This is a genomic window from Colwellia sp. BRX8-7, from assembly GCF_014077275.1.
In the GTDB taxonomy this organism is placed as follows: Bacteria; Pseudomonadota; Gammaproteobacteria; order Enterobacterales; family Alteromonadaceae; genus Colwellia_A.
In genome coordinates this window covers 57672-115342 of the sequence record NZ_JACGVP010000008.1, presented here as the reverse complement: position 1 = coordinate 115342, position 57671 = coordinate 57672, and the positions used below count along the sequence as shown (strand labels likewise).

Below are 57671 nucleotides of genomic sequence, written 5' to 3'. Positions count from 1 at the left end.
CGACAGATAATTCTCCTGCTGTTGATTTAGACAAAGACATCGAGCATGGCTTAGCGGGTAACTTGTGCCGCTGTACTGGCTATCGCTCTATTACTGAAGCGGCAAAACAAGCTTGTGATAACAATGACGTTGATCAGTTTGAGCACGAGCAAGCGGCGACTATTAAGCAATTAAAACTCATAGCTCAGCAACAAGAAACTGTTGAACTGCACAATAATGGCAAGAGTCTTTATCTTCCTTATACCTTAGATAAATTAGCAAAATTGGTTGAACAATACCCGAAAGCTAAATTGTTAGCCGGTGGTACAGATTTAGCGTTAAGCGTTACCCAAGGTATGGCGCAAATACAAACCATGATTTCGATGAGCAATGTGCGCGAGCTTGCACAAATTAATGAAACAACAGAAACTTTGTCCATTGGCGCTATGGTGAGCTATGAGCAAAGCCATCAGTTATTAAGCCAGCATTATCCAGAATTTGGTCAAATGCTTTATCGCCTTGGTTCAACTCAGGTGAGAAACTCGGGCACGTTAGGGGGAAATGTCGGTAATGCTTCTCCTATTGGAGACACGCCACCCGTGTTAATAGCCTTAGGTGCTAAGTTAGTGCTTCGCAAAGGCGAGCGTACTCGTGAAATATCTGTTGAAGATTACTTTGTTGATTACAAAGTGACACAACTCGAAAGTGGTGAGTTCATTGAACGTATTGAAATTCCAAAAGCTAACAGTAATAAACATCTCAAAGTCTTTAAAATATCAAAACGTTTAGATGACGACATCTCAACGGTGCTTGCCTGTTTCTATATTAAGTTTGCCAATAAAAAAGTGGCTAATATTACCATTGCTTTTGGCGGTATGGCAGGCATCCCAAAACGCGCTTTTTCCTGTGAGCAAGCTTTAATGGGTAAAGAGCCTAGTGAACAAAATATTGCTTTAGCGATGACAGCATTAGCAAAAGACTTCTCTCCGATGTCAGATGTGCGCGCGAGCAGTGAATATCGCTTACAAGTGGCAAAAAACTTAGTGAGAAAATGCTTTTATGAACTAGAACAAACGCATGCAGCAACCCGAATCGAAACCTTTGAAGTTGATACCTTTGAAGGGAAAGGAGTGACTCATGCGTAAATTAAGTGAAATTGATAAAGGTCTTGAAAGTAAAAAAAGTTCTGGCGCGGTTGGGCAATCGACCAAGCATGAGAGTGCTGAAATGCATGTTACCGGCAAAGCCGTTTATACTGATGACAAATTAGAGTCGTTAGGGCAATTGCATGCTGCTGTTGGTATGGCAACAATTGCCAGTGGTAATATTACCGCAATAGACTTATCGGCAGTACGCGCCGCCAAGGGTGTAGTTGCTGTTATTACCTTAGATGACATTGTTGGCCATACTGATATTGGTCCTGTTTTTCCGGGCGATCCAATACTCACCAAAGATGTCGTTGAATTTTATGGTCAAGCTATATTTGCGGTCGCTGCGACGAGCCATGAGTTAGCAAAACAAGCGGTAGCGTTGGCAAAAATTGACTATAAAGAAAAAACACCAGTACTGACTATTAAACAAGCGTTAGAAGCTAAGAGCTTTGTTCGTCCACCGTATAGTATGAAACGTGGTGATAGTGCCACTGCTATTGAGCAAGCTAAGCATCAGCTGAGTGGTGAGATTACCATTGGTGGCCAAGAGCATTTTTATTTGGAAGGTCAAATAGCCAGTGTTATTCCCACCGAAGATGGCGGAATGACCGTTTATTCATCTAGCCAACATCCTGCTGAAGTTCAAAAACTTGTGGCAGAAGTGTTAGGTATTCCTTTTAACCGCGTCGTTGTCGATATGAAACGTATGGGTGGTGGTTTTGGCGGCAAAGAAACACAAGCGGCTGGTTGGTCTTGTTTAGCGGCGGTACTTGCCGATAAAACCCAAAAAGCGGTAAAACTGCGTTTAAATCGTAGCGACGATATGATGATGACTGGTAAACGTCATCCTTTTGAAAATCATTATCAAGTGGGGTTTAATGATCAAGGTGTTATTGAAGGCATAGATATAACGGTCAATGGTAATTGTGGTTACTCACCTGATTTATCAGATGCCATCGTCGACAGAGCCATGTTTCATGCTGATAATGGTTATTACTTGGACCATGTCAGTATTATCGGTAATCGTTGTAAGACGAATACCGCCTCCAATACCGCTTTTCGAGGTTTTGGTGGTCCGCAAGGTATGATGATTATTGAGTGTGTCATGGATGATATTGCTTACTCTCTAGGATTAGACCCACTTGCTGTGCGAAAAGCTAACCTTTACGGTACAGATACGCGCAATATTACCCCGTACCATCAGCAAGTAGAGCACAATAATTTAGCCGAGATGATAACCAAACTTGAGCATAGTTCTCGTTATGGCGAGCGTTGCCAAGAAATTGATGAATTTAATGCCGGCAGTATATTTCTTAAAAAAGGTATTTCACTAACACCGGTTAAATTTGGTATTTCGTTTACCGCTCAGCATCTTAATCAAGCTGGGGCGCTGATTAATATTTATACCGACGGAAGTGTTGATGTTACACATGGCGGCACTGAAATGGGCCAAGGGTTGCATACTAAAATTGCCCAAATCGTTGCACAAGTTTTTGGTATCGCCGTTGATAAGGTAAAAGTATCAGCAACGCGGACCGACAAAGTCCCTAATGCTTCACCAACAGCGGCTTCTTCAGGTACCGATCTCAATGGTAAAGCCGCTCAGAATGCTGCGCAAACAATTAAACAAAGGTTAATTGATTTTGCTGTCGAGCACTTTGCTGTTGAGAGTAACGAGATAACTTTTAGTGACGATTTAATCGATGCCGGTGAACATAAACTCAGTTTTGTAGAGTTAGTCCAAAAAGCGTATTTTGCTCGGGTGTCTTTATCGTCTACCGGTTTTTATCGAACGCCAAAAATTTATTACGATCGAGAAAATGCCCAAGGTCGACCGTTTTTCTATTTTGCGATGGGTGCTTCAGTATCTGAAGTGTTAATCGATACGCTGACCGGTGAATACAAGTTATTACAAACCGATATCCTTCATGATGTTGGTGACTCTTTAAACCCTGCGATAGATATAGGCCAAATTGAAGGTGGTTATATTCAAGGCGTCGGTTGGCTAACCACTGAAGAATTACATTGGAATGATAAGGGACGTTTGTTAACGACTGGGCCGGCCACTTATAAAATTCCTGCTATTAGCGATGCACCAAAAGTCTTTAACGTTGAGTTGTTGAAAGATTCACCTAATCGTGAAGCGACCATTTACCATTCTAAAGCGGTAGGCGAGCCACCGTTTATGTTGGCTATTTCTGTCTGGTCAGCGCTGCGCGCCGCTATTGCTAACTCTGTTGCTGCAAAAGATAGAGCCAAAGGTGTTATTCCGTCGCTTGATACTCCTGCCACACCAGAGCGAGTTTTAAAGGCTGTGCAATTAATAACCGCCCAGCAAGGGATGGCAGCCGATGAATAACCGACAAAGTTGGTCTGAAGCGGTTAGTTCATTAAAGATCAAAGGAGAGGCCTTTGTCTTGCTAACAATTATTGGTGTGCATGGCTCAGCGCCTAGAAATTCTGGTACTAAGATGGTGGTGAGTGCCAATAGCACTTATGACACTATTGGTGGTGGTCACTTAGAGTTTAAGTCTATCGCGATAGCGCAACAATTATTAGCAGACGAAGATAAGAATCAACATATCGAGCACTTTTCTTTAGGTGCTTCCTTAGGGCAATGTTGCGGTGGTGATTGTAGCGTATTATTTGAAAGCTTTGCAGCTTGTAAAACTCAAATAATGCTTTTTGGCGCCGGCCATGTTGGTAAAGCGTTAACGACCATCCTTGCTGACTTACCTTGCCAGCTAAAATGGGTTGATAATCGCCAAGAACAGTTTCCTGTTGAGATGCTGGCAAATGCGCCAGCTAATATTGAGTGTGTTGTTAGTGACAACCCGGTAGATGAAATAGCTAGCATGCCTGCAGGCAGTTTTTTTATCATTATGACCCACAATCATCAATTAGATTTTGAACTATGCCAGGCGCTGTTAAAGCGTGGTGATTATGCGTATGCCGGTTTAATTGGTTCTGAGACAAAATGGAAACGCTTTCAGCATCGCTTAAAACATCGAGAATTTAGTGAGCAGGCTATTGAACAGCTCACTTGTCCTATTGGTTTAAGTGCCGTGCCGGGTAAACGTCCTATGGAAGTTGCGGTATCAATTGCGGCTGAAATTATTGGTTTATATCAAAAAGACGACCATGCGGGTCATCAGTCAACTACCGCGCAAGGTATCAGTTTCAAAGCGTTGACACCGTTACTTAATAGCGCGACTAATCTCCATGTTACCGGTCGAAGCAAAAATAAAGTAACTGATAGCAAACCGATTACAGATAAGATTAATGAATAACTTTACCTTAGGTTCAACAGGCGTTTTTACCCTAGAAGGTATAAAAGCGGCAACACTTATTATTAACAGCGACAGGTTAAAAGCCGCATAATAATGAGATCAAATTATATATTTACCCTAATAATGCTCTTAAGAAAAAGGGCATTATTGGTTACCTTGAATAAGGAAACGTTATGTCGATTATCGTGTTAAATGCTTTGCAACCTCAGGCTGCCCACTTGGCCTTTATGCAGTGCTGTACAGCCAATACTTGGGTAAGCCGCATGGTGACTGCTATGCCATATAACAGTTTGGCGGCGTTATCTGCACAAGCTGACCTCAGCTGGAAAAACCTTACAGAAGCCGATTATTTGCAGGCTTTTGAAGGGCACCCTAAAATTGGCGATGTGTCTAGCCTAAGAGAAAAGTACCGCTCGACAGAGAAGATTGCCGCGGGAGAACAATCGGGTGTTAACACAGCGACAGAACAAGCATTAAGTGAGTTAAAGCAATTAAATGATGACTATCAAGAAAAATTTGGTTTCATTTTTATTGTTTGTGCCACAGGTAAAACAGCCACGCAGATGTTAGATATATTGGTAAAACGTTACGCGAATAATCGCGCGGAAGAAATCATTAATGCAGCAGAAGAACAACGAAAAATATTTCAGTTAAGAATCGAAAAAATGATTACTGAAACTGCCACTACTGCTTAAAACGTAAAAGAGACCTAAGTTTATGAGTCAAATAACTTCACATATATTAGACACCAGTCGCGGTAAACCCGCTGCTGGTATTACTATTTCTCTCTTTGAACTTAAGGGTTCAAATGATGGTGACAATAGTATCCAAGCACAGTGGTCACTTTTGGCACAAGGCCAAACAAACAGTGATGGGCGAGTGCCGGCCTTACTTGATAAAGAGCGAATATTACCTGCGGGGAGTTATCGCGTTCATTTTGCGATCAGTGATTATTTTAACGCGCTGAATGAGCAAGCCTTTTATCCCTATGTTGATATTGTTTTTGATATCAGTGGTGATGGTGAACACTATCATATTCCATTATTACTGACCGCTTTTGGTTACTCAACTTACCGTGGCAGCTAAGATGATTTTATATGCTAAACCACTAAGCCAAAAAGCGTTTCAAGCTTTTGGTGATGTGATTGAAGTCAATGATCAAGTAGAAAAAATATCAATAAATTATGGGCTTACACAAAGATATCATGCATTATCGACGCTAGATGTTAGTGAGCAAGCAGGGCAAGGTATTATCAGTGTTTTTCGCTCGTCACCTAAAGAATGCTGTCAGATCAACGCCGGTATAGGTCAAATAACCATTGACTGTATGGAACGTCATCCTTTATCAAGCCAGGCTTTTTATCCTTTGTCTGCTAACGCTTATCTGGTAGTTGTTGGACCTGCGGGCGAATTTGATGTGACTAAATTAGCCGTATTTCTTGCTACAGGAAACCAAGGTGTTAATTACCACAAAGGTACTTGGCATCATTATAGTTTAGCTTTGAGTGACACCGCTGACTTCTTAGTTGTTGATCGAAAAGGTGTCGGTAAAAACTGCGATGAAATCGCTTTAGAAAATAAAATTACCATACATTTCAATTTAGATAACCGGAGCGATTAAGTCGATGTCAGTAAAAGCATTTCGCGGTGAGATTTTACATTTTGTCGAAGACCCAGCCTCGACGCCTTACCAAGATAAAGAGCAAGCAGAGCAGAGCAGCTACCAGTATTTTGAAGATGGTATTTTGCTGATAGAAAATGGCAAGGTTAAACAGTTGGGCACAGCTAAAGCTATGTTAGCTGATTTAGAACATTCCCTAGAGGTCCAACATATTGAAAATGGCCTGATTGTCCCAGGCTTTATTGATACTCATATCCATTATCCTCAAACTGAGATGATAGGGAGTTATGGTGAACAATTATTACAATGGTTAGAAGATTATACCTTTCCGACCGAAAAAAAGTTTGCTGATAAAGCCTACGCCAGTAAAATCAGTGAATTTTTCCTCAATCAATTGCTTGCTAACGGCACAACAACCGCATTAGTTTTTGGCACTGTCCATGCTGAGTCAGTTAATGCCTTTTTTGAAGTGGCTTTAGCCAAAAATCTCCGCATGATTGCTGGCAAAGTGATGATGGATAGGAATGCTCCTGACTATTTACTCGATACCGCGCAAAGTAGTTATCAGCAGTCTAAGCAACTTATCAAAGATTGGCATGGCAAAGGGCGTTTGCAATATGCTATTACCCCAAGGTTTGCGCCAACCAGTAGTGATGAACAGTTAAGCTTGGCTGGGCAACTATTAAAAGAGCACCCAGGTGTTTATATGCAAACCCATTTGTCTGAAAATTTAAAAGAAATTGAATGGGTTAAATCGCTTAATCCCGATTGCGAAAACTATTTAGATGTTTATAAAAAGCATCAATTACTTGGCAGTCGTAGTGTTTTTGCTCATGGTATACATTTATGTGATGCTGAATATAGCGACTTATCTCAATCTAATTCAGCCTTGTCATTTTGTCCAAGCTCAAACCTGTTTTTAGGGAGTGGTCTGTTTAAACTTGATGTTGCCCAGCAACACAATATTAAAGTGGGTCTAGGTACAGATATAGGCGCAGGAACCAGTTTTTCACTATTAGAAACCTTAAAAGATGCCTATAAAACGCAGCAGTTAAGAGGCAAAAAATTAGATTCATTACAATCTTTCTATTTGGCAACTTTAGGTGGCGCAAGAGCGCTAGATTTAGAAGGTACAGTAGGTAATTTTCAAGTGGGTTGTGAGGCTGACTTTATAGTCTTAGATTATCATGCAACACCATTAATGAAATTACGGCTAGAGCAGTGCCAATCATTGGCAGAGAAACTTTTTTCTTTCACTATATTAGGGGATGACCGTGCGGTTAAAGCCACTTATATACAAGGTGAATTAGCTGAGATTAATTGCGATTAGTGCTTACAATAAGATATGTAATAGCTAAAATTAATTTTACAGTTTTTACCTTTAGTGATCGGTTTTACTCAGGTTGGCGCGTTATTCGTGTCGACCACACTAATTACCGGTGCGACAAGACAATATTTCATCCTTCGTTAAACAATATCTAGATAGAGAATAAGCATCATTGCTCAACAAACAGCCTATCTGTTGTTCAGGTGATCATATTTAAGGTCATTAATATAAATTATTGAGTGTTAATTACTGATATACGGCTACAATCTAGTATGAAGGTTGATCAGCTTTGCCGAGTTAAAGCGATAGCTCTTTTCTCCAAGCTGAAACTTCAATCTATGCTCAGTATTAATTTTCTCCCCAACGCTATATATAAACCTCAGCGTTGCATTCGCACAACATTAGAGGCAGCCAAAAAGTATGGCTTTCCGACTGAAAAAATAATGTTTGAATTTACCGAAGTTGAACAAATTGATGACACCGCTTTTATTAAGAATATTGTTGAGTCTTATAATATAGGCTTTAAAACTGCAATAGATGACTTTGGCGCAGGGTATGCTGGTTTGGGTTTATTAGCCGATTTTCAAACTAACATCGTGAAAATTGATATGGGGTTAATCCGTAACATTAATGAAGATAAGGTTCGTCAGTCAATAGTAAAAAATTGTTTAAATATTTTTAATGACCTAAACATTACTCCGCTCGCGGAGGGAATAGAGACTAAAGAAGAATACCGCTGTTTACGTGATTTTGGTATTGAACTAATGCAAGGTTACTTTTTTGCCAGACCGGGCTTTGAAAATGTACCTTTGGTTGACTTTATCGACCTTTAATAACGAGAGACGAATAAGCTAATCTATTGCTTTTTTATCCCTGTTTTACCTTTTATCTGCTGAAAGTATTTCGCCCATCGCTAAGCATTTACCTTGTTGCCAGCTCTCTTGTAAGCGTTGTTTGAATAATACTATTTCGTCTCGTTGTGCTAATAGTCCCTTAATTAAACTCTCTGCCTCAAGCAAGCGTATATCAAGTTGCTCGACTATTTTGTTGTGATCAAGTCCTTCGGTTACGCCGCCACTGTCTGCTAAAACATTTAAGATATCTGCCAATTTAAAACCTAGCCGCTTCGCACATTCAATCGTTGCTAAACGCTGCACACTATCTTGCGAATAATGTCGATAACCATTTATATTTCTTTGTATTTTAGGGAGTAATCCTTTGGCTTCATAAAACCGTATAGTAGAGGCTGTTATACCACTTATTTTTGCTAACTCGCTGATTTTCATTGGTACCCACTTTATGCGTATGTAAACTGTTGACATTAAAGTTAACTTTAAGCTTATACTCTTACAAAATCCAGCTCGTTAAACTTATTAACAGGAGTTCTACTTGAGTCACTCTGTATTTACACCGATAACTCTTCCTAATGGCGCAATTTTGCCAAATCGTTTAGCAAAAGCCGCCATGGAAGAAAATATGGCTGTTAAAGGCCATTTACCCGGCGATGATATTTTTCAACTATATAAAACATGGGCTGCGGGAGGCACGGGCCTGCTTATTACGGGTAATGTCATGGTAGATCACCGTGCAATGACCGGTCCAGGAGGTATTGCTTTAGAGGCAGATACACCCTTAGAGCCCTTTAAAAAGTGGGCTGAAATAGCAAGCAAAAATGGCACAAAAATATGGATGCAAATTAACCATCCAGGCCGACAAGTCTATGCTGCTATGGGAGGGCAGGTATTCTCTCCCTCAGATATTGCATTGGATATGGGGAAGCATAGTCAGTTATTTAGTAAACCAAGTCCGATGACCGAGATTGAAATTCAAGCATTAATTCAGCGATTTGTTATCACAGCATCACGTGCTGTTGAAGCTGGGTTTCATGGTATCGAGATCCACGCAGCCCATGGCTACTTGTTATCACAATTTTTGTCGCCGCTGACCAATAAGAGAAATGATAACTGGGGTGGCAGCCTTGAAAACCGTGCTCGCCTCCTTTTTGAAATTGTTAAAGCGGTCAAGCTAGTTATACCTGAAAATATAGCGATAGCGGTTAAGTTAAACTCCGCAGATTTCCAACGTGGTGGTTTCGATGCACAAGATGCCTTAGTTGTGGTAAAAGAACTTGGCCATTTAAACGTAGATTTAGTTGAATTGTCAGGTGGTAGCTATGAAAGTCCAGCAATGCAGGGTAATACAGCAGATGGACAGCCCCTAAATAGAGAAGCTTATTTTCTTGAGTTTGCGAAAGAAATTGCCAAACAAGCTCCTATGCCAATTATGACAACAGGAGGGATTGTCCGTTTAGCGATTGCACAAAAAGTAGTAGATGAAGGCGTAGATATGGTCGGCATTGGCAGAGCGCTGGCATTTAGTCCAAATCTTCCTCAACGCTGGAAAACGTCACCAGACGCGGTAGCCATTTTACCTCAAGTAAAATGGCAAGATAAAACTTTAGCCGCACTTGCAACTATGGCTATTACCAAACGTCAGTTACAACGTATTGGCAAAGGTAAAGCCCCAAAATTAAACTCATCACCATTATTTTCACTGATTTTTGACCAACTACGACTTAAAAAACTGACTAAAATCTATCGAAAAACTTATGAAAATGAATAGGGCATATTGATATTATTTCAATCTTATATAAGGCATTGTCAACAGATAGTGTCGAGTAAGCCCGTTGATTAGCGGTTGACTAGGACCTAAGGAAGTTGACAATAAAGCATAGTTTGACGGTTAATGGCGGTATATTCATCACCTTGCTTATATAAAGTGATGAAAATTACTCTTGTTAACGATAATACGTTATGTGTTAACAATCGTTCTAAACGTAAGGTTAATCCTTGCGTCTTTAATGAGTTTAGTTGGCGGTAAACGATGTAGCCAATGCTGTTGTGTTGGCCCTTTCATGACTAACAAACTGCCCGCTTTAAGGGGTAAGGTAATGACTTCTTTTGATATCTTGTGCTTAAAAGCAAACTTTCTTTCAGCACCAAAACTTAACGATGCAATCGCACCTTGGTCCTTTAAATCTTTTTCACCGTCGCTGTGCCACGCCATGCCTTCTTCTCCACTGTGATAAAGGTTAAGTAAGCATGAATTATAAGTTTCACCACTATGGCGCTCGACAAGTGCTTTTAATGAAAGTAAATCATCGGTAAAAGGCAACGCTGTTTTAGTAATATTTGAGTAGGTATAGCTAAAACATTCAGTAGCATGCCAAGCCACTTTTCTTTTTGTTTCAATAGTTTTACCAAAAATAACTGCTTGGTCACAACGCCAATCAATACCGTTAAGTAATCGATTAAAGTAATAGTCGCTATCGTCTAAAGATATAATTTCACCAAAATAATCGACATCACCATCATACGGCAAAAGATTAATCGGCTGTTCGAATAAAGATGAAAATAGAACCATGGCAATAACACTTAAAATGAGAAGGTAAAATAGCGGTAGCACAGACAGTGGTTGATGAAAATAGGCTAAGCGTGCTTAAGTTAACACCGCCGAGCAATTATCTGAACTTTCTCAAAATAATAGCACAATAGATAATAAAACTCATCGATACTTGCGTCGCCACTTTAAAATTCAGCAATATTTACCACAATAAAACAATATTTTGTAGGGGGTTTCCCTGATTGAAAATGAAATTGGGTTTAGATACTGTCTGAGCATAATAATATTCTGCTATTAAAAATGTCATTAAGGGTGAAGATAAAGACTTCGCGGGCTAAGGATAATGTTGTTAAAAAATATCTGATTTAATGTCTTAAGTAGAACCTTTACTGCAGTAAGTAGTTTTATCTAATACTCATTGTCAATTATGTAAGATAAATCTATTTTGGAAGCCCATGGACGTGGTTAAAAAACTAAATTATGCAATTATCCACCCAGAGCAAAATAGCTACGATATAAAGCAGTTCGTTGACGGTAGCTGGATACGTCTTATTTATATGGCGTTGCAACAACAAAATTTACCAGCAAACAAATTATTATCGTCAGTAGGTATTAACGTCGCTTCTTTACGTGAGTTAGATTCTATTCAACGGGACGTTGTGCTTAAGCTATATGATAATATTGCAGTATATTCAGGCTTAGATGCCTTACCTGCTGCAGTGGCTGCTATTTTTCAACTGCATTTCTTACGTCATACGGGTGTCATCGTAGCAGATGCTAAATCGCTAGGTGATTTATTAGAAAAAATTATTTTTGCTAGTGAGCAAATGAATAAATTGATTGAGGTCACTTTAGTCGTTAAGGGCGATTGCAACTTATTAGTTGTTTCATCGCGGGCAGAGCTGGTTAATGTCCATAGAACGACACTAGAAATTGGATTTTGTCTGGTTTATAAAATAATTAATCAAATATTTCCTGCCCACTTAGATATTATTTCAAAGATAACGCTTGATTTAAAAAGTCAAAGAAACAGCTTTGAAAAAATATTTGATTATCCGGTTACGTACACCGATAGCGGGAAATATGTCATTGTTTTTAAGAAAAATGTTCTTGCGACCAAAAATTTATTTTCAACGCACTCGATTGGTTTAGAGCCCTTCGTAGATAATAAATTGTCTAAAACTTATATTCAATTACTCTCTGATATTGAGAATTTAATGACAGAAAATATTGCTTCAAATAATCTAAATATCGTTTTTGTAGCTGAGCAGATGAACATTAGTGTCAAGACCTTGCAACGCCGTTTAAAACGCTTTAATACTGACTTTAGTACTTTATTGAAAACAAAAAAGATCAATCATGCGCAAATGCTATTAAAGCAAAATAAACTGAGTTTAATTCAAATCTCTTATCGACTGGGTTTTAATTCGCCATCAAGTTTTTCTCGGGCATTTAAGAAATGGACAGGTGTTTCACCATCAGATTATCAGTAAATAATTTACATCTTGGTAACTCAATGGTTGGCTATGTAACTCCCCGTCAGTTGGTAATAATTTAACGTAACTGTTTTTATTATGGTACTAGACACTTTAAACACTGATCACTTGAAAGCTTGCTCACAAAAGCTTTGTCGTTGTTGAATAGCCAATAAAATTGCAATTTTCTCATTAAATGTACCCACCGTATTTAACTGTTATTAACATCAATAATTTTACCTTATTTTATTGGGTAAACTCGCGACATTAAGGCGTCAATATTACTTGGTAATCTTTAGTAATGATCTAAAAAATACATTAAAAACAGCTGTTCCCATACTTCTGCAGTTTACTTATTATAAAGATGACATTTATAAGCTCTCTACTTAGTATGGTGTATTAAATTGTCTAGATAATGTCGTTACTGGTTAAGGATTATTCTAAATAAACGCTTATAGTTAGCTAAATAAAAGCGAGTTTAGAGAATCGTTTAATTGAAGACATATTTATTGATCACCGTCGTAATGGTCTCGCTGTCTGGAAAACACATGGCGAATCACTAGAAGACTTAATTGATCACTCTGACCGCATGATGTATCGGCAAAAACAGCTTAAATAACGAGGAAAAATTATTGTTGTTATGGACGCTTTAAATTTTACTCTATATTTTTACTAAAATTGATTATAAATCCCTTGCCTATAAACCAGCAAAATATTTACTATTATTATGCTGGTTTATAGGCAAGGGTGATTTGTGTTATGATATGAATTGCTTTAGAAATCAAAGCAGAGTAAGAATCTAAATTGCTCAAACAAACGCAAACAGTTGACTGGCGTTTGAAGTTTTCAATTTTAGTCAACAATTTATCGTTCGTTCGATAGGCGTTATACATTTATCAAATTCTAAAAATTAGGAAATTACATGACTGATATAGATATTGGCATAAATAAAGAAAATAGAACGGAAATATCAGACGGTTTAAAACGACTTTTAGCCGACTCTTATACGCTATATTTGCAAACACATAATTTTCATTGGAATGTAACCGGTTTACAATTTCGTGAGTTACATTTGATGTTTGAAGAACATTATACCGAATTAGCAATTGCTGTTGATGACATCGCTGAACGTATTAGAACCCTAGATGTACCTGCACCAGGAACCTATAAAGAGTTTTCAAAATTAAGCTCTATTAAAGAGGTTGACGGTGTACCAAGTTCTGCACAGATGGTTGAGTTACTTACCAAAGGGCACGAACAAGTCATTAAAACATCGCGTGAAGTTTTAAAAATTGCACAAGCTGCTGATGATGAATCAACCGCTTCGTTAGTGTCTGATCGTATGCGTATACACGAGAAAACAGCGTGGATGTTAAGAGCGACTAAAGAATCATAATAAGTTAATTAAACGGAAAATAACGGTTGGATATCGCACCCCCTTATTTTCCGTTTTTAGCGTCTACCTTACAAAAACACTCCGACTAGCCCTTAAAAATACTCTATAAATAACGTTTCTAATCGGCCCAGTAGCTTAATTGATGGCTTGCACCCATAAGCTTTTCAAATTAATCTAGCACCCTAACTTACATTATGGGAGAGATTTGTTATTAGTGAACTCAGCTCCTTAGACTTGATACAGTCTAAACAATGGTTGTCAGCTTGGCAAAGAAACGCACTTAGCGAAATTATCAAGGTTAGTTTTGCTGATATAGATGCAGAAGATTATCTGCTAAAATATTTTGATAGCCCTGAGCCCAACCAGAGGAAACTGCGACTTTACTTCAATAATGAGCAAGTCGTAGGCTATTGCTTACTCACCTTCACAGACAGTGCAAATTATACGGTAATTAAGGCTTCTGCTGCATTTCTTCCACAATATCGAAAGGGGAGTAATACTTTTTTATTTTCAATTAAAGAGAGCTTTAAAAGCTGGTTGCAAAGACCCTGGCGCAAACACTATTATGCCGATACTATGCTCAGCCCTGCTATGTATCGAGCAATTGCCAAGAATACCGCCATTGTTTGGCCACATTTTGGGCAATCGGCACCCAAGGAATTGTTTACGCGTTTTAATCCAAACGGAAAAAACAGTAATAAAAATCAGTTGCGTTGTTTAGTTTCAGTCAATCGAAGCAGTAATTATAGCGAGCAGGAGTTGGAAATGTTGCGCTGTAGCGACAAAGCAGAAATTCAATATTATTGTCAGCTCAACCCTGACTTTGATCAAGGGATAGCGCTCTTTGTTGTTATTCCAATAAATTTACAGCAGTTCGTGCAGACGACAATTAAATATCTAATGAAGTAAAATCGTATGCGCCAACAAAATAGTAGCGATTGAATAAATTAAGAATTTTGAGATAAAACCATGAATAAACAAGGGTAATATAGCCTAAATAATGATTTTACTCATTTAGTTGAGGCGTTTTACTGAACTGAAAGAGCCCAGGTATTAACTGGGCTTTTATGTGAATAACGATTATTTATTCTTTAAAAATATCGTTTAACATTCCAGCAAGACGGAAGCCTGCTTTGGCTATTTGCTCATTTAATATCGGAGTGTTTTTATACGCATACTGGTAACTTAATTCTTTATCTTCAGGGAAGTCATAGACTGTTTCTCTGTTCGATTTAGATTCTTTAGCCCAATCAAGATAAACGGTATCTTGCCATAGGTTAATGGTGTCAGGCGTTTGATTATTTAAAAAGTTAGCATATTCGGTATAAGAAAGCTTTTGATGCTCAATTATTGACGAATCCCACACAGCATGAAGTTTTGTTGGTTTTCCAAACCATTTAACGGTTATTTTATTACCGCCAAGGTCATCTCTGCGTCCAACGTGAAGCGGTTGGTGAATATCGCCAACAAAGTGAATATAGAATGCTAGTGCTTGCCATTTCTCTTCTTTGGTGATTTTTTTATCGCGAAGTTTTTTTTCAAAATCAGCTAAAGCTTTTAATATGTCGCCATCTTCATTTCTTTTTAGCCCCTTAAATACTTCGTCATCATCAATAGAAATATAATGCCAAGGCTTAGCATAATCCCATTTTTTATCTGAACGTATGTTATCAGGCCAATTAGCCATTTGAGCTAATGGTGCACCATCGGTTAGCTGCATTAGCGCCTTTTTGGCCGAAGGCTCTAAGTTATCTTCTGCTATTTTGGCAACCATACGATGCCCATTAGGGCCAAGTGCCAATGCTGATTTAATCGGCAAGTGTGCGAGTGTAATGACCATAACAGCCATCAAACTTTTATTTATCATCTACATAATCCTTGTTTTAGTGTTTTCTTATCTGCAGTAAACTATTTTATATCTAAGTATGAGTAAGCTTGGTAGAGCAGTAAAGAACTTTATTACTTGGAGAGGTTTTGCTGGCAGTTGCGAGATGCGAGTTGCATTAATTTATCATTAATGCAACTCATTCTGCTAACAAGAAGGTGAGTTGTAACCTACTTATTAAGTCTTCTTAACGATAATAGAGCAAGTCCTGTAAGTAAAAAGTAAAAAGTACCACCACTGGTGTCTTCCTTTGCTATTACTTCAGCGGCGACATTAATAGTAACAGCGGCTGAACTTGTTTTACCTTGATCATCAGTAACAGTCACGTTAAATATTAGGCTTTCATCTTTACCAACTTTCGGTGCAACAAAAGTAATGGTAGCTGTGTCATAAACAGCAATATCAGCAACTTTACCGCTAGTTTGTGTCCAAACATAGCTAGCAATACTGCCATCACTATCTGCAGCCGTTGCGGTTAGTGTTACGTTAGCAGCTGAAGCAACTGATTGTTCATCACCAGCTGAAACGGTTGGTGCTGCATTAGCATCACCACCATCACTAGCAGCACCACAAGCTGAAGCATAAAGACTATCGACCCATTCTGGGTGATCAATAAAAGGATTACGGTTGCCTTGAAACTCATAGATAGTGTGGTTACGGTTTATTTCAAAGGTATCTATGGGGTCTTGTGAATGCCAGTCAAATAAGGTACACAATTTACCTAGTTTGCCAGTACCATCACTCAATTTGCTCGTTGCTGTACCAACAGTATCAACTAAAATTAAATCAGGCATGGTACTTTCTGTACCTGCATCGTAACGTACATCCATATAAAACATCATACGGGCAACATCACCTTTAACGTCATCTCTTGGTTCCCAAGTATCTGCTGTGCTTCTGTTTTCAGGCGCTTCAGTATTAGCGGTACCACCAATATCAAAATCACGATTACCACGGTCACTATTCATCGATATATCAGTAGGGCGCAAATGATGAATATCGGTATAACCTAATTGGTTAGTCTCTGGAAAACCATGTGATTTAGCCCATGTATGCTCTCGATTCCAAAAATCCTGGTTACTTGAAGCAGAACCACTACCGTTATCTGCTTTGGCAATTGAACGTCCAGAATAGAGTAAAATTATGTTATCAGCATTTGTAGCATCTTCATCGGTACTGGTTAGCGCGGTCCATACTTCTGAGTAGGTTAGCTGTTTATGATTAACACTGATGTCCGCTGTGATTGCTGCACGTAAATCGGCGGTTTCTGCAGCGTTTGCTTGGCTATAATAAGTGGCTTCGACATAAGTCGTTCGGTCAGCTATTTTTGCTAAATCAGGGCAGTTTGTACAAATTCCTGTAGCAGGTGTTGATCCATCACCAGTAGGCGTTCCAGCAGTAGGTAAAGCTTGTGAACCATCACAAGTTACTTCGCCACTACAGCCTAAACCATCAGCAGTATCTTTAGCAAAAGTAGCCCATTGTGTTGCTGGGTCAAAAGCATCATCAGCAGTGGCATCACCTTCGGTAACCGAGTTTAGGCGACGTAAGGTATGATCTTTTGTTGAAAAATCACCGGTACCCCAATTGCTACCTGGGTCAACACCAAATTGGCCAAAGCTATCAACAATACCGGTATTGTTAATAAGTAAAATAGCATCATCACCATTAAAGTAAGTTACGCTTGTGTCTTCAATACCTTGAGGAGCATCAAATTTAAATAGCTCAGTTGCCGCCTGATTATAAACAACAATACTAGAGCCAGGTACAAGTAAACCTTGCAATAATAGCTCATTTGGTGAATCTGTCTTGCCATTTGCATAAAGCTCTAGTTTATAACCATCTACCGCTAAATCTACATCTGCAGTACCTAAGTTAGATATTTCAATGGCTTTATTACTGCCACCGCCTTCAACATACTCAGTGATAATAACAATGCCTTGGCCAGTGGATGCGCCGCCTTCAGTCGGTAAGGGTTGATTGCCATCACAGGCTGCTATACCAGAACATCCTAAACCGTCTGAGGTGTCTTTTGGAAAGGTTGCCCATTGTGTCGCGGGGTCAAAAGCATCGTCAGAGGTAGTATCACCTTCAGTGACTGATGTTAAGCGGCGTAAAGTATGATCTTTAGTAGAAAAATCACCTTCACCCCAGTTACTGCCTGGGTCTGTTCCTAATTGTCCAAAACTGTCAACAACGCCATTAGCGTTTGAAAGTAATAGGGCATCATCACCATTAAAGTAAGTGGCACTTGAATCTTCAAGGCCTTGAGGAGCATCAAATTTAAATTCGGCAGTGGCATCCTTGTTATAAACAACAATGCTCGAGCCTGGAACTAATACGCCTTGCAATGATATACCGTTAGTTGTTTCTGTTTTACCGTTAGAATAAAGGTCGAGTTTATAACCTTCCGCGGCTAAGTCGACATTTTCGCTGCCAAGATTAGAAATCTCAATGGCTTTATTACTACCTCCACCTTCAATATATTCAGTGATCACAACATTAGCATGACTAGAAAGCACGCTAAGGCCGAGTACCGCTGTTAACATTTGTATTTTCATAATTTTCCTTTAGGTTGTTTGCTCAATGGTATTGAGTCTCTTCGTTAGTATTATTCAGTCATTAATGACCATTAGTGAATCTGAGTTAATTGCCTTCAAGCACCAAAAATAGCTGCTTAGCTATGTCGGTATTAGTTTGATGACGGTTAAAGGCTTTAGCGCTATTCCCGGTGGCAAAGACTTGTACGTCAATACCGGTATGGCCACTAGAAGTCCAACCGGTATTAGTTCTTGCATCAATTAATAATTTAATTTGCTCATAGATAGATTTTTCATCGCTGCACCCAATAAACAAATTAGCTTCTTGGTCGGTAATAATAAAGCCGAGTGCGTCTGTTAATTGCTGAGCAGAAATAGCTGTGTTTTGATGCGCTAATTTTGTTGCAATACTTTTAGGTGATACGGATAGGTTTTTTAAAAATTCAGGCTGCCAGCGATAATCGCCTTTAGCACCAAGGGTTAAGCCACCAGTACTATGATCTGCCGTGGCAACTAATAAGGTATCATGACGATTTTCTACATAGTTCTTCAACCAAGTAAGTGTTTCGGCTAAATCTTGCATTTCAGCCATAGCAGCAGCAATATCATTACTATGACCCGCCCAGTCTATTTGACTTGCTTCAACAAGTAGTACATAACCTTGATTATTTTCTAAATGTCGTACACCAGCTTTAGCCATTGCCAGTAGATGGTTTTCATTTTTATTGTCAAGTGTCCAAGGTAGTCCGACTTCAGCAAATAAACCCAATACCGATTGTTGTTTATTAAGCGAAGTAAGTTTTGATAAGTCATCAATATATTGAAAACCTGCCTGCTTGAATTCGCTGACTAAGTCTCTGTCTGGGCGAATAAAATATTTGCTACCACCGCCGAGCATTAAATCAGCCTTAAAGTGACCATTAATTTTTTCGTCAAAGTAACTGTCAGCGATTTCATTATAATTTTTGCGACTTTCATTGTGAGAAAAATAAGCAGCAGGAGTTGCATGGTTGATTTGGGAGGTAACCACTAAGCCCGTTTTCTTGCCTAATTGTTTTGCTCGCTCCATTAGCGTTAATAATGGTTTTTTATTTACATCAACGCCAATCGCACCATTATAGGTTTTATAACCGGTAGATAATGCAGTAGCGGCTGCGGCAGAGTCGGTAACGTAACCTTGGCTATTAACCGGATAAGTACTGGCCATGCCTGTTAGCAGTTCATCAAAAATAGTTGTTTCTACCCGTGGCGTATTTATATTATCCATATAATAACGATAACCCGTGGTATAAGCGGGTCCCATTCCATCGCCAATAACCATGATAATATTTTTAGCCTGCTTATCTTTGGCTGTTAAAGTTAAATCAGCCCAAACCAAACGATGATCAGATGAAGCGGAGCGGGTTTCAATTAAGCGATAGAGTGGGCTGTCTTTCTTTGGCCAAAAAACACCATTATTTTGTAGGTTAATACCAAGGCGAGAAGGTAAAACATAGTCTGCTTGCATACCCCAACCAGCGGTATGATTAGCAGCAAAAGGGCTGTTACTGTTTTTTATCCCAGCGACACTAGCAGGTGTCATATCATTGTTAATATAAGGACTAGCTAAAAGGTTACTAATACCTTCTTTACGGGCAGCACCTTCATCTTTAGAGGCGTTTTGATCACCCAAAATAACAAAGCGGCTATCTAATGTTAAGCCACCTTTACCACCTTGGTCATCGTAAATATAATTGCCTTTGTTGGGGGTAATATAATCTTGCCAAAAGCGTATTTCGTCATGGTTTCTAGCACCATTACGGTCTTCTTCACCGTCGAACACCGGTGGTGTAGGGTGGCTTGCTAGTATATGAACAAGTTTACCTTGGACATTAATCGGAATATCCCAGTGCGATTTAGACGATAAACGCAGCATTTGCCATTCTTGTTCGTTATACCAGTGTTCTTTCGTACTTGGATTGATTGGCACTATGGCATTGGGCATATCTTTCCAAAGGAAATGTTGGAAAGTTCTAATATTATCCTCAACAATTGGATATTTAGATAGCACCAACATACCAAAATGACCTGGGAAGTGGCCATAACCTTGAGCGTCGCCAAGGTTATTAGTTTTTTTACCGTTATTGTCCAAATCAAAAGGTGTGCTTACACCAGTATTTACCGGTGCAAAATAATAATAAGGGTAATCAATGGCGGCGATTCCCTGTTGTGATTTACCTAAATATTGCTTTAAAAATATTTCAACGCCTTGTTTTGGGTCGGCAATATAGTCAAATTCATTAAGGAGAATAATATCAGGGCGGTTACGTTGAATAATTTCAGCAATATTCTTAATTTGTTGACGATCGTCTTTAAGAGCAGCGATAAGTTCAACACCTGACCCTATTTTATTGTTAGGTAGGTAATTAGTTGCGTCCATGCTGACATTAAATGTTGCTACTCTAATGTGAGGTTGTTGGTCTATTGCAGGTTGAATAACGGATGCTTGAGTGACAAAAACAGCTAATAAAAGCGGTAAAGCTAGCTGAATAAAATTAATTTTCAGCGGTTTATAGGTCTTTTTATGTTTAATTTTAGTCAGTAATTGTATTTTAAATTTCATATATTTATCACAATTTCATGTACTTATATTAGTAGGTGAATAAGTCATTAATCAAACATAACTTGTCACTTGTGTCAGGTTATGTTTAGAATGTAAAATAAATTAACCATATGGTCAAGTTTTCTTTGTCCATGAGTATAAACAGATAAAATGTTAAGGAATAGTAGAATGTTTAGAGATATTCCCTTTATTGATTTACACCGCCATTTAGACGGCAATATAAGAGCAAAAACAATTCTGGCATTAGGACAACAGCATGGTATCGAATTACCCGCAGATAATTTGACTGATTTATTACAGCATGTACAAATTCAAGGTAAAGAAAGTAACTTAGTCTCTTTTTTACAAAAACTTGATTATGGCGTTAGCGTGTTAGCTAATTTAGAGGCATGTAAACGTATCGCTTATGAAAACGTTGAAGACGCTTTTTTGCAAGGGCTTGATTATGCTGAATTAAGATTCTCTCCTTATTATATGGCTATGGAACATAAGCTCAATGTCACCGACGTGGTTGCTGCAGTGGTCGACGGCGTAAAGTTAGCGCAAAAAGATTTTCCTGTCCAAATTAACCTTATTGGTATTTTAAGTCGTACCTTTGGTGTTAATGCCTGTTTTGAGGAGTTACATGCCTTACTTGCACACAAAAATGAACTTGTCGCGGTCGATTTGGCTGGAGATGAGTTAGGCAAGCCAGGCCAACTCTTTGTTGAACACTTTGCTTTGGTTAATAAAGCCGGCTTACAGGTGACTATTCATGCCGGTGAAGCGGATGGAGCATCGAGTATCTATCAGGCTATCAATGAATTACATGCAACCCGCATTGGCCATGGTACTCACGCTGTGGGTGATGAAAAATTAATGGATTATATGTATCAGCATAATATCGCCATTGAATCATGTTTAACGTCAAATTATCAAACAGGGACAGTCAAAAATATCAGTCAGCATCCCGTTAAAACATTTCTTGATAGAGGTTTACTTGTTTGCCTCAACAGTGACGATCCTGCTGTGCAGGGGTGTGACATAAAATATGAATATCAGCATGCGGCACTTGAAGCGGGGCTTAGTCAAGCGCAGTGTCGTACATTACAAGAAAACGCGTTAAAAATGGCTTTCTTATCTGACCATGAAAAGCGAGTCTTAAGACAGACAGCAATGAAGAGGGGTTGAGAAGTGTCATAACATAAACGCTAATATTACTGTGTTTATTTGTTGGAGTTGGCTGTGCTAAAGCCTTTAGCAATCTAACTTTGACCAACTAGGTATGACTTATCGCAGATAGTGCAGCAGTCTTACTAACAATCATAAGTAGTTGATATAGTGATTTAAGTTATCTTAATTGCCGTCAATAGCACTATAAAAATTAATTTTTTTTGGTAAATAACAGCAATACATTAAAATTTTAACCTCGTTGTTATGACCTGTCTATAGATTCAATTTATCAACTAAATTGCTAGTGGGATCATCATTAATATTATCGATAATTATTGCTGTTGTAGTATCCGAGTAATTGGTGGTTATTCGATAATATCCTATTGACCTAAGTAGAATCTTAGTTTAGATTAAAAACCTGACTATATAGTCAGGTTTTTAATATCAATACTCAAAATAAATAAAATGCTGTATTTGGTCTTAGTCTCCATTGTCATCAAAATAATAATAAAATCAAAATAACAGGGAATAACATGGATACGAATATACTACGCAGCATTTTGGGGATTTTTGTCCTTTTAGCTATTGCCTATTTCGCCTCGTCAGATAGAAAGAACATTAATTGGCGAACGATTATTGGTGCACTAGTGTTACAAATATCTCTGGGTGCTTTTGTGTTATATATCCCCGCAGGTAAAGATATCTTGTTGAGTGTTGCTAGCGGTGTATCTAATGTTATTGGCTATGCCAATGACGGTATTAGCTTTATATTTGGCGAACAAATAGGTGAAAAAAGCTTAGGCTTTATGTTCGCTTTCCATGTCTTACCCGTCATCGTCTTTTTCTCGGCGTTGATTGCCGTGCTTTATTATATTGGTGTAATGGAGTTGGTAATTAAGTTTATTGGTGGTGGTTTGCAAAAACTTCTTAAAACCAGTCAAGCTGAATCTATGTCAGCGACCGCAAATATTTTTGTTGGTCAAACCGAAGCGCCTTTAGTGATAAAACCTTTTTTGCCTAAGATGACCCGCTCTGAACTTTTTGCGGTAATGGTGGGTGGCTTAGCATCGGTAGCAGGCTCGGTAGTCGCCGGTTACGCTGGTATTGGTATTGATTTAAAATACCTCATCGCTGCTAGCTTTATGGCTGCCCCTGGCGGCTTGCTTATGGCAAAAATGTTAGTGCCTGAAACTGAACAGCCGAACGACAATTTAGACGATATGAAAAGCGATGTTAAAGAGGCCGTTAATGTTATTGATGCAGCCGCCACCGGAGCATCTAATGGCATGATGCTCGCGCTAAATGTTGGTGCTATGTTATTAGCATTTGTTGCTCTACTGGCGATGGTAAACGGTTTGCTAGGTGGCTTTGGAGAATGGTTCGGCCTACAAAACCTAAGCTTACAACTGATTTTAGGTTATATTTTTCAACCGGTCGCTTATCTTATTGGGATCCCTTGGCATGAAGCAAACATGGCTGGGAGTTTCCTTGGTCAAAAAATTATCATCAATGAATTCGTCGCCTATCTAGATTTTATTACTGTTGCTGATCAATTAAGTGCCAGAACCCAAGCCATTATCACCTTTGCACTTTGTGGTTTTGCTAACTTATCTTCCGTGGCTATTTTATTGGGCGGCATGGGTAACATGGCACCTTCTCGTCGCCCCGATATTGCTAAGCTTGGCATGAAAGCGGTTCTCGCTGGGGCTATGGCTAACCTGATGAGCGCAACTATTGCGGGAATTTTTATCTAATTTACCTCATTAATTTAAACGAATAAACAAACGAATAAACAGAAACTTTTTAACAGGAATTATTATGCAAGCACAACTATCTCAACTAGAACAATTAAAAACCATGACAACTGTCGTTGCTGATACGGGGGATATTGAAGCCATAGCAAAATTTTCACCAATGGATGCGACGACTAATCCTTCATTATTATTAAAAGCTGCTGCTATACCTGCTTATCAAAACTTACTGACAGAAGCTGTTAATTGGGCAAAAAGTCAGACTAAAGACAAGGCCATTGAAGTCAGTCTTGCGGCTGATAAATTATCAGTATTAATTGGCTTAGAAATTTTAGCGATTGTACCCGGTCGTATTTCTACTGAAGTTGATGCACGTTTATCTTTTGATAAAGAAGCAAGTATTGTTAAGGCTCGTCAACTTATCGCTATGTATCAAGAAGCCGGTGTTGGTAAAGAACGTATTTTGATAAAAATGGCGTCAACTTGGGAAGGTATTCAAGCGGCTAAACAACTTGAGCAAGAGGGGATTCAATGTAATTTAACCTTGTTATTTAGTTTTGCTCAAGCAAAAGCTTGTGCTGAAGCACAAGTGTATTTAATTTCACCCTTTGTTGGTCGAATTCTTGATTGGCACAAAAAAGATACTGGTCGTGATAGCTATTTAGCCAATGAAGATCCTGGGGTGATTTCTGTTACAGAAATTTTTAATTATTACAAACAGCATGACTACAATACTGTGGTGATGGGCGCAAGTTTTCGTAATATCGATGAAGTTATCGCCCTTGCTGGCTGTGACAGATTAACGATCAGTCCACCATTAATGAGTGAATTATCAGATAATTATCAAGGTATAACGCAGCAATTAATGCCTGCAACTCGTGTTCAAGATAAACCCGTAGCATTAACTGAAGCTGAGTTTCGCTGGGAAATGAATCAAGATGCGATGGCAACAGAAAAACTAGCAGAAGGTATTCGTAACTTTGCCATTGACCAGTGCAAGCTCGAAGTACAACTAAGCCAATTATTTTAAGATAACTTTAGGAAACCCTTCATGCTAATGGATACTTTTAACGACACTTTAGGACAACACTCATGTTAATGGATACTTTTAACGATAAGTGGCGAGAACTTCAACAACACTTGCTTGAGATAAAAAGTAGCCATTTGCGTGACTTGTTTGCCAGTGATCCACTACGAGCAGAAAATTTATCGGTTAGTGCTTGTCGCTTAAATTTAGATTATTCAAAAAATCGTATTACTGAGAAAACGCGCGCTTTGTTAATCGAGTTAGCCGAATCAGCGCAATTAGCTGAAAAAAGAGAGGCGATGTTCGCTGGTGCGCCGATTAATAATACTGAGAACAGATCGGTATTACACACAGCTTTGCGACAACAAGACAGTACACCTGTACTTGTTGACGGTGTTGATATTATACCTCAAATCAAAGCGGTGCGCCTTAAGGTAGAAGCAGTCGTTAACCAAGTGCGTGACAAGAGATGGTTAGGTTATAGTGGTAAATCTATTACTGATGTCTTAAATCTAGGTATTGGTGGCTCTTTCTTAGGGCCTAAAATAGTGACTACTGCATTAAAACCTTATGTTGAAGGTGGGCCTAAACAGCATTTTGTGGCCAATATAGATGGAAATCATCTACATGATGTTTTAACTCATTTAAACCCTGAAACAACCTTGGTGTTGATCGCATCAAAGTCTTTTAATACTCAGGAAACTCTGACGAATGCCGAGTCTACTCGCCAATGGTTTTATGACTATGGTGTTACGTTTGAGCAGCTAAACCGACACTTTATTGCCATATCATCCAATGTAACTAAAGCGGTCGAATTTGGTATTAATGGTGACAATGTTTTTCCGATGTGGGATTGGGTTGGGGGACGATATTCATTATGGTCAGCTATTGGCATGCCTATTGCGATGGCAATAGGTAATCAAGGATTTACTGAATTACTAAAAGGTGCTGCCGATCTTGATAAGCATTTTAAAGAGGCACCGCTTGAGCAAAACTTACCGGTACTCATGGGGATGTTAGGGGTGTGGAACCATAACTTTTTTGGTTGTCAAACTCATGCTTTATTACCATACAGTCATTATTTACGTGGTTTTCCTGCGTATGTACAACAGATGGACATGGAGTCTAACGGTAAAAGCTGCCAGCTTAATAATGAAATTGTCAGCAGTACTACCGGTCCGGTTATTTGGGGCGCAGAAGGCACGAATGGTCAACATGCTTTTCATCAGTTATTACATCAAGGTACGTCAGTAGTACCGGTTGATTTTATTCAGCCATTAGTTGCTGAACATAATATGAACGGTCACCAAGATATGCTCGTTGCCAATTGTTTTGCACAAAGTAAAACGCTAATGCAAGGTAAAACACATCAACAAGCCTATGATGAACTTGTCGCTTCAGGTATGGAAGAAGCATTAGCCAAAGTGATTGCCAAACATAAAGAAATGCCAGGGAATCGACCATCGAATACCTTGACCTTTGACCGATTAACACCATACCAACTTGGGACGCTAATTGCTTTATATGAGCATAAAGTCTTTGTTCAAGGGGTTATTTGGAACTTAAATTCCTTCGACCAATGGGGGGTCGAGCTTGGGAAAATATTAGGTGATGATATATTATCTCGCATTGGACAGCCTAATAATACTGAACTTTCAGACAGTTCGACAGAATTACTCCTTGCGCAATACCGAGATGCTAATAAATCATTGATGTAACATTAGGCCTTCTTTAAATACTCAATAAAAATCAATGATTAATAACCGAGTAAGACTATGTATCAATAATAGTTTACTCGGTTTTTTTATTTAATCTGTTGATATCAGGCAGTGTTGTTAAATCTGTTGGCAAATTGAAAAGCCAATTTATTGTTAGTAAATACGTTTATCAAGGGACCAACTAGGGTCCTTGAGTTAAGGCTTCAATGATTAAAACTTTAGTTCGTCTAAAAAAGACTGACCATAATCCATTGCGTCTAAGGTAAATAAACTGGCTAAAGTTTGTCCCAAATCGGCAAAACTATTGCGTTGGCCTAAGTTTATCGAATGGATATGATTGTGATAAGCGATAACTGGCACGAATTCACGCGTATGATCATTGCCTGGCCAAGTAGGATCACAACCGTGATCAGCGGTTAATAGCAGTAAGTCATCATCAGCCATTTGATCTAAAAACTCCGCTAAACGCTCATCGAAATATTCTAACGCTTCGCCAAACCCGACAGGGTCACGTCGATGACCAAAGTCTTGATCAAAATTAACTAGATTGGTAAAAATAATACTCTTATCTGCTGCGGTTTTCATATGTGCGAGCGTTGCATCTAATAACGCAGGTAGTCCGGTTGCTTTGGTTTTGATACTAATACCCTGATGCGCAAAAATATCGGCAATTTTACCGACACTTATCACCGTACCATCGGCTTGCGTTAATTTTTCTAATACGGTGGTCGCTGGAGGTAATACTGAATAATCTCTGCGATTACCTGTTCGCTCAAAATCGGCAGGAATCTCACCAATAAAAGGGCGAGCGATCACACGTCCTATATTTAACGGATCGAGTATTACCCGCACTTGTTGACAATATTTATAAAGATTATCTAAGCCAAAGTGTTGTTCATGGGCGGCAACTTGGAAAACACTGTCGCCTGAGGTGTAACAAATAGGTAAACCTGTTTTTATATGTTGTTCGCCTAAATTAGCGATAATATCGGTACCAGAGGCATGGCAATTTCCTAACATATCAGCATAACCTGTGGCTTGGTTTATTTGTGCCATCAGTTCTGCTGAGAAGCTATTTTTCTTATCAGTAAAGTAAGTCCAATCAAATAAAACCGGCACTCCTGCCATTTCCCAGTGACCACTAGGGGTATCCTTACCAGTACTTATTTCAGCAGCGTAACCATAAGCCCCTTTCGTTGGCTTAACGGGTTCAACACAAAGCGTGCGACCTGACGCTTGTTGACAAGCCTTAACTAAGCCCAGTTTACTTAAATGAGGAAGCTTTAAAGGGCGTCCTTTAATTTCTTGAAATTTTTCAGCTAAATTTGCAAAGGTGTTGGCGTTAACATCACCAAAAGCTTCTGCATCAGGGGCATGACCTAAGCCAAAACCGTCAATGACCAAAATAATTGCTCTCGACATAATTGTTCTCATTTTATAAATTTATTTAAAGAAGGGGATAAAAAGTTAAGGCGACTTTACAGTCGCCTTAATAATGGATTCATCTCAGTTGAGTATCAATAATTAGGTAATGAGTTGATGTATCACAGGTTCAACAATAACTGGCGCTACTGAAATTTCAACCGCACTTAAGTATTGTTTAATCGCTTGAGTTGCTTGAGCGTCATCTTTGGCATGAACAATAGCAATGATGTCACCTTCAGCGACTTTCGTGCCTTTTGGCTTAATATCACTAAAGCCGACACTGTAATCTAAGCTTTGATTATGGTCGACACGACCACCACCCATTTCTACTAATGCCATACCTATAGCACGAGTATCCATAATGCCAATGTAACCAGCTTTTGAGGCGACGATGTTTTTAGTCATATTAGCTTTAGGCAGTAAACTTTCACTGTGAGTTAATAAATCAGCTGGGCCACCCATCGCGGTGATCATTTTGCCAAATATTTCAGCGGCTTTACCTGATGTTAATGCCTCTTCGGCCAACGTTGTTGCTTGTTCAATATCACGGGCTATTTTACTGGTTAATAACATTCGAGCAGCAAGGGCTATCGTGACTTCATGCAACCTTGGTTCACGATATTTTCCGGTCAAATAATCTATAGTTTCTTGTATTTCAAGCGCATTACCCACTGTGGTTCCCAGCGGTTGATTCATATCAGTGATTAATGCTTGTGTCGGTGTTCCTGCGCCATTGGCGACTGAGACAATTGAATGAGCTAATGCTTGAGCTGATTCAATATCGGCCATCATCGCGCCATTGCCTACTTTTACATCCATGACTAAAGACTCGAGGCCAGCTGCTAATTTTTTTGATAAAATAGAAGCGGTGATCAATGGGATGGATTCTACTGTGCTCGTTACGTCACGAATTGAATAAAGACGTTTGTCGGCTGGTGCTAAATCTTTGGTTTGTGAAATAATTGCTGTGCCTTGCTCTTTAACTGTTGCTTGGAACTCTGCAAGGCTAGGGCGAACATTAAAACCAGGGATGGCCTCTAATTTATCAACCGTACCACCAGTATGACCTAAACCTTGTCCTGCAATCATTGGCACATTAGCCCCACATGCCGCGACTATTGGTGCTAGCATTAAGCTTACTTTATCACCAACACCACCCGTTGAATGTTTATCTACAATGGGTTTGTTTAATTTATTATGCCAATCAACAACCGTACCCGAGTCACGCATAGCCATGGTTAGATTAACAACTTCATCGGTTGTCATGCCATTAAGCCAAATAGCCATAGCCATAGAGCCAACTTGTGCATCGGTGAAATCACCTGTTTTAAGACCGTCAACAAAGCATTGAATTTCATCTACAGTTAAAGCTTGTTTATTACGTTTTTGACGAATGATATTTTGAGGTAAGTGCATAGTGATCCCTTTAGATAATAATTGAGTTGAAAAGCATTAGGTAACAATTATGTAAACGTCCATGCTTTTTAATTTGTTAATTGGTTGCTAATAGCATAGCTATGTATTGCTTTTATTTAGTATTATAGTTGAGCCATAACTAGCTGTTTAATACATTTAATAGCCATATATTGTGTTTTCCTGACTCATGTGTCAAGATCTAATCGTGTTTTTCTGACCAATTGGTCAGATTATTATACTATGCCCGTTGTTTTACTAAAAGAGTATTGTCATGTCCCTGTTAGAAGCCTTTGGTTATGTTGCAAGTGTGCTAATTGCCTTATCGTTAATGATGTCTAATATCAAACGATTGCGTTGGATAAATTTATTTGGTGCTGCTGCCTTTAGTGTTTACGGGTACTTTATTGATGCCTACCCTGTTTTTATTTTAAACGGTTGGATAGCTTTGGTTGATGTATACTATTTAATCCGTATTTATCAAGAAAAAGATCAATTTGATTTAATTAAATTAAAATCAGTGGAATCATCTTTTTTCAACTTGTTAAAGGAACGTTACGGTAAAGATATCATTGGCTTATGTAAAAACTTTCAGTGGCAGCAACTTGATGATGCCGTGGTATTGTTATTGTTTAGGAACATGAAACCCGTAGGATTATTTGCTTATCGGGAGTTAGATGAGGACGGTAAGGTTGAAGTGCTACTCGACTATATCATTCCCGAAGACCGAGATTTTAAAGCAGCCAAATTTATGTTCTCTGCTGAAGAAAATCAACTAAGACAAGAAGGTATTAAACATTTAATCGTCGAGCCATCAGATGATGCTCATGAACTTTACTTGAGACGGGTTGGCTTTACCAAAAAGGCTGATCATTACGAATTATTAATCAATTGAGTGTACTGAAGACCGCAAGCAGATAAATACCGGGTTTAAAAGGGAAAACAATAAAATCCCGCCATCACCTTAAATGAAGTGGCGGGGTGTTCGCTATTAGCGCGTTAGTTCTTTTGTGAATTTTCTAAATCTTTAATCTGCACGGCTATTTTTTCTGCTTCAGCAGTGATCATCGAATATGACTTTATATCTCCATTTCTTTGCGAAAACATCGCTTGTTCAAGCTTAGCTTCATAGAGTTTATTTAATTTTTTTATCGGGTCTTTTTTAAATATTCCAAACATTTTATTTACCATTGAGTTGGTTACTGTTAGTTATACGTATACAAATCGATTTTAGTTTTTATTATTTACATTTTAATTAAAAACTTATTGTATCGTGCTACGTGTTGCAAAAATTTATTCTCATTATAAGAGGGAAAAATGGAAAAAAATAAATTCAGCTCAGAATGGTCCTTACTCCAAAATCAGTTTGACAGCTATGAGAAACATTCGCTTTATATAAAACTTATTGCCGTTATCGTTTTACTAATAGCCATTATATCGAATGTAATCACGATTCCTATCTTTTTAATCTTAGTCGTTTTATGGCTTCAAGATGCTGTTTGGAAGACATTTCAATCACGTATTGAGACACGGCTTTTACAGCTGGAAAAATATATTTCAGCCGACAGTAGTGAAAATGTATGTCAATTTAACTCTGAATATCATAAAGTTAGCTTATCAGGTCTTACCTTAATTAAAGAATATGCCTGTCAATCAATTAGGCCTACTGTTGCATTTCCTCATGTAGTATTGATATTCATCTTATTGGTTCAGCATGTGTTGTAGTGGGTTAGCTTATATTGATAAATCACTTATGACTTTAGATAACTATTGTTTTATTCGCGCGAATATCGCGTTATTTTTTGGATAATTATTATGAACTTAGACAAATCGACTAAACGTATTGATAAAAGAGTTAAGAAAGGATTTCAAGGCTACCCACAAATTTCATTAGCTTATTTTGGTCAGTCAGCTGATTGTGCTACTGAAGTTGTGGTTGGTTTTATTGCCGCTGAAGGTGATGCTCCACAAGAGCAAAAATTTACCAGTAAAGGTGATGCGAGAAAAGATGAAACTATTCAAACAACACTATTAAAAGTTATTGAACGTGCTGATGCAAAAACAGTGGTAGAAGTTGCGGGTGTTACCCTTATTAAATAATGTTGCTGGCTAATTACTGTCTGTTAATAGGTCAGTGAATATTGAGTTTAAAAATTAAAGATGACCATAATTTATAGATTTTCTGACGACCATATAAAGCAAGTTCACCAGCTTTATAGAAGTGTATGGTGGGGTAAAGAACGCTCACTCGAAGACACTCAAAATTGTATTCGTGGTTCTCAAATTTGTATTGGTATTCTCGATGTAGACAATGAGCTCATTGGTTTTACGCGAATTCTAAGCGACTTTATCTATAAAGCAATAATCTTTGATGTGATTGTAAGCGCCTCTCATCGCGGTAATGGTATCGGTCAGCAATTGATGAGCCTGGTTAAAAACCATGATAAATTAATCAAAGTAAAACATTTTGAATTATATTGCTTACCTGAACTGGAGAGCTTTTATAAAAATCTTGGTTTTTCAACGGATGTCGGTGGTATAAAATTAATGCGCTGCAGCAACCGTTAATTTTTATATAAAAGGCTAGCCATGCTTTAGTTGAACTATGGGTAATACTATTAAGCTATTATTTCTAAAAAAGATCGACTTAGCCTGTTGATTTATTATTACAGATAGGATTTAATCCACATGTCGGTTATTAGAATAAATACTCAAATTGTATGTTTTTAATAATCAACCAGAAGAGGAGCAGTAGCTAGGTAGATAACACGAAGAACCACCATTCTTTTGACTGTTATTGAGGGAGACTATTGCCGAGAGTAATTAGCGAGTGGCGTTATTTATTCGGTTACTAGGGCTGAATCCCTAGGATTGTCACCTCTAGTTAGTATGTTAAGTGCTAATTAGATTATGGTGGAGAGCTTCTGGCTGAAAAGTTTAGTTTATCTTACCAAGAACACTTCTTAATTCAGCCATGCTCTTCCTTGAAGTTTATAAAGTTACCCTATAATTATTACTGGGGGCTTAATTAGGGAGACCTTAGATGTCATTATTACCTTTTACTGTTGCAAAATTTGGCGGCACAAGTCTAGCTGATCATCAAGCGATGTTACGATGCGCTCAGATCATTAAAAACGATGCAAGTAACAAAGTTGTTGTCGTATCTGCAAGTTCAGGCGTTACTAATTTACTGGTTCGTTTAAGTCAAAAAGATGTATCTCAGCATGAACAATTAACAATCATTAGCAGTATTCGCGCTATCCAATTTAATATTACCCAACATTTAGCTGAAGAAACACAGCTAAACTTTCAAATTGATCAACTGCTAAATGAGTTAAGCGAGTTCTCTAACGCGCAATCACTTAATTATTGCCCACGCATAGCCGATGCAATTTTGTCATTTGGTGAACAAATGAGTTCATGTATCTTTGCACAAGTCCTTAAATCTGTTGGTGTTAATGGCGAAATGTTTGATGTTCGCCAAGTTATGAAAACCAACGCATTATACGGTAAAGCCGTTGTTAACCTTGAGATGCTCGCTAATAACGCACAGCAATTTCTTATGCCTTTGCTGGTTGATAAAGTTATCGTTACCCAAGGTTTCATTGGTCAAGACGAGGACGGTCATACGACAACCCTAGGCCGTGGTGGATCTGATTACAGTGCGGCACTTTTAGCCGAAGCGTTACATGCCGATAATCTTTCTATTTGGACTGATGTTGTCGGTATTTTTACCACAGACCCACGTATTACCGAGCATGCCCGTGCTATTAAAGAAATCAGTTTTGGCGAAGCGGCTGAAATGGCGACCTTTGGCGCAAAAATTCTTCATCCGGCAACACTCATTCCTGCGATGAGAAAGAATATTCCGGTTTTTGTTGGTTCAAGTAAGGAACCAGAGAAGGGGGGTACACGCATTCAACAGTTTGTTGAATCGAGCCCAATATACCGCTCAATAGCCTTACGTAGAGAGCAAACATTAGTAACGGTAAAGAGTCCTGCTATGCTACATGCTAGTGGTTTTCTTGCACAAGTCTTTGGTATTTTAGCCAAACATGAACTGAGTGTTGATTTAATTACCACCAGTGAAATCAGTATTGCGCTAACCTTTGATAATCCAACGGGGTCGACGCAAGCGCTTTTAAATTCAACCGTTGTTGAAGAATTAGAACAGCTTTGTGAAGTCACCGTAGAGCACGGTTTATCGTTAATAGCGGTTATAGGAAATAAAATGCATCGCAGTAATGGCGTTGGTACCAGTATTTTTGAAACTATATCAGGGATAAACGTGCGGATGATTTGTCATGGCGCCAGTGAACATAACTTATGTTTCTTAGTCGACGAGAAACAAGCAAATGAAACCGTTGAAAAGCTACACAATGCCTTATTTTCATAAGCTTTAAGCGTAATATTTCTTTGGTCAGTACAGAAAAAAGATAAAACACCTTGCCGTGTTTTATCTTTTATTTATCAAGATTCGTAACTTAACGGATCGGTAACATTATTATCACTGAAAGCTTCTAAACGCTCTTGGCAGGCACCACATTTTCCACAGGCTTTTTCACGGCCGTTATAACACGTCCAAGTATTATCATAGCTTAAGCCCATTTTTAATCCATCGGTTAAAATATCACTTTTAGTAACCGTTAAATAAGGGCTAAATATTTCTACTGACTCGTAGTTAGCTATTTTACACACCTCATTCATTTTCATTACAAATTCGGGACGACAATCAGGATATATTGCATGGTCTCCTGAATGTGCGCCGTAATAAACTTGGCTAGCCCCCACTGAAACGGCATAACCGACCGCAAGTGATAACAAAATCATGTTACGGTTAGGTACAACCGTTGATTTCATACTTTCAGCTTCGTAATGACCTTCAGGAATATCAATATTGTCGGTTAATGAAGAACCAGCAAGCAATTGATTAATAGATGATATATCGATAATTTTATGGTTTACATCAAGTGATTGACAAACCGTACTGGCAAATTCAATTTCTTTGACATGACGCTGTCCGTAATCAAAGGTTAATGCGAACACTTCTTTGCCATCATGCAAGGCGCGATTAAGAACAGTGAATGAGTCCATGCCACCAGAATAAATAACAACAACTTTGTTTGTCATTTCTAAAGTCTCTTAGGGTATAATTAATATCGCGCATTTTACTTCAATTTACACCAGCAATAAACAGGCAAAAACCCCGATGACCGTAAAATACAAAATTAATGAATTATTTGAAACTATTCAAGGAGAGGGCGCTTTTACCGGTCAACCTTCAATTTTTATCCGTTTACAAGGTTGCCCCGTTGCTTGCTCGTGGTGTGATACTAAGCATACTTGGGCAATAAACCTTGAAGATGAAGTAACACCGAATGCTATGTTAACAAAAGAAGCTGAATCTCAAACGTGGTCAGCGCTTACGGTTAAAGATATTTTAGCGATGATAACGGCAGAAGGTTATCAAGCCAAACACATTGTTATCACAGGCGGTGAGCCAGCGATGGTTGATTTACTCCCTCTGTGCCAAGCACTTGAAACCAATGGTTTTAGTTGTCAATTAGAAACATCGGGTACTTTTGAAATACAGGTGACGGATAAGTGCTGGGTGACTGTTTCACCCAAAGTAAACATGAAGGGTGGCTACAAAATATTAAACTCAGCGATGTTACGTGCCAATGAAATTAAACATCCAGTGGCGACTGAGCAGCATATAGACGACTTAAAAGCGTTATTAGCCGAACATAATATTGTTAACACCCAAGTTTATTTGCAACCGATCAGCCAAAAAGAACGGGCAACAGCGTTAGCAATAAAAAGCTGTATTGAAAATAATTGGCGTTTATCCGTTCAAGTACATAAATATTTAGGTATAGAGTAAATAATTACTTTACCTGCAATGGCAAGGTAATCGACACCGTGACACCTTGCGGATTATGATGATTACTTGCCACGATATGCCCCTGATGAAATTCACAAATCAAGCGGGCAATATATAAGCCTAAGCCCAAATGAGGAGTCTTATCTTCTTTCATTTGCGGTGTTTCACGCATTGAAACCATAGAATCAAAAAGTCGCTCTTCCATCGTGTCGGGTAATAACGTGCCGTTATTGCTAACGTGAATGGTGATGTCTTTGTTTTTCAACGCTGTCGTTATGAAAAGTTTATTATCATCACTAAACTCTACGGCATTAGTGACAACCTTATCTAATAATTGCGCTATATGCTCAGGCGATCCCGCCAACATTACTTTTTTATCTGAGGCCAAATACTCAATAGTAAAGTTAGGGTATATCTGCTGATATCCTTGTACACAACCATTAAGCACATCAAAGAGATTAAAACTGACCTTGTCAGTTTGATTGAGCATTTGTTCAAGACGAGTCGCTTCACTCATATTGGTTAATATATTGTTTAAGCGATTAATACCACTTTGGGCACGGTCAATGTAAGCGGAACTTTTCTCAGGTAAGGCTTGTAAAGACAAATTTTCTAAGGATGTTCTAACAATCGCTATCGGGGTGCGGAGTTCATGTGAGAGTCGTGACGACATATTTTCTAAGTAATGATTGTACTGGCTTAAACGATTTACTGCCGTAGAAAAACTGCGAGAGAGGTCGCCAATTTCATCATTGGCTGTTGATACTTGCATACTCTCGGCTATCTCGTTATTGATTCGACCGTGTTCATCAATAGCAATTTCTGCCTGATTACGCAGTTGGCGAATGCGATTTGAAATACGTGACGCAAAAAAGAAAAAAGCGAAAGCACCCAATAACATAATCGCTAAAATTGACGTAAACAATTTCTCTAAGGCTTTATTTCGTACACTGAGAATGCCATTGGTTGTTTCTTCAACAATGACCGCACCGTTGACCTTATCACTGATATAAATAGGGTATGCAGCTGATATGATTACCGCTTTTTTATCTGTGGTTAATCGCCATTGAGATTTTGGCATACCCGCAAGTGCGGCTTCAATATGTTCACCCGTTAGGTTTTGCGTGTCGTAAAGACGGTCAATAAAATCATCTTGAGGTTTGTTGAGCAAATGTTGAAATAACGGTTGTAAGTATTTTTGTGTCCAAGCATACCAAGAGCCATCGTTATCAGAGTTATTGATGTTTTTTTGCCATAAGCCACTGGCTTTTTTTATGTCGCCACTTTTTGCTAGTACGCGATGATGTTGATCAACCACCCAAATACGTGACTGTGTGTAACTCATGCCCTTTACTATGCGTTCAATTTCAGGTGACGGCACCAAAATGGTGCCTAAGGTTGCTGCGCTACTTGGATCTGCACTGCCTATTATTGTTGTGGCTGCACTCAATGGCGTATCAACATCATGAATGGCAAAGGCTAAGCGGTCACTGATTTTAGTTAAAGGGATGCGAAGTTCAATATTATAACCTTGCTCGGTATCGCGCCATTGGCCCTGAATGAAGCTAACGGGTCTTGGAAATTGAAGCCGTTCATTACTTTCAAGGTCATTAATGCGATAGGCAGCAAGCCACCCCTGATTTTTATTACTGACGATAAAACGTTGGAAATTGCCATTAATATCGTTGAATGATAATTCCAGATGATCATTTTTGTTGATGGCTCGAGCATTTTCATCACGATAAATAACCGTATCGTCGATCACCTGAATAAAAAAGTATAAGTATTTATCATATTTTCCAACAGCGGCACTGAAATGATTAGTGAGCTTATCAACGCTTAATTGCTGACCAAGCTGGTTATTAACCCCATAGTAGTGGGACTTTTCTTGAAAACTTGGCCAGTCGTTGGGTAAACCGTCGAGATTTATCGCTTGAGATAATTGATAACCGTAAAGGTCTTTACCTTTTTCAACATCGGGTAAAAAACTGGCTTGGTTATTAAAAAGGTTAGGGCGTTCATGCAACGAAGTCGCGAGGGCTCTTGCTGTTCCTATGATTGTTTGTTCTTGACCAAAGCGTAAATACTTTTCCATTTCCCATACGTATTGATAACCAAACCAGGGAATGGCAAAGAGAAAACTAGACAGGAGTAGAAGCTTAGTTCGTAAGCCGAAACGAAAATTGAGCTTATTTTTCATCTTTGTTCCAACGATAGCCCATGCCATAAACTGTTTCTATGCAGTTAAAGTCTTTATCTATTTGGTTAAATTTTTTACGAATGCGTTTTACATGGGAAGTAATGGTACTGTCGTCGACATAGATGTTGGAGTCTTTCATCAGTTGTTGACGGTTCTTAACATGTCCGGGGTTTTTAGCTAAGGCAAAGACCATCCAAAATTCGGTGATCGTTAAATCAACACTTTGTTGCTGCCAAATAATGCTCATTCGTTGATTGTCGATAGTTAGCGGCCCTAATGTGAGTAAACTACTTTCAGCAGTTGGCTGTTTTAGTGCTTCTTGGCGACGAAAGAGGGCTGCAATGCGCGCTGATAAATGTGGCAGGCTAATATCTTTAGTTAAATAATCGTCAGCGCCAATACGTAATCCTGACACCGTATCAACATCATTATCACGCGCAGTTAAAAAAATAATAGGCAAGGTCGTTGATATATTCCTAAGCCATTGGCATAGGGTAAAACCGCCGTCATATTCTTGCTCTAAGCCAATATCTAATATCACAAGGTGAGGCAAACTTATTGCAAAGGCCTTACAGGCGTTTTCTCTATTAGCAAAGGTCTGCACTTGATAACCTTGAACGCGCAGCACATCCGCATAGTTTTCTCTTATAGCGGCTTCATCTTCGACTATGGCAATTCGTTTTAACACTCTATACGACTCTATTGGTTAACTTATTTTAAGGCACTATATAAGAGTTTTTTTATAAATGCGCGCAATTGTTGTAATTGCCACATTGTTGCCACATTTGCTCATTACTTTGCCTTTTTTGTGTCGTTTCAAAGCCTATTTTTCTTGTTTTAATTACCTCGTCAACAAAAAACACCTTAATCATTTAGGAATTAACATGAAAAAAATTAACAGTAAATTAAACCCAGCGAAACTTTTCTTAATCACAGCGCTTATTGCTGCACCGACATTAAGTCATTCCGCATACGCCTTTGAAAAGTCAAACTTAACAGCAAGCGATTCGGTTGAACTTAGTGACAGAGATAAAGAAAGTATTGGCTTAGGTAGCGGCATGATCATTGGCGCGATATTTGGTGGTCCTATTGGCGCTATTTTAGTGGGAGCGACCGGTACACTTATTGCGAAAACACAAAACGATAAAGAAAATTTGAGTGAACTACAGGCGTCATTGAAAAAGCAAGAGCATGATTATTTGCAGGCTGCAAACGAGTTCCGCCGCAATTTACAACGCTCTGAACAAAATCATCAATTAGAATTATCGGTTTTAGAACAAAACTTTGATAAAAAACACCAAAATGCCAGTCAACTACAAGCTGAAAATTTACTGATGAGTTTACAATTTTCAACTGGCTCTAGTGACTTACAGCCGCACTATAAAAGTCAAATCGTTGCTTTGGCAGAAATGTTACAACAATCGCCAAAACTCTTTATCGATTTATCGGGTTATACCGATAAACAAGGTAATAAAAAATCAAACCAAGCGCTGTCTATTGCTCGTGTTAACACCGTTAAAAATGCCTTAATTGACCAAGGCGTTAAAGCAGAACGCATTAAACTGTTTGCTTTTGGTGAGCAAGCGCCGGTAGTGGCTAACACTCAACAAGAAGTCAGTTTTTATGACCGACGTGTGGTAATAAAGCTGCACAGTAACACCGAGCAAGTGGCTAATAATTATTAAGTGTTGGTATAAGTGAAGGTAAAGGTGTGTTCAATCATTTATTTAAATAAGATAAGGAGGTGAAACAGCAAATAATGAAATAGTTTACTAATTAAAGAATAAATTAAAAACCAAGGACACTCCCATAGCGCCTTGGTTTTTCTTTATCTGTGCAAAAAATACTAAACCTTCAGCTACCTGACCTGATAAATTGCAAAGCTTAACGGGGGAACGGTTAATGTTCCATCGACAAACTCATCACTTTTAAAGGCTGGGTATATTTTTTTGCCATTTTTGAGGGTAAAGCCTAACGCGACAGACTTTTCTGTTTTTGCTGTATTAAAGACAATAATGATTTCTTCTTCGTCTTTTAATGTACGAGATACCGCAAAAACCCCCGGCTTATTATCAGCATTTATGAATTTTTGTTCGCCAAACCTAAGTGCTGGGTATTGATAATAGATATCTGCATACTCAGCAAATGTCTTATAAAATAGATGATTTTCATCAAAGTTGTCATCAGCGGTCGTTTTAATATTTGCGAGTAAATCATCATCGTTGTAGCTGTCTACCAAGGAAGGCATCATGTCTTGGCGAGAGTCTTTATCTCCGCCATCACCAACAAAACCTTGCTCGTCGCCATAATAGACAATTGGCACGCCACGCAGAAAGTAAACCATCGCATGGGCTAGCAAGGTGCGTTGAATAATTTCTGCTTCGCTATAGTTGAAATCACTACTTTTCAACATGCCAGAAAAACGTCCCATGTCATGGTTACCGGTAAAGTTAAGCAACTGATTGGCATTACTGTCACTGTCATTATAGTAAGCATCATTCTCGAACACCTCAACGAGTTTATGTGTTCCTTGCTGTTTAATAAGGGTGTCTTGTAAAGCAAACTGTAAGGAAAAATCAAGTACAGACTGCATTTTACCTACTGTGGTATAAGCACTTAATTCTTTAACATCGCCACTATATACTTCACCAAACATAAAAAATTCTGGAATACCTATCGCTTTTGCGTGGTCAACAAGCGCAGGGGCAAAATCTGCCCAAAACTCTATATTGACGTGCTTTACGGTATCAATTCTAAAACCATCAGGTTTAAATTCACTGATGACATTTTTGAATATTTCGGTCATGCCTGTAACCACTTCAGGTGAATTAGTATCAATATCATCTAAGCCACTAAAGTCGCCATATATCGAGTTTTCGCCTTCATAGGTTGTATCTCCTTGGTTGTGATAATATTTTTTATCATTTAACCAAGCGGGTGATTTAAGGTTTTCTTGGCCTTTAGGAATAACGGCTTGATAAGTATCACCCGCTGCCACTTGAGCAAGTGTTTTATATAAACAGCCATCATTTTCTTTCATCAAATACTGTAAGCCATCTTCGCCGTGACATTCAACATACTTAATAACGTCAGCGGTGTGGTTAGTAATAATGTCAAAAAATACTTTTATATTCTCTTTATGTGCAGCGTTAATGAAACGTTTTAAATCTTCATTACTGCCCAAATGTGGGTCAATTTCATTAAAGTCTAAGATCCAGTAACCATGATAACCCGAAGAATCACCTTGCATGGCCTGATTACGCATAATAGGTGTTAACCAAATAGCGCTAATCCCCATACCTTTCAAATAAGGCAGTTTAGCCTGCAAACCTTGAATGTCACCGCCGTGATACATGCCTTTGTCGGCTTTATCAAAACCACCAGCAGATATTATGTCGGTCTTAGAACCTTGGTCATTATCGGTGTTGCCATTATAAAAACGGTCGGGCATAACAAAGTAAAAAACTTCATCTTGTATATTTCTATTTAAATAAGGAGCTAAATCGTCAGCATTTTTAAGTGGTAAGGCTTTTGCCTCACTTAAGCTGGCTGATTTTTCTATGTGAATTGGCTTAGTTTCATTACAAGCGCTAAGAAATAGGCCACTTAAGATAAGTAGCGCAATCTTTGATTTTTTTAATGTGAATGTACTATTTGTTATTATCATTATATTCTCATCCATTATTGTGTTCATTAAAATCGACATTATGACTAATATTAGCTTTTTGGTCTGGCTTTTTGCATCGCTTGTGCAAGCAATTTAACAGAATCTTTTTGCCAAAACTCAGTCATAGTTACCGGTAATTTTTGACGCCAGTTAGGGTGTTCATCGATAGTGCCGGGAATGTTAACTTGTTCAACAATCTCTAAGGTGTCTTCTAATGGAATAAGTTGGATATGGCTGTGTGCTTTCGCCATATATTTCTGGACGGCAATTGATAATTCAGTATTGATTATTGCCGGACTTTGTTGCGGCGCTTTTGTTACATCGATAACGTCTAAGTCTGCTAATGCTGCAACTAACAAGCTACGGTCTTGTATACGAGCTTGGCGTTCTTGTTGGCCCATTTCGTCTGATGGATATAGATTCAATGCTTGTCGCCAATGTAAATCACGTCCAGTCCACCAACCGGTAAGGGTAGGTAAATCGTGTGTTGACACTGTTACCATAGATTGGGCTGGATACAACTCCGGGCGTTTAAATAAACCCGACTCCCAACGCTCAAAAAATAGCACCTTGTATGATAGTAAACCTGCGGCGGCCATTATTTCACTAAAGCCATCGGGCACCGTGCCTAAGTCTTCGCCGATAACCACACAGTCATTACGACGAGATTCAAGGGCAATAATGCGCAATATATCTTTAAATGGAAAGGTAATATAAACACCTTGATCGGCTTTCATGCCCGGCGCTACCCAATATTGACGCATTAAACCTAAAATATGATCAATACGTAAAGCACCTGCATATTGCATATTACTGCGCAGTGCCTTTATTAAGGGTAAATATCCTTGTTGCTGCAGTGCTACTGGGTTAATCGGCGTTAGCCCCCAATCTTGCCCTAAGGTATTCATAGCATCGGGTGGAGCACCAACCGCTGCACCAGACACATAAACATCTTTATCAGACCAAACATCAACGCCCGAGCCGTCACAACCAACCGCAAGGTCTAGATATAAACCAATCGGCATGCCAGCTTGTTCTGTTAATGCGGCAACATCAGTTAACTGGCGATGAGCTAGCCATTGCAAAAAAGCAAAGTAATCAAGACGTTTAGCATGCTGTTGTTGAAAAGCAGCGACTTGTGCTGAATGTGGTGATTGAAACTCACTCGGCCACATTTTCCAACCATAAGCATTAGAATCAATCATTCTAAAATACTCATATAAGGCGTCAAAGGTGGTTAACAGTAATAAATCATCGCCTTGCTCGGCTTTAAAGTCGCTGAACTCTTGGTAGGTCGCGCTTACATTCTGGTCATTATTCGCTTGAATGAAGTCTTCAAAGAGTAATTCAATAATTTCAAATTTAACATCAGCAACGCCAGGGTAATCGATAAGTTCAGTGTTACGGACGAAGTTAACTTTTGCTTGAAATTCATCACTGTTAAAGCGAAGTTGAGCGGCCTTGCAGCTTGAAAAGTTAGGTACCTGGGTAACATCAATATACAAACTATTGAGAAAACAACGGCTGGTCGGGGAATAAGGGCTGCGATGTGCGGGATTATTTTGATACAAGGGATGCAACGGATTTAAACCTATGGCGGCAGCGCCTTGCTCGGCAGAATTTTTAACCAGTGTTTTTAAATCACCAAAATCGCCCATTCCCCAATTACTTTCACTTTTGAGTGAATATAACTGCGCAGCATATCCCCACATTTTTTCTGGTGAGGCTTCCTGTGGGCTATAACAAGTTTTAGGCGCAAAAATCAAATGACAACTTGCTGTTTGTTGGCCATAACTCAGCTTAAGCTTATGATAACCTTGCGATAACAAAGGGAGTGTTAAGGCAAGCTTTCGATATTCTTTATCGGCAAGCTGATTTTTTTCTTGGAAAATTAACTCGCTAACCAACACTTCACCCGTTAAGATTTCGCTTTGCTCAGTAGTTATCTGCCAAGTAACTTTTAAACTTTCATCTACCGGTAGGCTAATAATAATAGTGTGACTGTGTTCTTCAAGCTTAGCAATATGGACGCCAGGCAACATTTTACGCCAGCTATCTTCTTGTAAGGCTGTAATACTGTTATTGATAGTATGGTTATTAGACAGGTCATAACCCATAGCACAAAGTAGGCTATGCCTAGCACTTTCGTTTGCCGGAACTTGGTGCCCATAACTATCAGTGTAACTTCTGTGAAAGCCAACTAGGTCGGCAAGTTTTTCTATCAAATTCATAAGTTTAATACTCTATTCTTTTTGAGTGGCTAAAGGAATACTTTTGCCAATGCTTGTGGTGATTTTGTTATCTACGATTCAACTACTTAACGCAGAACCGTATTGCTATTTGTCTTTTGGGCTATGTAAATACCGCAATACCACACAGCTATGTTCAGCAATGGTAATAGCGGGGTGTCTAATGTTTTTTTGCGATTTTTTGTCAGCGTAACTGTATTCTTGATTATCAACAGCGGTATCAATGAGCACTTGCCAGTAACCGTTAAGTACTGGCAATAAGAAGTTGATACTGCGCTGATGAGCATTAAAAATAATCAGTAGGGCATCGTCTTGCTGATGTTCAGGAGTAGATGAGCGCTCGGTATTGGCTAACATCATTGCAAAGCACTTGATGGATTGATCATGCCAATTGTCTTTAGTCATCGCTTTACCGTGACAATTTAACCAACTGATATCAGCTAAACCGGTATGTTCACTTACTTTTACACCGTGTTGATAATGTGTTCTGTTTAATAGCGGATGTGCTTTTCGCAGTGCAATTAATTTTTTAACAAAATCTGATTCTTGCTGTGCTTGTGGGCTTTGCCAATCTAGCCACGATATTTCATTATCTTGGCAGTAAGCATTATTGTTACCGCGCTGGCTATTATTGAGTTCATCGCCACTGAGTAACATCGGCGTGCCTTGAGCAATAAAGAGGGTGGTCAGTAAATTGCGTTTTTGCTGGCGGCGTAACAGACTAATTCTACAATTGTCGGTTGGCCCTTCAGTCCCTAAATTATTACTAAAGTTACTGTTATGGCCGTCATGGTTTTGTTCGCCGTTCGCCTTGTTTTGCTTGTTATTGAAGCTCACTAAATCGGTTAAGGTAAAACCATCATGTGAAGTAATAAAATTTACACTGGCACTAGGTCGACGACTGGGCTGTTCAAAAATGTCACTTGAGCCGTGCAAACGTTTAGCAAACTCTGCAACTAAGCCTTGTTCACCTCGCCAGAAGCGTCGACAAGAGTCACGAAAACGATCGTTTAGCTCTAACCAGCTATTGGGAAAACGGCCTAGTTGATAGCCGCCATGACCGACATCCCAAGGTTCGGCAATAAGTTTAACTCTTGATAAGATAGGATCTTGTCTTATACTGGTAAAAAAGTGATTGTTGGCTTTAAAATCAGGTGCATCGCGCCCTAGTACTGGCGCTAAGTCGAAACGAAAACCGTCAACGCCCATGATTTCAACCCAGTAGCGCAAACTGTCAGTGATCAGTTGAATAACACGAGGGTGCTGCACATTAATGGTATTGCCGCACCCTGAAAAATTCTCATAATAGCGTTTGTCAGCTGGGTGTAAACGATAATAACTAGCATTGTCTATGCCTTTAAAGCTCAGCGTTTGACCAAGTTCATCACCTTCTGCCGTATGGTTATAAACCACATCAAGAATAACTTCGATACCTGCTTCATGGTAAGTTTCAACCATAGAACGAAACTCGCCAACCTCACCTGAATGGCAGTAAGCGGCGTGCGGAACAAAAAATGAAATGGTGTTATAGCCCCAGTAATTAGTTAACCCTTTGTCTTGGACAAAGTCCTCATTAATAAACTGTTGCACGGGTAGCAGTTCAATACTGGTTACCCCTAAAGACTTTAAATACTGGCAAACCTTTTTATTAGCAAGACCCGCGAATGTTCCGCGTAGCTCAATGGGTACATCGGGATTTTGTTGGGTAAAGCCTTTAACATGTAATTCATAAAGAATGGTGTCACGGCGACGAACTTGTGGATGCGTTTGACTAAACAGTAATGGTGAAACAACCACACACTTTGGCATAGTCGCCGAATTATCACGATTATCAACGGTTAAATCTTTTTGGGTGCTTTTTAGATCATAACTAAAATTAAGGTCGCTGCGGATAAAGCTACCGTGCAATTTTTTAGCATAGGGGTCTAACAATAATTTATTAGCATTAAAACGATGGCCATTATGAGGTTCAAAAGGACCATGTACGCGGTAGCCATATAAACAACCTTCTGCGATCCCTTCAACGAAACCATGCCAAACATCATCGGTAAACTCAGGTAATTCAATACGCTGTAGTTCATATTTACCGTCACCTGAAAATAGACAAAGTTCTACTTTTGTTGCATGTGCAGAAAATAGGGCAAAGTTACAGCCCAGACCATTTTTAGCCAGTGAAGCACCCATCGGATACGAACGCCCCGAAGTTACTTTGTATGCAGTGTTAATTGCGCAAGTTGTCATTATTTACCCTCAAGTGGTAAACGTACATCTTTGAGGATAAACATTGCTGTTGCTAACGGTGGTACAGTAATGTCTATATAGTGTTGCTGACCTTGCCAGGCCAATTCTACACTCGGTAAAATACCTAGGTTCAAGGTGTTACTGCCGCCATAAATTTCAGCGTCCGAGTTAAGTAATTCGACGTACTCTCCCGATTTTGGTACCCCTAACTTAACGTTATGATGGGTTTGTGAGGTAAAGTTACATACCACGACAACCGCATTCTCTTGGGCGTCATTGCCAAAACGAATAAAGCTGTAAATTGATTGTTCGCTGTTTTGATGATCTAACCAACTAAAACCCTCGCTTTGGCAATCTTTTTCATAGAGCGCTGGCGTGTTGCAATAAACCTTATTTAACGCTTTGATCAGTCGCTGTACGCCACTGTGCCAGTGAACGTCAAGTTGATACCAATCAAGTTCGTGGTCATGATCCCATTCTTTACCTTGGGCAAATTCACAGCCCATAAATAGTAGCTTTTTACCGGGATGTGCCCACATAAAACTGTAATAAGCGCGTATATTGGCAAACTGTTGCCAAGCATCATCGCCAGGCATCTTTTGTAAAATAGAGCCTTTACCATGAACGACTTCGTCATGACTAAGTGGCAGAATAAAGTTTTCATCAAAGGCATAAACTAGGCTAAAGCTAAGTTCGTTATGGTGATGGCAACGATGCACAGATTCACGCTGCATGTATTGTAAACTGTCGTTCATCCAGCCCATATTCCATTTATAACCAAAGCCTAAACCGCCATCATGGGTCGCGCGAGAAACACCCGGCCATGACGTAGACTCTTCGGCAACAGAAAATGTACCAGGGTATTGTTGATAGAGTTCTTCGTTAAAGCGTTTTAAAAAGTCGACAGCGGCTAAGTTTTCTCTGCCTCCGTGGATGTTAGGGATCCATTCATTTTCTTTGCGGCTGTAGTCGAGATAAAGCATCGAGGCAACTGCGTCAACGCGAATGCCATCAACATGGTATTTATCTAACCAATGCAGGGCACTTGCTCGCAAAAAATTGGCAACTTCAACACGCTCGTAATTATAAATAAGGGTATTCCAGTCGGGGTGATATCCCTGTCTTGGGTCTTCATGCTCAAAAAGATGAGTACCATCGAAGGTCGCTAAACCGTGATCATCACTTGGAAAATGTCCCGGTACCCAATCAATCAATAAGCCTAAATTGGCTTGATGACAGGCATCAACAAAATACTGAAAGTCAGCTTCATTACCAAACCGAGCTGTTGGTGCAAATAAGCCAACCGGTTGATATCCCCATGAACCATCGAATGGAAATTCACTGACCGGCATTAGCTGAATATGGGTAAAACCCATTGATAAAGTGTAAGGAATAAGCTGGTCAGCTATCTGACGGTAATTTAAAAATTCGTTATTTTTATCTCGGCGCCAAGAGCCTAAATGGACTTCGTAAATTGAAATTGCAGCGTTTCTACTGTTACGTTTTTCACGTTTGGCTAACCAATCTTGGTCTTGCCAAAGGTAATTGTCTTTTGCACTGATAATTGACGCTGTGTCAGGTCGGTATTGGGCTTGGTTGCCATAAGGGTCGGCTTTAAATGGTAACGTGTTACCGTTTTTGTCTTTAATCGCATACTTATATTGTTGCCCAACTGACGCTTGTGGGATAAATATATTCCAATAGCCACTAGCGACATCGCCCAAGGTGATATTTTGCATGGCATGGCTACGTTCATCCCAGTGATTAAAGTCACCAAGCAAAGAAACATGACTGGCATTAGGTGCCCAAACAGCAAACGAAACACCCTGAATTTTTTGGCCATTAAGGGTTTTATTTTGCAGATGAGCGCCTAATTTCTCGTAAGGTTTTTGATGATTACCTTGTTGCAGCAAGTAAATATCAAGGTCCCCTAAGGTAGCTGAAAACTGATAGGGATCGTCAATTAACCATGATGCGTTTGCAGAGGTCAGCTTGAGTTTATAAGTGAATAATTTTTTACGACGTAGCTTAAGTGAGTAAAGTCCACTGTGATGAACTTTCACCAACTTACCTAATGATTTTATCTGTTCATTACTATTAAGTTGCGCTGATTTTTTATTAGGGGCTAAGGCCATTATCTCAACAGCGTCAATATCGTTAAGGTGAGGAAAATAGCAAGTGATCCGTAAATAACGAGTGTTTTGGTCAGCATTTAACCCTAAAACCTCGTAAGGTGTCTTATGGCAAGCGCTGACTAAAGCTTTGATGTCATTTACAGATAAACTCATATATTTTCCTCAGTTTTCTTAATAATTAATGCTTAAGCGCTCGGTGTTAAAAACCAAATGTTTTTCACATAGTCTTCAATCGAGCGATCAGAATTAAATTTGCCCATCAACGCCGTATTTAAAATGGCCATTTTTGCCCAACGTTTTTTGTCTTGATAAGCGACACCTAAGTCTTGTTGAGCGTCACTGTAGCTTTCAAAGTCAGCCAGCACTTTGTAAGGATCGCCACCTTCAAGGAAACTTTGTTTAATCGAAGATAATTCTCCCATATGACCTGGCGTAAAGTAGTCCGTGTCTAACCAGTCTAAACAGGCTTTGATTTCATTATTCGTTTCATAAAAGTGATAAGGGTTGTAGCCTTTGTTATCTAGGGCTTTAACTTCATCAACGGTTAAGCCAAAGATGAAAATATTGTCGTCGCCAACTTCTTCAGCTATTTCAATGTTTGCGCCATCTAAAGTCCCAATGGTTACGGCACCGTTGAGGGCGAGCTTCATATTGCCAGTACCAGAGGCTTCTTTACCTGCTGTTGATATTTGCTCTGAAACATCGGCTGCCGGAATTATTTTTTCGGCTAAACTGACCCGATAGTTAGGTAAAAACACCACTTTTAATTTGTCTTGAATGCGGGTGTCATTATTGATTTTTTCAGCAATTTTATTGGTTGCGTAAATAATTTCTTTGGCTAACTGATAGCCCGGCGCTGCTTTTGCACCAAAGATAAATACGCGTGGTTGCATAGGTAAGTCAGGATCAGCCAATAAACGGCGGTATAGCGCTAAGATATGCAATAAATTAAGGTGCTGGCGTTTGTATTCATGAAGTCGTTTAATTTGGACATCAAAAATGGCCTCTGGGCTGACATCTATACCGGTTAAGGTTTTAATTTCAGTGGTTAATGCCACTTTGTTTTGATGTTTAATTGCCATGAATTTCTTTTGGAAACTGGCATTATCAGCAAGGGTTGATAATGAAGATAAGCTGTTTAAGTTTTTAGCCCAGTCATCGTCAACGTGCTTTGACAGTAATTCAGACAGTAATGGGTTACATGATTTCAACCAACGTCTTGGGGTAATACCATTAGTTACATTGGTTAATTTCTCTGGCCAAAGTTGGTTGAATTCTGGGAATAGATCTTTTTTTACTAAGTCTGAATGGATTTGAGCAACACCGTTAACTTTATGTGAAGTAATGACACATAAATGTGCCATACGGACTTTACGTTGTTCACCTTCTTCAATAATTGAAAGGCGAGCGCGCATTGCCTCGTTGTTTGGCCACATCGCATTCACTTCATCATTCAAAAATGCTTCGTTGATACGATATAAAATAGTTAAATGGCGTGGTAGTACACGTTCAAATAATGAAACAGACCATTTTTCTAACGCTTCAGGTAACAGGGTATGGTTAGTATAAGAAAATACTTTACCGGCTAATTGCCAGGCGTTTTGCCATGAGAAGTCATACTCATCAAGTAATACGCGCATTAACTCTAAAATGGCAATGGTAGGGTGGGTATCGTTGAGTTGGATCGCTACTTTTTCAGCAAAGTTTGTACTACTTCCTTGGGTAAGTGGACCAAATTGCAGCTGATAACGACTAATAATGTCTTTAATTGAACAAGCACAGAAAAAGTACTGTTGAATAAAGCGTAATTCATTACCCGCATCGTGTTCGTCATTAGGATAAAGAACTTTAGATACTGTTTCAGCATTGACCTGATCGTGGTGCGCTTGTAGATAGTCACCCTGATTAAGGGTATCCCAGTCAAAGGCAGAGTCTGCGCGACATTCCCATAAGCGTAAAGCATTTACGGTTGACGAGTTATAGCCAACGATAGGAATATCCCAAGGAACTCCTTTGAGCATTTTTCCTGCACGCCAAACCGATGTTAAACTACCGTCGGCTTGTGCTTGTTGTTCAACATAACCATAAACGGGAATAAGCTGGGTAGATTCAGGACGGCAAATTTCCCAAGGACTACCAAATTCACGCCACATATCAGGCTGTTCTATTTGGTGTCCGTCTTTAAAACTTTGTTTGAATAAACCATGTTGGTAATGAATGCCGTAACCCATAGCGTTGTAATCAAGTGTCGCTAATGAATCAAGAAAACATGCGGCTAAACGGCCTAATCCACCATTACCTAGGGCTAAATCAGCCCCTTCTTCACATAAGTCGGCTAAATCAAAACCAAGTGATTTAAGGGCCTTTTCGGTATTTTTATATAAATCTAAATTATGTAAGTTGTTAGAAAGTAGTCGCCCCATCAAATATTCAAGTGACAGGTAGTTAATACTTTTAGTCGCTGATTTTGCTTGTTGAACCTTACTTGCTTGCAGTTTATCAATAATAATTTCATTAAGCGCCATTGATGTCGCTTGCCAATAAGCCTGCTTGTTTTGTGGTGTATTTTTGTAGGCATCTACACAAATAACGCGATCACCTAAGGTACTGTTCAAATGGTGCTGGATGCGCTTTTTTAAGTCTGTGGCGGTAATATCAGCTGTGATACTTTTTATTTTTTTATTTATCATAATAAATTTTTATCATCAAAAACCGTCTTGTTCGTTGCTGACGTTTTGATTTATTTCCTGTTTATTTAAAATCTGTGGCGTATATATAGGACTTTATTCATCCTTATTTTTTATTTGCATCAGTTGTACGAATTCTTTCCACAATAAATAACGTGATGATTAAATTATGCCGATGTTAGAAATTAGAGCAATAAACTACATACGTATGCATGATGGATTTATGCACTATTTGCCATGCATACGTATGCATTTTTGATGATTATTGGCGCTTGATGAAAAGTTCAGGGTGATGACTTACTCGCTACCTTTAAAATTTAATGAAAGTCGGCGTTTTTCAGCTGAGTAATTTTTTGCTTTACTCTTAATAAGGTATACAAGGCTAGGGGGCTAAGTTAGTATCTAAGCAGTATATTTATTAATAAGTTATTGGTTAATTTAATGGTTAAAGCTAAAAATACTTCGTTTGATATTGCTTATCGTGCGGGCGTTTCTCAGTCAACAGTTTCAAGAGCACTACGTAATAGTCCGTTAGTAAATGAAGAAACACGGCTACGTGTTCAAGCCATTGCCAAAGAACTTAATTACAAAGTAGATAAAAACGCCAGCAGTTTACGTACTCAACGTAGTGGCACCATTGCCTTGCTATTGTTTGAAGACCCAACCAACGATGACTCATTAATCAATCCTTTTTTTATGTCAATGTTAGGCAGCATTACCCGAGCTTGTGGTAATAAGGGCTATGATTTATTAGTCTCTTTTCAGCAAATGAGCCACGATTGGCATGCTGACTTTGAAGATACCCGTAAAGCTGACGGGATAATATTGTTGGGTTATGGTGACTACACCGATTACGAAGAAAAGCTTGTTCAGTTAATAGAGCAAGAAACCCATTTCGTTCGTTGGGGGGCTGAAGTAAAAGACCTCGATGTTGTCTCTGTCGGTTGCGATAACTTCCAAGGTGGGTATCAACTCACCGAACATGTCATTAATAATAACCGCAAAAAATTTGCTTTTTTAGGCGGAGTTTCAACGGGCTCTCCTGAATTTTTAGATCGTTATTTAGGTCATTGTAAAGCGCAAACTGATCACAACTTAGTCGTTAATACCCAACTTCAATTTGACGCGATTTCTACCGAAGAATCTGGCCATAACGCTGCATTAAACCTTATTAAGGGTGGTGAAAGTTTTGATGCCATTATGGCGGCCAGTGATTTAATTGCCGTGGGCGCGATGCGCGCTTTGCAAGAACACAATATGCGCGTACCCGAAGATATAGCCGTGTTTGGTTTTGATGATATTCCGGTTGCTAGTTTTACTTTTCCGACCTTAACTACGGCTAAACAAGATACGATGTTAGCAGGGGAGTTATTAGTAGAAAAGCTTTTAGCACTAGTGAATGGCGAAGAAGCAAAAACAGAGTTGATGGCAACCACACTTGTGGTTCGTCAATCTTGTGGCAGTGGCAATTGATGTTTTATAGTGTTTATGTAGGTTAGTTTTTCACTAACAAATTTTAGGTAGAGCCCTAACCTACAAACAAAAGCGAGTAGAGGTTACTCGCTTTTTTCTTTGACAAAATAAACGGATACAGCACCAAGTACCATAGAGACACCCGCTAAGATAATAATATTTATTGCCTGGTTTTCAAAAACTGAATTTAATATCCAGCCAGCAAAAATTCCTGAGATAATTTGTGGCGCGGCAATGGTAAAGTTAAAAATCCCCATGTATACACCGGTTTTGTTGGCAGGTAATGCACCAGCAAGTATTGAGTATGGCATTGCTAAAATAGCAGCCCAAGCAATACCTACACCTATCATAGGAATAAATAAAGTAACCGCGCCTTGTGGCACCGTGATTTCAGTGATCAATAAATTGACTAAAGTTGGTTCAGGGTTATTGATAAACATAAAGCTTAAATAACCTAAGCCACCGGCGAGTAAGGAAAACGAGTAAACCGCTTTTCGGCCAAAGGTATTGGCAAGCTTGGCCAGCACAATTGAGAAAAAGGCCGCAAACAAAGAATACGCGGCAAACAAAATACCTACCCAGTCACCTGCAGCGCCTTTTGCTGCAGCGATATCATTGGGAATACCACCAACAGAGCTAATATAGGTAGGATCAAACCATTTTACGTCTATGCCCCAAACCTGTTGAGCAATGGCCGGCATGGTATAAACCCACATAATGAATAGAGAAAACCAAGAGAAAAACTGTACGAGTGCTAAACGTTTCATCACCTCGGGCATAGTTTTCATTAAGCCAACGAAGTCAGTTAGTTTTTCAATTAACGACTTTTCAATGGCTTGTTCTTTGGCAACCTGTTCAGCATCCATTCCTTTGAACTCATAATATTCTTTAGGTGAATATTCTTTAGTTTTAAAAACCGTCCATAACACCGAACCTAATAAAACCGTGGCGCCGATATAAAATGCCCAAACAACGGATGGAGCAATACTACCTTGCTGTGAGGTGTTCTCTAAACCAACAACATTTGTAAGAACAAATGGCAATATAGAGCCGATAACGGCACCAATATTAATCAAAAAGGCTTGGATAGCATAACCCTTGTTCATTTGATTATCGGGCACCATATCAGACACTAGCGCTCTAAAAGGTTGAAAAGCGATATTAAAAGATGCGTCCATAACCGCTAACATCATTGCACCAAAAATCATTGGTGTGATAACAGAGACAAATAACGGCGCGTTTGGCATTAATAACATACCGACAGTTGCGCATATGGCACCGATTAATATATAGGGGTTACGGCGACCAAACTTATTCCATGTTCTATCTGACGCTGCTCCGACGAGAGGCTGGATAAGTAAGCCCATAATAGGAGCGAGCAACCAAAATAAAGATAAAGAGTGCAGATCAGCACCCAAGTCTGAAAGTATTCGACTGACATTAGCGTTTTGTAAAGCAAAGCCAAATTGAACGCCCAAAAAGCCGAAGCTAACATTCCATATTTGCCAAAAACTGAGTTGAGGTTTGTTTTTCATTTATTATTTTTCTTATGAGAGTAACACACGATGAAGTTATATAATCACAACCAAAAAACTGACACAACAAATTACATACGTATTCAGCATGATATAAACAGGTAATATTATTATTTAAATACAGGTAAAGTTTTTGTGTAAATCGTCAATAATGGTAAATTATCGCTAAATAGCTGTTTTTTTCGCACACTTGCTGATTTATCGAACATAAAGAAGAAATAGTAAAATTAGTGCTTTACAAATGCTATTGCAGGTCTTAATATCTGCCCCGTCTTGAAGCAAGCAATTGTTTTAAGACATTCAGGTGAGATGGCTGAGTGGTCGAAAGCACTGGTCTTGAAAACCAGCAAGGGTTTATAGCCCTTCTAGAGTTCAAATCTCTATCTCACCGCCAAATAAAGAAAAACCGCTAATCGAAAGATTAGCGGTTTTTTGCTTTTTGATAGTTAGAAATTTTAAATAAGGGTTTATAGCACTAAACCTTGAGTAGAGTTCAAATCTCTATTTCACTGCCAAACAAAGAAAAACCGCTAATCGAAAGATTAGCGGTTTTTTGCTTTTTGATAGTTAGAAATTTTAAATAAGGGTTTATAGCACTAAACCTTGAGTAGAGTTCAAATCTCTATTTCACCGCCAAACAAAGAAAAACCGCTAATCGAAAGATTAGCGGTTTTTTGCTTTTTGATAGTTAGAAATTTTAAATAAGGGTTTATAACGACTTTAATTAAAGATAGTGCCTAATCAGTCTATATAACTTATTATAATTATATAGGGAAGATAATGAGTTTTTCATTAACCAATTGAACCGTACTCAGTAGTTTAGGTGACTCAATTATTACACTATACTGTCCTTTAGAAATTAAAAAAATCACCTCTTTTTATTTGTTCAATTACATCTAAAACTTCTTTGTTTCCGCCTATGACCTGCAACAATTCAATAGGTGCTTTATTTTCCAAAGGTATCTTAGGGGTATAGCCATTCAATAATACAGCTTTCATCACATTTAAATTATTTAACTAAATTAGCATGAATATCATTTTGTATGGGATCATTTGATGTTTTCCACATCCGAGATTTTTTCTCATTTACAGCAGACACTACTTTATCATCATCAGATATTCCTAATTTTGAGACTAAACCTTCAGGATGTTCAATATAGATTTTACCATCTAAAAAATTTACATTCGCTGTTGTACTGTCTGATTTAATAGCTAATTCATTGATATTTAAGTGCTATTTTGATGTGTGTTGATTGTTTGAAATATAGCTCAATTATAATGTTATTTGATTTCATTAACTTATAAACTATAAGAAATGGCACCTAATTATTTACTATTATATTAATAGCTGTTTTAATTTACTTTAGCTATTAGTGGTGGTCTGCTCATTCCATTTAATTCCAAGTAAAATGATAAATATTAACATACAAGGATAGTGGTTATTTCTAAATTAGTGTTGTTGCCCGGTATGGATGGTACTGGAGAATTATTTGAAGAGTTTTTGTCTAACTTTGACGGAGACTATATTGTAATCCCATTACCTCAATCGGGTTCTCAAGATCATGTGTTTTTAGCTAATATAATAAAAGAGCAATTACCAACTGAAGATTTTGTTTTGTTAGCAGAATCTTTTGCTGGTGGTATTATTCCTGAGCTACTTAGGCAAAATAATCCACATTTGAAAGGCGTCATTTTTATTGCCAGTTTCCTGAGTTCTCCTAACCAACTCTTATTGTCGATAGCTAAATTTTTACCTATTAAATCTTTAGCTTCAGCACCTTTATCAACGATTTTTCATAAGTTTTTACTCCTAGGTCAAGGAGCATCAAAAGAGCTTTTATCAAAATTTATTACGGTTACTAAATCAATACCTGATCTCGTATTAAAAAATAGATTAGAAGTTATGAGCCAGCAGCGACTACCAATAACAACATCGGATATACCTTCAATTTATATTAAAGCACTTTCTGATAGGCTTATAACATCACAGAAGGGTCGTGAGTTCACCAAAGTCTTCAGCAATATTAAGTATATAGAAATTGAAGGACCTCATTTCATACTTCAAGCACAGCCAAAAGAGTCTGCGCGGTTGGTTACTGAGGCGATATCCTTGATCCTTAAAGACTGTAGGTATTCATAATGCCATTTACTCCAATACATATGGGGCCAGGGATTTTTATTAAAGCCATATTACAAAGTAGCTTTAGCTTGATGGTTTTTGGCTGGACCCAAATCGTAATGGATATCCAACCACTAATTGTGTTGATAACGGGAGAGGGGCATCTTCATGGTTTTACCCATACCTATGTTGGTGCAGTACTAATTGCTATTTTTGCTGCTCTAACAGGTAAATACTTATCCGAACTTGGTTTAAAGCTGATAAGTATTTCTAAAAGGGAAAATCCCATATCAATTGCTTGGTGGGTAGTATTTCTAAGTGCATTTGTTGGCAGTTTTAGTCATGTATTACTTGATAGTATTATGCATTCAGATGTTGAACCCTTCTTTCCATTTTTATTAGATAATCCGTTGTTAGGTCTGATTTCAGTGCCGATGTTGCACAAGTTATCTTTATATAGTGGGTTATTGGGCGCAGTAGTTTATTATGGAATTTATTTAAAAAATAAAAGCTTAAAAGTAAAAGTTTAAAAGTAAAAGCAGGGAAGTCATAAAGAAAAATGAAAATATTAACGTTTAGTATCTTAATTACTTGTTTGTATTCTAACGCTGTTTTAGCAGAAGAAAGTACATGCTACGGTACAACCTCAAAAGGACGTTTGGAAAAAGGGGTAGAGCTACCAAGCTCTGGTAATAATTTTGTCGCTTACAGCATTGTTGCAAGGTTAGCAGGGAGAGCTTACGTCCACTCCCAAGTAGAAAGCATCATAGTAAACGGCTATAAATCTTTAGAAATAGAACAACCAGACAAAGTTTTTAAGTATGCTGAAACTGGATTCGAAGAAGGTGGACAGTTCAAACCCCATAAAACTCATCGTAATGGTTTATCGGTAGACTTTATGACACCCGTATTAGATGAATCGGGTCAATCAGTGCATCTGCCAACTCACCCTTTAAACAAGTTTGGCTACGACATTGAATTTGATAGTAAAGGGCAATATGAAGAATATTCTATCGACTATGTTGCTTTGGCTGCTCATATTGTTGCCTTGCACAAAGAGGCTGTAGCTCAAGGTGTAGATTTATGGCGAGTAATATTTGATCCTAAATTACAATCTGAGCTTTTCAAAACACCTTATGGCCCTTATCTTAAAAAGCATATCCAGTTTTCCAAAAAACGTTCATGGGTTAGACATGATGAACATTACCATGTGGACTTTGATATTCCGTGTAAGGAACTAAACGAATGAAAAATATTCTCTTCATCTGTAGTAAAAATCAGTGGCGTAGTCCCACAGGAGAACAAATATTTAAAAATCACGCTGAACTAAATGTGAGATCAGCAGGTACTAGTTCAAGCGCAAGAAAAACGGTAAATGCAAAAGACATTCTATGGGCTGACATTATCTTTGTGATGGAAGAAAAGCATAAAAGTAGACTTAAAGCTGAGTTCATCAAATTAGTTAAATATAAAGATATTCAAGTGTTAGATATCCCTGATGAATATCAGTATATGGATGAAGAGTTGGTAGATATCTTGGGTCAGTCCGTTAGCGTATATCTAGGGATTTCAGACATTAATTCATTATAAGATTATGATATTAATATGTATTTAATAATAAGTGTGTTTAGATAGTTACTGCTGATTTTTATTATATAATTAACTGGCTAATAAAGGACAAAATTAGCTAGTAGCTACCAATATGGAAGTAAGTATTAAATGGATTTAACAATTTACCTCAACATGATGATCAGTGCCGCTTGGTATCTAATACCGATCTTCATATTTGCTATCGTCATAAAGTCTGCATGGTTTAAAGGTGTCTTGGGTGAGTGGCAAGTTAACTTGCTCATTAAGTTTTTCTTAGACAAAAATGATTATCACCTTATTAAAAACGTGACACTTCCTACTGAGGATGGCACTACCCAGATTGACCACATCATAGTTTCAAAATATGGCATATTCGTGGTTGAAACTAAGAATATGAAAGGTTGGATTTTTGGTGGTGCTAATCAAAAGCAATGGACGCAACAAATCTTTAAACACAAATCAAAATTTCAGAACCCACTTCATCAAAACTATAAACACATAAAGACGTTAGAAGATCTTCTCTTAGTAGGGAGTAACGCAAAAAATGATTATATATTCTCAGTCATTATCTTCATTGGTGACAGTACCTTTAAAACTAAAATGCCAGATAACGTAAGGTTTGCACGGGGGGGGATTGAGTATATCAAAAGTAAAACTGATCTTATTTTGAATGATCAGGAAGTTGTTAGTGTTATTGAACAGGTTGAAAGTGGACGGTTGGAACGTAGCTTTAAAAC

45 protein-coding genes, 1 tRNA gene, 3 pseudogenes and 1 riboswitch (2 of these 50 cut by a window edge) are annotated in these 57671 nt (G+C 38.6%); of the genes and pseudogenes, 30 read left to right on the top strand and 19 right to left on the bottom strand.

Annotation, left to right across the window (positions count from 1 at the left end; all coding sequences use genetic code 11):
- The 8 genes and pseudogenes from xdhA to H4J57_RS09665 form a co-directional block, all read left to right on the top strand.
- A protein-coding gene (gene xdhA / locus H4J57_RS09700) for a xanthine dehydrogenase small subunit (RefSeq protein ID WP_182242638.1) crosses the window boundary here: on the top strand, nt 1–1124 show its 3' portion. It extends 430 nt beyond the left edge of the window; the window shows 1124 of its 1554 coding nt (coding positions 431–1554); its start codon lies beyond the left edge, outside the window; its stop codon occupies nt 1122–1124.
- Nucleotides 1117–3489 (top strand): xanthine dehydrogenase molybdopterin binding subunit, encoded by a 2373-nt coding sequence (xdhB, locus tag H4J57_RS09695; RefSeq protein WP_182242637.1) that lies wholly within the window; start codon nt 1117–1119, stop codon nt 3487–3489. The genes xdhA and xdhB overlap by 8 nt, the downstream gene beginning before the upstream one ends.
- Entirely contained in the window at nt 3482–4420 is a 939-nt protein-coding gene (xdhC, locus tag H4J57_RS09690) for a xanthine dehydrogenase accessory protein XdhC (RefSeq protein WP_182242636.1), read from the top strand. Before xdhB ends, xdhC begins: the two co-directional genes overlap by 8 nt.
- A 173-nt stretch (nt 4421–4593) precedes the next feature.
- Nucleotides 4594–5115 carry a 2-oxo-4-hydroxy-4-carboxy-5-ureidoimidazoline decarboxylase gene (uraD, locus tag H4J57_RS09685; protein WP_182242635.1) on the top strand — a complete coding sequence of 174 codons (522 nt, stop codon included), beginning with the start codon at nt 4594–4596 and terminating at the stop codon, nt 5113–5115.
- A gap of 22 nt (nt 5116–5137) precedes the next feature.
- Nucleotides 5138–5506: a hydroxyisourate hydrolase gene (gene uraH / locus H4J57_RS09680; RefSeq protein WP_182215978.1), complete on the top strand. Its 369-nt coding sequence runs from the start codon at nt 5138–5140 to the stop codon at nt 5504–5506.
- A gap of 1 nt (nt 5507) precedes the next feature.
- Nucleotides 5508–6041 (top strand): ureidoglycolate lyase, encoded by a 534-nt coding sequence (locus tag H4J57_RS09675; protein WP_182242634.1) that lies wholly within the window; start codon nt 5508–5510, stop codon nt 6039–6041.
- Nucleotides 6042–6045: 4 nt separating this feature from the next.
- Complete coding sequence (guaD, locus tag H4J57_RS09670) at nt 6046–7371, top strand: guanine deaminase (RefSeq protein ID WP_182242633.1); 1326 nt, start codon at nt 6046–6048, stop codon at nt 7369–7371.
- A 275-nt stretch (nt 7372–7646) separates the two neighbouring features.
- A pseudogene (locus tag H4J57_RS09665) lies at nt 7647–8201 on the top strand (EAL domain-containing protein); the annotation flags it as partial.
- A 45-nt stretch (nt 8202–8246) separates the two neighbouring features.
- Here the strand turns inward: H4J57_RS09665 and H4J57_RS09660 are convergent.
- Nucleotides 8247–8654, bottom strand: a complete 408-nt coding sequence (locus H4J57_RS09660; RefSeq protein WP_182242631.1) for a MerR family transcriptional regulator — start codon at nt 8652–8654, stop codon at nt 8247–8249.
- Nucleotides 8655–8757: 103 nt separating this feature from the next.
- Here H4J57_RS09660 and H4J57_RS09655 point away from each other — a divergent pair, with 103 nt between their 5' ends.
- Nucleotides 8758–9990 carry an NADH:flavin oxidoreductase/NADH oxidase family protein gene (locus tag H4J57_RS09655; RefSeq protein ID WP_182242630.1) on the top strand — a complete coding sequence of 411 codons (1233 nt, stop codon included), beginning with the start codon at nt 8758–8760 and terminating at the stop codon, nt 9988–9990.
- A 189-nt stretch (nt 9991–10179) separates the two neighbouring features.
- Here H4J57_RS09655 and H4J57_RS09650 read toward each other — a convergent pair whose 3' ends face one another.
- Nucleotides 10180–10791, bottom strand: coding sequence for an alpha-ketoglutarate-dependent dioxygenase AlkB (locus H4J57_RS09650; RefSeq protein WP_182242629.1), 612 nt, complete (start codon nt 10789–10791; stop codon nt 10180–10182).
- Nucleotides 10792–11225: 434 nt separating this feature from the next.
- Between H4J57_RS09650 and H4J57_RS09645 the strand changes: the two genes are divergently transcribed.
- The 3 genes from H4J57_RS09645 (at nt 11226) to H4J57_RS09635 (ending at nt 14550) form a co-directional block, all read left to right on the top strand.
- Entirely contained in the window at nt 11226–12263 is a 1038-nt protein-coding gene (locus H4J57_RS09645; RefSeq protein ID WP_182242628.1) for an AraC family transcriptional regulator, read from the top strand.
- Between the two features lie 904 nt (nt 12264–13167).
- Nucleotides 13168–13641, top strand: coding sequence for a Dps family protein (locus tag H4J57_RS09640; protein WP_070376816.1), 474 nt, complete (start codon nt 13168–13170; stop codon nt 13639–13641).
- A 234-nt stretch (nt 13642–13875) separates the two neighbouring features.
- Nucleotides 13876–14550: a hypothetical protein gene (locus tag H4J57_RS09635; protein ID WP_182242627.1), complete on the top strand. Its 675-nt coding sequence runs from the start codon at nt 13876–13878 to the stop codon at nt 14548–14550.
- Between the two features lie 175 nt (nt 14551–14725).
- Here the strand turns inward: H4J57_RS09635 and H4J57_RS09630 are convergent, their stop codons facing one another.
- The 4 genes and pseudogenes from H4J57_RS09630 to H4J57_RS20035 form a co-directional block, all read right to left on the bottom strand.
- Nucleotides 14726–15508 (bottom strand): S1/P1 nuclease, encoded by a 783-nt coding sequence (locus tag H4J57_RS09630; RefSeq protein WP_182217382.1) that lies wholly within the window; start codon nt 15506–15508, stop codon nt 14726–14728.
- Nucleotides 15509–15696: 188 nt separating this feature from the next.
- A complete protein-coding gene (locus tag H4J57_RS09625) occupies nt 15697–18087 on the bottom strand; it encodes an endonuclease (RefSeq protein ID WP_182242626.1) in 2391 nt (796 codons plus the stop codon).
- A gap of 85 nt (nt 18088–18172) precedes the next feature.
- Nucleotides 18173–19390: pseudogene (locus tag H4J57_RS20040) on the bottom strand (alkaline phosphatase); the annotation flags it as partial.
- Between the two features lie 33 nt (nt 19391–19423).
- Nucleotides 19424–20611: pseudogene (locus tag H4J57_RS20035) on the bottom strand (endonuclease/exonuclease/phosphatase family protein); the annotation flags it as partial.
- Nucleotides 20612–20836: 225 nt separating this feature from the next.
- Here H4J57_RS20035 and add point away from each other — a divergent pair.
- The 4 genes from add (at nt 20837) to pgi (ending at nt 26316) form a co-directional block, all read left to right on the top strand.
- On the top strand, nt 20837–21838 hold the full coding sequence (add, locus tag H4J57_RS09615; protein ID WP_182242624.1) for an adenosine deaminase: 1002 nt from the start codon (nt 20837–20839) through the stop codon (nt 21836–21838).
- 515 nt (nt 21839–22353) lie between these two features.
- Complete coding sequence (locus tag H4J57_RS09610; RefSeq protein WP_070376818.1) at nt 22354–23574, top strand: NupC/NupG family nucleoside CNT transporter; 1221 nt, start codon at nt 22354–22356, stop codon at nt 23572–23574.
- A gap of 64 nt (nt 23575–23638) precedes the next feature.
- Complete coding sequence (gene tal / locus H4J57_RS09605; RefSeq protein WP_070376819.1) at nt 23639–24601, top strand: transaldolase; 963 nt, start codon at nt 23639–23641, stop codon at nt 24599–24601.
- A gap of 62 nt (nt 24602–24663) precedes the next feature.
- Nucleotides 24664–26316 (top strand): glucose-6-phosphate isomerase, encoded by a 1653-nt coding sequence (pgi, locus tag H4J57_RS09600; protein ID WP_182217389.1) that lies wholly within the window; start codon nt 24664–24666, stop codon nt 26314–26316.
- A 210-nt stretch (nt 26317–26526) separates the two neighbouring features.
- Here the strand turns inward: pgi and H4J57_RS09595 are convergent, their stop codons facing one another.
- On the bottom strand, nt 26527–27738 hold the full coding sequence (locus tag H4J57_RS09595) for a phosphopentomutase (protein ID WP_182217390.1): 1212 nt from the start codon (nt 27736–27738) through the stop codon (nt 26527–26529).
- Between the two features lie 102 nt (nt 27739–27840).
- A complete protein-coding gene (deoA, locus tag H4J57_RS09590; protein ID WP_182217392.1) occupies nt 27841–29157 on the bottom strand; it encodes a thymidine phosphorylase in 1317 nt (438 codons plus the stop codon).
- 271 nt (nt 29158–29428) lie between these two features.
- On the opposite strand from deoA, the gene H4J57_RS09585 reads away from it, so the two are divergent.
- Nucleotides 29429–30049, top strand: coding sequence for a hypothetical protein (locus tag H4J57_RS09585; protein ID WP_182217394.1), 621 nt, complete (start codon nt 29429–29431; stop codon nt 30047–30049).
- A gap of 104 nt (nt 30050–30153) precedes the next feature.
- Here H4J57_RS09585 and H4J57_RS09580 read toward each other — a convergent pair whose 3' ends face one another.
- Nucleotides 30154–30333, bottom strand: a complete 180-nt coding sequence (locus H4J57_RS09580; RefSeq protein WP_070376824.1) for a DUF6435 family protein — start codon at nt 30331–30333, stop codon at nt 30154–30156.
- Nucleotides 30334–30471: 138 nt separating this feature from the next.
- On the opposite strand from H4J57_RS09580, the gene H4J57_RS09575 reads away from it, so the two are divergent.
- From H4J57_RS09575 to lysC, 4 genes are all read left to right on the top strand, one after another.
- Nucleotides 30472–30879, top strand: a complete 408-nt coding sequence (locus H4J57_RS09575) for a hypothetical protein (protein ID WP_182242623.1) — start codon at nt 30472–30474, stop codon at nt 30877–30879.
- 90 nt (nt 30880–30969) lie between these two features.
- Complete coding sequence (locus H4J57_RS09570; protein ID WP_070376826.1) at nt 30970–31254, top strand: hypothetical protein; 285 nt, start codon at nt 30970–30972, stop codon at nt 31252–31254.
- Between the two features lie 60 nt (nt 31255–31314).
- Nucleotides 31315–31722: a GNAT family N-acetyltransferase gene (locus H4J57_RS09565; protein ID WP_182172350.1), complete on the top strand. Its 408-nt coding sequence runs from the start codon at nt 31315–31317 to the stop codon at nt 31720–31722.
- Nucleotides 31723–31887: 165 nt separating this feature from the next.
- A riboswitch (Lysine riboswitch) is annotated at nt 31888–32086 on the top strand.
- 111 nt (nt 32087–32197) lie between these two features.
- Entirely contained in the window at nt 32198–33550 is a 1353-nt protein-coding gene (lysC, locus tag H4J57_RS09560; protein ID WP_182172353.1) for a lysine-sensitive aspartokinase 3, read from the top strand.
- Between the two features lie 74 nt (nt 33551–33624).
- On the opposite strand, the gene queC is transcribed toward lysC, so the two are convergent.
- A complete protein-coding gene (queC, locus tag H4J57_RS09555) occupies nt 33625–34284 on the bottom strand; it encodes a 7-cyano-7-deazaguanine synthase QueC (protein WP_070376829.1) in 660 nt (219 codons plus the stop codon).
- A 79-nt stretch (nt 34285–34363) separates the two neighbouring features.
- On the opposite strand from queC, the gene queE reads away from it, so the two are divergent.
- Nucleotides 34364–35038, top strand: a complete 675-nt coding sequence (gene queE / locus H4J57_RS09550; RefSeq protein ID WP_182172356.1) for a 7-carboxy-7-deazaguanine synthase QueE — start codon at nt 34364–34366, stop codon at nt 35036–35038.
- A gap of 4 nt (nt 35039–35042) precedes the next feature.
- On the opposite strand, the gene pdsS is transcribed toward queE, so the two are convergent.
- Together pdsS and pdsR are read right to left on the bottom strand one after the other, a co-directional pair.
- Nucleotides 35043–37238, bottom strand: a complete 2196-nt coding sequence (pdsS, locus tag H4J57_RS09545; protein WP_182242622.1) for a proteobacterial dedicated sortase system histidine kinase — start codon at nt 37236–37238, stop codon at nt 35043–35045.
- Entirely contained in the window at nt 37228–37926 is a 699-nt protein-coding gene (gene pdsR, locus H4J57_RS09540) for a proteobacterial dedicated sortase system response regulator (protein WP_182172361.1), read from the bottom strand. The genes pdsS and pdsR overlap by 11 nt, the downstream gene beginning before the upstream one ends.
- 196 nt (nt 37927–38122) lie before the next feature.
- Here pdsR and pdsO point away from each other — a divergent pair, with 196 nt between their 5' ends.
- Nucleotides 38123–38923 carry a sortase-associated OmpA-like protein PdsO gene (pdsO, locus tag H4J57_RS09535; protein WP_182172364.1) on the top strand — a complete coding sequence of 267 codons (801 nt, stop codon included), beginning with the start codon at nt 38123–38125 and terminating at the stop codon, nt 38921–38923.
- Between the two features lie 173 nt (nt 38924–39096).
- On the opposite strand, the gene H4J57_RS09530 is transcribed toward pdsO, so the two are convergent.
- From H4J57_RS09530 to H4J57_RS09510, 5 genes are all read right to left on the bottom strand, one after another.
- Nucleotides 39097–40905 (bottom strand): alpha-amylase family glycosyl hydrolase, encoded by a 1809-nt coding sequence (locus H4J57_RS09530; RefSeq protein WP_182172366.1) that lies wholly within the window; start codon nt 40903–40905, stop codon nt 39097–39099.
- Nucleotides 40906–40955: 50 nt separating this feature from the next.
- On the bottom strand, nt 40956–43136 hold the full coding sequence (malQ, locus tag H4J57_RS09525) for a 4-alpha-glucanotransferase (RefSeq protein WP_182172370.1): 2181 nt from the start codon (nt 43134–43136) through the stop codon (nt 40956–40958).
- Between the two features lie 105 nt (nt 43137–43241).
- On the bottom strand, nt 43242–45395 hold the full coding sequence (gene glgX, locus H4J57_RS09520) for a glycogen debranching protein GlgX (RefSeq protein WP_220470293.1): 2154 nt from the start codon (nt 45393–45395) through the stop codon (nt 43242–43244).
- Nucleotides 45395–47683, bottom strand: a complete 2289-nt coding sequence (glgB, locus tag H4J57_RS09515) for a 1,4-alpha-glucan branching protein GlgB (protein WP_182242621.1) — start codon at nt 47681–47683, stop codon at nt 45395–45397. The genes glgX and glgB overlap by 1 nt, the downstream gene beginning before the upstream one ends.
- A 32-nt stretch (nt 47684–47715) precedes the next feature.
- The gene (locus tag H4J57_RS09510; protein WP_182242620.1) at nt 47716–50220 is read right to left on the bottom strand and encodes a glycogen/starch/alpha-glucan phosphorylase; all 2505 of its coding nucleotides are present in this window, start codon (nt 50218–50220) and stop codon (nt 47716–47718) included.
- Nucleotides 50221–50658: 438 nt separating this feature from the next.
- On the opposite strand from H4J57_RS09510, the gene H4J57_RS09505 reads away from it, so the two are divergent.
- Nucleotides 50659–51690, top strand: coding sequence for a LacI family DNA-binding transcriptional regulator (locus H4J57_RS09505; protein ID WP_182242619.1), 1032 nt, complete (start codon nt 50659–50661; stop codon nt 51688–51690).
- 83 nt (nt 51691–51773) lie between these two features.
- On the opposite strand, the gene H4J57_RS09500 is transcribed toward H4J57_RS09505, so the two are convergent.
- Nucleotides 51774–53225 carry an MFS transporter gene (locus H4J57_RS09500; RefSeq protein WP_182242618.1) on the bottom strand — a complete coding sequence of 484 codons (1452 nt, stop codon included), beginning with the start codon at nt 53223–53225 and terminating at the stop codon, nt 51774–51776.
- 303 nt (nt 53226–53528) lie between these two features.
- Between H4J57_RS09500 and H4J57_RS09495 the strand changes: the two genes are divergently transcribed.
- Nucleotides 53529–53619, top strand: a tRNA-Ser gene (locus tag H4J57_RS09495).
- Nucleotides 53620–54077: 458 nt separating this feature from the next.
- On the opposite strand, the gene H4J57_RS09490 is transcribed toward H4J57_RS09495, so the two are convergent.
- Nucleotides 54078–54224 carry a hypothetical protein gene (locus tag H4J57_RS09490; protein WP_182242617.1) on the bottom strand — a complete coding sequence of 49 codons (147 nt, stop codon included), beginning with the start codon at nt 54222–54224 and terminating at the stop codon, nt 54078–54080.
- Between the two features lie 436 nt (nt 54225–54660).
- On the opposite strand from H4J57_RS09490, the gene H4J57_RS09485 reads away from it, so the two are divergent.
- The 5 genes from H4J57_RS09485 to H4J57_RS09465 all read left to right on the top strand — a co-directional run.
- Nucleotides 54661–55365 carry a hypothetical protein gene (locus H4J57_RS09485; protein ID WP_182242616.1) on the top strand — a complete coding sequence of 235 codons (705 nt, stop codon included), beginning with the start codon at nt 54661–54663 and terminating at the stop codon, nt 55363–55365.
- The gene (locus H4J57_RS09480; RefSeq protein ID WP_182242615.1) at nt 55365–55874 is read left to right on the top strand and encodes a metal-dependent hydrolase; all 510 of its coding nucleotides are present in this window, start codon (nt 55365–55367) and stop codon (nt 55872–55874) included. Before H4J57_RS09485 ends, H4J57_RS09480 begins: the two co-directional genes overlap by 1 nt.
- Nucleotides 55875–55903: 29 nt before the next feature.
- The gene (locus H4J57_RS09475; protein WP_182242614.1) at nt 55904–56593 is read left to right on the top strand and encodes a penicillin-insensitive murein endopeptidase; all 690 of its coding nucleotides are present in this window, start codon (nt 55904–55906) and stop codon (nt 56591–56593) included.
- Entirely contained in the window at nt 56590–56934 is a 345-nt protein-coding gene (locus H4J57_RS09470) for a low molecular weight protein tyrosine phosphatase family protein (RefSeq protein WP_182242613.1), read from the top strand. Before H4J57_RS09475 ends, H4J57_RS09470 begins: the two co-directional genes overlap by 4 nt.
- Nucleotides 56935–57063: 129 nt before the next feature.
- On the top strand, nt 57064–57671 hold the 5' portion of the coding sequence (locus tag H4J57_RS09465) for an NERD domain-containing protein (protein ID WP_182242612.1). 208 nt of this gene lie beyond the right edge of the window; 608 of the gene's 816 nt are visible here — the first part of the coding sequence; the start codon lies at nt 57064–57066; its stop codon lies beyond the right edge, outside the window.

Coding starts and splice junctions, on each gene's coding strand:
- H4J57_RS09475 (WP_182242614.1), top strand. CDS start 55,904: ATGAAAATATTAACGTTTAGTATCTTAATTACTTGTTTGTATTCTAAC.
- H4J57_RS09610 (WP_070376818.1), top strand. CDS start 22,354: ATGGATACGAATATACTACGCAGCATTTTGGGGATTTTTGTCCTTTTA.
- deoA (WP_182217392.1), bottom strand. CDS start 29,157: ATGCACTTACCTCAAAATATCATTCGTCAAAAACGTAATAAACAAGCT.
- H4J57_RS09530 (WP_182172366.1), bottom strand. CDS start 40,905: ATGATAATAACAAATAGTACATTCACATTAAAAAAATCAAAGATTGCG.
- H4J57_RS09625 (WP_182242626.1), bottom strand. CDS start 18,087: ATGAAAATACAAATGTTAACAGCGGTACTCGGCCTTAGCGTGCTTTCT.
- malQ (WP_182172370.1), bottom strand. CDS start 43,136: ATGAATTTGATAGAAAAACTTGCCGACCTAGTTGGCTTTCACAGAAGT.
- lysC (WP_182172353.1), top strand. CDS start 32,198: ATGTCATTATTACCTTTTACTGTTGCAAAATTTGGCGGCACAAGTCTA.
- pgi (WP_182217389.1), top strand. CDS start 24,664: ATGTTAATGGATACTTTTAACGATAAGTGGCGAGAACTTCAACAACAC.
- guaD (WP_182242633.1), top strand. CDS start 6,046: ATGTCAGTAAAAGCATTTCGCGGTGAGATTTTACATTTTGTCGAAGAC.
- H4J57_RS09480 (WP_182242615.1), top strand. CDS start 55,365: ATGCCATTTACTCCAATACATATGGGGCCAGGGATTTTTATTAAAGCC.
- H4J57_RS09650 (WP_182242629.1), bottom strand. CDS start 10,791: ATGGTTCTATTTTCATCTTTATTCGAACAGCCGATTAATCTTTTGCCG.
- H4J57_RS09645 (WP_182242628.1), top strand. CDS start 11,226: ATGGACGTGGTTAAAAAACTAAATTATGCAATTATCCACCCAGAGCAA.
- pdsO (WP_182172364.1), top strand. CDS start 38,123: ATGAAAAAAATTAACAGTAAATTAAACCCAGCGAAACTTTTCTTAATC.
- xdhC (WP_182242636.1), top strand. CDS start 3,482: ATGAATAACCGACAAAGTTGGTCTGAAGCGGTTAGTTCATTAAAGATC.
- add (WP_182242624.1), top strand. CDS start 20,837: ATGTTTAGAGATATTCCCTTTATTGATTTACACCGCCATTTAGACGGC.
- H4J57_RS09595 (WP_182217390.1), bottom strand. CDS start 27,738: ATGTCGAGAGCAATTATTTTGGTCATTGACGGTTTTGGCTTAGGTCAT.
- H4J57_RS09505 (WP_182242619.1), top strand. CDS start 50,659: ATGGTTAAAGCTAAAAATACTTCGTTTGATATTGCTTATCGTGCGGGC.
- tal (WP_070376819.1), top strand. CDS start 23,639: ATGCAAGCACAACTATCTCAACTAGAACAATTAAAAACCATGACAACT.
- H4J57_RS09500 (WP_182242618.1), bottom strand. CDS start 53,225: ATGAAAAACAAACCTCAACTCAGTTTTTGGCAAATATGGAATGTTAGC.
- H4J57_RS09575 (WP_182242623.1), top strand. CDS start 30,472: ATGGAAAAAAATAAATTCAGCTCAGAATGGTCCTTACTCCAAAATCAG.
- uraH (WP_182215978.1), top strand. CDS start 5,138: ATGAGTCAAATAACTTCACATATATTAGACACCAGTCGCGGTAAACCC.
- H4J57_RS09565 (WP_182172350.1), top strand. CDS start 31,315: ATGACCATAATTTATAGATTTTCTGACGACCATATAAAGCAAGTTCAC.
- H4J57_RS09470 (WP_182242613.1), top strand. CDS start 56,590: ATGAAAAATATTCTCTTCATCTGTAGTAAAAATCAGTGGCGTAGTCCC.
- H4J57_RS09580 (WP_070376824.1), bottom strand. CDS start 30,333: ATGTTTGGAATATTTAAAAAAGACCCGATAAAAAAATTAAATAAACTC.
- H4J57_RS09660 (WP_182242631.1), bottom strand. CDS start 8,654: ATGAAAATCAGCGAGTTAGCAAAAATAAGTGGTATAACAGCCTCTACT.
- xdhB (WP_182242637.1), top strand. CDS start 1,117: ATGCGTAAATTAAGTGAAATTGATAAAGGTCTTGAAAGTAAAAAAAGT.
- pdsS (WP_182242622.1), bottom strand. CDS start 37,238: ATGAAAAATAAGCTCAATTTTCGTTTCGGCTTACGAACTAAGCTTCTA.
- H4J57_RS09630 (WP_182217382.1), bottom strand. CDS start 15,508: ATGATAAATAAAAGTTTGATGGCTGTTATGGTCATTACACTCGCACAC.
- H4J57_RS09570 (WP_070376826.1), top strand. CDS start 30,970: ATGAACTTAGACAAATCGACTAAACGTATTGATAAAAGAGTTAAGAAA.
- uraD (WP_182242635.1), top strand. CDS start 4,594: ATGTCGATTATCGTGTTAAATGCTTTGCAACCTCAGGCTGCCCACTTG.
- H4J57_RS09585 (WP_182217394.1), top strand. CDS start 29,429: ATGTCCCTGTTAGAAGCCTTTGGTTATGTTGCAAGTGTGCTAATTGCC.
- glgX (WP_220470293.1), bottom strand. CDS start 45,395: ATGACAACTTGCGCAATTAACACTGCATACAAAGTAACTTCGGGGCGT.
- glgB (WP_182242621.1), bottom strand. CDS start 47,683: ATGAGTTTATCTGTAAATGACATCAAAGCTTTAGTCAGCGCTTGCCAT.
- H4J57_RS09640 (WP_070376816.1), top strand. CDS start 13,168: ATGACTGATATAGATATTGGCATAAATAAAGAAAATAGAACGGAAATA.
- H4J57_RS09675 (WP_182242634.1), top strand. CDS start 5,508: ATGATTTTATATGCTAAACCACTAAGCCAAAAAGCGTTTCAAGCTTTT.
- H4J57_RS09510 (WP_182242620.1), bottom strand. CDS start 50,220: ATGATAAATAAAAAAATAAAAAGTATCACAGCTGATATTACCGCCACA.
- queE (WP_182172356.1), top strand. CDS start 34,364: ATGACCGTAAAATACAAAATTAATGAATTATTTGAAACTATTCAAGGA.
- queC (WP_070376829.1), bottom strand. CDS start 34,284: ATGACAAACAAAGTTGTTGTTATTTATTCTGGTGGCATGGACTCATTC.
- H4J57_RS09490 (WP_182242617.1), bottom strand. CDS start 54,224: ATGAAAGCTGTATTATTGAATGGCTATACCCCTAAGATACCTTTGGAA.